Here is a 56289-nt window from a genome sequence, read left to right on the forward strand (position 1 = left end):
GAGACCCACCCGTACTTCCAGCGCGCCGACGACCAGGCCCTCATGGCCGAGCGCGGCGTGCAGATCGAATCGTGGGGCCCGCTGGCCGAAGGCCGCAACAACATCTTCAGTGACCCGACGCTGAGCGCCATCGGTGAGGCGCACGGCAAGTCCGTGGCCCAGGTGGTACTGCGCTGGCTGACCCAGCGCGGTGTCGTGGTGATCCCCAAGTCCACGCGACCGGAGCGCATGGCCGAGAACATCGCGGTCTTCGACTTCGAGCTGACCGGCGACGAGATGGACCGCATCGCCGCGATGGACACCGGCGCAAGCATCGTCTTCGACCACCGCGACCCGCAGACGGTCAGCGCCGTCGGCGGGTACCGCCTCGGCTGAGAACGCCTTCTCCCTTTCGCCGACCGGCTCCGCGGAGTCCGTAGGCACGCCTTCGTCCGCCTCCCTGCCGGGTACGGCCAGTGGGACAGCAGTACCCGGCGCTCAAGGGTTCATCCGGCCCGGCGGTGTCTCAGCGCATGCCGGCTCATGAGCCGGCATGCATCTCAAAGGAAGGGCTGCGCAAGGTCGTGGTCGTCGTATTCGCGCTCGTCAGTGCCGCCGTGCTGGCGCTGTTCGGCGCACTCCACTGGTACGTGTGGCGCCGACTCATACGGGACACCACGCTCAAGGGTTCGCGCCTCCGGCGAGCAGGAAGCGTCGTCTTCGTGGCCGGGCCCCTGCTGTCGGTGGGTGCCATGAGTGCAGAGGGCAAAAGCGTCCCCTTCCTTGTGCAGCGGATCCTGGCCTGGCCCGGGTACTTGTGGACGGCACGGTTCCTGTACCTGCTGCTCGCGCTACTGGCCGGTGAGGCCGTCCGGCCTGCACTGCAGTGGTGGCTCAGGCGTCGGGACACCGGGGCAGATCCGCGGCGGCAGACTGTGCCCGCGGCGCAGCCCGCGCAAGCGCAAGCAAGTGACTCCGGCGCGGAGGAACTCGTCTCAGCTGGCGAGTCGACGTCCGGGACGGCGCGTCGCGGCGATTCCGACGTCGTGCGAGACACTGCCGGGCCAGTCACCGTACTGGACCCCCGGCCCGCGCCATCGCCGACACGGTCGTCCGACGCCGCCCCCGCCGGCCCGTCACGCCGTCTCTTCGTCTCCCGGGCCGTGGGCGGCGCCGCCGCGGCCGTCGCCGCCGGAACCGTGGGCTACGGCACGTACGGTGTCCTGCGCGGGCCGAAGGTCAAGCGTGTCACGGTTCCGCTGGCCAAACTCCCGCGCAGCGCGCATGGGTTCCGCATCGCCGTGGTCAGCGACATCCACGTCGGCCCGATCCTGGGCCGTGGCTTTACCCAGCGGGTCGTCGACACCATCAACGCGACCCAGACCGACCTCATCGCCCGCGTCGGCGACCTGGTGGACGGCAGCGTCGACAACCTCGCTCCGGCTGTCGAACCACTCGCCCGACTCCGGGCACGGCACGGCTCGTTCTTCGTCACGGGCAACCACGAGTACATCTCCGGTGCCGAGCCGTGGATCGAGAAGGTACGGGAGCTGGGGCTGCGTCCGCTGGAGAACGCCCGCATGGAACTGCCCGGCTTCGACCTGGCCGGCGTCGACGACGTCCAAGGCGAAGCAGAAGGCCAGGGACCGGACTTCGGCAAGGCCCTCGGCGACCGCGACCGTTCCCGCGCCGCCGTCCTCCTCGCCCACCAGCCCGTCGTCATCGACGACGCCGTACGCCACGGCGTCGACCTCCAGCTCTCCGGCCACACCGACGGCGGCCAGCTCTGGCCCGGAAGCCTCCTCGCCGGACTGGCGAACCCCACGGTCGCCGGCCTGGAACGCTACGGCGACACCCAGCTGTACGTGAGCCGCGGCGCCGGCGCCTGGGGCCCGCCCGTGCGCGTGGGTGCGCCATCCGACATCACCGTCGTCGAACTGGCTTCACGGCAGGCATAGTCCACGACCTGGCCCGCTCTGCGACGCCCGGCAGCTCCCACCGGGTTCCGGAGCGTCTGGCCTGAGCGGTTACAGATCTCGGCCGCCCGACACAACCACCGCATCGCAGTGCCGTACGGCCCGGACGCGGCCGACAAGGCGGCGATGTCCGCTTCTTCGTCACCCTCGGTGACCCACCGAGGGTGCTCTCCACTGACGATCACGAAAGACGTGACCCATGCATGAACAGGACAGCATGCCGAACAGCAATCCGACCGACCGCGGCCGTCGCGGCTTCCTGATGGGCGCAGCCGGTCTGGCTGCCGCCTCGGTGGTGGCCGCGTCGGCGCAGGCGCAGGCGGCATCGTCCGCCACGGGGGCCCGGGGCTCCGTAGGCCGTCGTGATCAGGTGAACGCGGCTATCACTCAGTCCGGTCGCCGCAGGCTCGGTTCTCTGAAGGTCTCCAGCATCGGCCTGGGCACCCAGACCATGCCGGGCAACCTCTACGGCCCCGTCACCAGCCGCAAGGACATGGTCACCCTCATCCGGACAGCGGTTGACCAGGGGGTGACGTTCTTCGACACGGCCGAGGCGTACGGGCCGTTCGAGTCGGAGCGGATTGTCGGCGAGGCCCTTAGGCCCGTCCGCGACAAGGTGGTGATCGCAACCAAGTTCGGCTGGGACATGAACCCGGACACGGGGGCCGTAACCGGCCTGAACAGCCGCCCGGACCACATCCGCCGAGTCGTCGACGCCATGCTGAAGCGCCTGCGGACGGACCACATCGACCTGCTCTACCAGCACCGGGTCGATCCCACCGTCCCGATCGAGGACGTCGCGGACACCGTGAAGGACCTCATGGCCCAGGGCAAGGTGCTGCACTGGGGCCTCTCCGAGCCGGGCCTGCAGACCGTCCGCCGGGCCCACGGGGTCCAGCCCCTCACCGCGATCCAGAACGAGTACTCCACGCTGTGGCGCGGACCGGAGGAGAACGTCCTGCCGCTCTGCGAGGAACTCGGCATCGGCTTCGTATGCTGGGCACCGCTGGGCATGGGCTTCACCACCGGCGCGATGAGTCCGTACTTCCAGTTCGCGGAGGGCGACGTCCGGCCCGTGTTCCCCCGCAACAGCCGCGAGAATCTGGCCGCCAACATGCCGCTGGTGCAGCTGCTCCAGGAGTGGGCAGTGCGCAAGGGTGCCACGCCTGGCCAGATCGACCTCGCCTGGCTGCTGGCCCAGAAGCCGTGGATCGTACCGATCCCCAGCACCACCAGGCTCTCCCACCTCCTGGAGAACATCGGCGCCGAAGAAGTCCGCTTCAGCCCCGACGAACTCCAGGAACTGAACGCCGCCGTCGCGAACATCACCATCCACGGCGACCGGCTCCCCCCGGCGGCCCTCGCCATGACAGGCGTCGAAGCACCGCCCCGCTGACCGACGACGCAGACCTGACGGACCGGAACACAACGGCCTGTGTCTGCTGCGCGACGCGGCCTGGAAGCGCGCTGACACCGGGACAGCCCAGTGCCAGGCGCACCCGACGGGCTGCCCCCGCCGCGTAGGCAGGGGGAGGCCCCGGTCCACCGTCACCGTGGGCCGGGGCTGCTGCGGCACCGCGGCCGAAGTCTCGCGACTGGACCACGAAGCGCAGCTCACCGACTCGCGTACTTGGCTGGCCGGTGTCGAGATGGCCCGGCGGACCGACTGCCTGGACCCCTGAGAGCGCGCCAACGGCACCGCCATCCAGCCCTCCGCCGAAGGCCGCAAAGCTGGGGCCCGGCTCGTCTGGCTCGGCCAGGTCAACGCCCCCGACACTGCCGCCGACATCACACTCTGGGCCAAGAACGCTAGCCCCGCTCTGGTCGACCAACCAGTGCGCTTTGGCCCGGCCTTGAGGGGGCCTGTTGCCGTCGCGGGCGGGTCTCAAGTCTCCGTTCGTCGGGTTGACCCGCGGTGGTCGCAGCGACGATGGAATATCGCGCGGTACTCCCTTGGCCGCTGGCCCGTATGTCTGGCAAAGATGCCGCTGAACGCCCCAGGGTCGCTGTACCCGACGTTGGCGGCGATGCTCGCGACGGTCCTGTCGGTCGTCTCCAACAGGTGTCTGGCTCGACGCACCCGGACCGTCTGCAGGTACGCGAGTGGCGTCTCGCCGGCTTCGTCGCCGAAGCGGCGGAGCATGGTTCTCGTGCTTACGTGGAACTCCTGGGCAAGGGTGGGCAGGTCATAGCGAGCACTGAGGTTCTGGTCGAGCCACCGCTTGACGCTGAGCGAGAACTCCCTGCCCACAGTAGGTATGAGCCCCGCGTCGACATAGGGAGCCTGCGTGGAACGCGCATCATCAACAAGCGCGATACGCGCGGTGCTACGGGCGACGCGGGGGCCGTCGTGCTCGCGGATGAACTGCAGGGCGAAGTCGTACATGGCACTGAAGGCCGCTGTGGTCGTCACCCCCCGGTCGGTCACGACCAAGCTCTCCGGGCAGAGGCGCACGTCGGCGTACCGGCGGGCGAACCGATCCGCGAACAACCAGGACGTTGTCGCTTGGCGCCCGTCGAGCAGCCCGGCTTCAGCGACCAGGAAGGCGCCCACGCAAATCGATACGACAGCGGTCCCCGAGGCCGCCTGCGATCGAATCGACGCTGCTTCCGGTCCCAGGTTTGCGAGTGTCGCGTCGAGATCGAGCGTGGGCGAAAGCTCGAATCCCGGCACGATCAGGACGTCCACCGGGCGAACCGCCGAGACGTCGAGGACCGAGCCGCCGGCCGCGATCACACGACGCCGGGGCGAGATGACCGACGCCTCGTAGGCCGGCTGAACCGACCCTTGCGCCGCGGCGACGTGAGTTGCCATTGCCAGGAGGTCAGGGACGCCGAATACCTCCGACGCGAAGCAGCCGGGGTAGGCCAGCACACCAACGCGCAGCGGACTCATGCGGCCCCTCCGGCACCTTCGAACGGGTGGCGATATTACCGTGATACGTGGCGATGCCGCCGCTTCTCAGAAGGGCGGCCGCTCGTCATCATCTCGGTCATGACAATCATGCGAGGACAAAGCGACCCCTTGGACGACTTCTCACGGAGAGCCGTCAGCGTCGATGACGTCGACAAGACCGTGTACGTTGCCGGGTCAGGACCGGCAGTCATCCTCATGCCCGAGATGCCGGGTATCAGCCCCGACGTCGCGCGGTTCGCGCGGTGGGTGCGTGATGCCGGCTTCTCCGTGTACCTGCCCTCTCTTTTCGGCGTCGACGGTGCCTATCCGCTCGCCGAGGCACGCGAGACCGTCGTTCGACGCGCCTGCGTCAGCGCCGAGTTCCGAGCCTTCGCCGGTGGCGGCACCAGCCCCGTCGTCACATGGCTGCGCGGCCTCGCCCGCCTGGCGCACGCCGAGCGTGGCGGGCCTGGCGTCGGCGCCGTCGGTCTGTGTTTTACCGGCAACTTCGCCTTGACCATGGCGCTCGAACCGGCTGTCATCGCACCAGTGGTCAACCATCCGTCGCTTCCGCTGGACGATCCCGGCGGTCTGGAGATCAGCGACGAAGACGCTGCTGCCGTGGCTGAACGCGTAGCGCGAGAGGGATTGAAGGTTCTCGCCTACCGCTTCGACAACGACAGGTGGTGCACTGGTCAGCGGTTCGCGGCTTACCGAGCGCTGCTCGGGGACGCATTCGACGGCCGCGTACTCAAAGCCGAGACGGCGAACACGAACCCTCCGCCCTTCTTCCGTGACGTCGTCGGTTGCGCCCACAGCGTCGTCACGGCACACCTCGTCGACCAGGACGGTCACCCCACCATGCAGGCCCGGAACGAGATCATCGCCTTCCTGGCCGAGCGGCTCGGGAAGTGGGCTGAATGAGCCCTTGGCACTCCGGCACCTGGCGATGCGACAGAGCGCCGCCGCTTCCCGATGCGATCTGGTCGTCGACCTGGGGCACTCGTGACCGCCCCTCGGCGACCACGAGTGACACAGGCCGCTCAGATTTCGATGACACACGCTCAATCTTCAGTGGCACAGGACAATGAGTACGTGGGTGCCGGGCCGTGGGCCGGGTGTGGTGATGCATGTGCGTGGCCCGGAGCGGCTGCCGGAGCAGGCTTACCGGCAGGTGCTGGAGCAGCTGGCGGAGCTGTCGCCGGTGGTGCAGGCGCTGTCGCCCACCGCGGCGCTGGTGGAACTCAAGGGCGCTCTGCCGTACTACGGCACGGACCCTCACCGCCTGGGGGAGGTCCTGCGGGTGCGCACGCTCTCCCGTCTCGGAGTCGACGTCCGCGTCGGCATCGGGCCGTCGGCACGGTCGCGGCTACCGCCTCCGCTCAGATCGCCGGCTCCGGCGGCGTCCTCGCCGTCGACGCCGCCCACACCGTGGACTGGCTCGCCCAGCTGCCCGTGGAGGCCCTGCACGGCATCGGCCCCCGGCAGGCCGCTGTGCTGCGCGAGTACGGCATCCACTACATCGGCGCGCTCGCCGCGGTCCCGCCTGCCACCGTCCAGCGCCTCCTGGGCGGCAGCGCCGGACGGCTCGCTGCCGACCGGGCCCGGGGCATCGACCCCCGCCCCGTCGTCCCCCGCGCCATGCCCGTCTCCGCGACCGTCCGCTACCGCTTCGGCCGGCACGTCCTGGACGGCGCCGAAGCTGCCCGCCGCGCGTCGCCCCGCACCACCCGAGCCGGAACCGTGCGAGCGGTGCGGGCAGCCCCGCACGGGGCAACCCGGCCTCCGCTACAACGACGTCCCACCTGAGGACGGCCGCCACTGCCCCGACTGCCGGACAGACGTGTCCCGACAGCCCCCAGGTCTTCTCACAGCGCTGTTCAAGCGCCGCAACTGAACACCAGATGCCCCGACCACAGGCCCGACCACGAGTCTCGGGGGGCGGATGATGCACGCCCGCCGTCACGCGAGGGACTACGAACGGCTCATCCAGCACTCCGAGACCCTCATCACCTGGGCCGCCATCACCCTCATGACCAGGCGTCTCGCGCGGAAGGGCGCCACCCCCAGCTGGCCGAGGAAACCGGCGCCGGCCGACGCCTGACCATCCTCTTTAGCGGGCTGCCGCCTCCACCTCCGCCGCCCCCTGGCCCTGGGCGGCCTCGGTGATGACGACGGTGCGGCCTGCCAGTCGCGTACGGCTCACGGCTTCCTCCTGCGGCTGTGGTTCGGGAGTGACTCAGGCGTGAAGGTCACTCCCGACCACGCTAGGAAGCGGTGACCAGCGGCGGAAACGCGTGGTCGCCATGGCTGGCATCTGTGGCGGGAATCGCCGTACTGCCATTCGCTGCGGCGGCTGCCGCCGACGACGCGGCCGGCTCGTCCAGCGACGCGCCCACCTTGCGGACCGTCTCCCGCAGCCAGCGGTGTGCCGGGTCCGAGTGCCGGTTGTTGTGCCAGTACATGGCCTCCACCAGCGGTACGTCGGGGAAGGGGGTCGGTACGACGGCACAGCGCGCGAAGCCCTCGTACCTGCGGGCCAGCCGTTCCGGCACCATCGCCACCAGGTCGGTGCCACCCACCAGGAACGGCAGCACGCTGAAGCCCGGCGCGCTGACCTGCACCCGCGGAGTGATGCCGAGGGTCTCCAGCTGGCGGTCGGCGGGGGTCAGGCTCTTGCCGAAGGCCGACGCGGCGTGCGGCATCTCGGCCAGGTCGCGCAGGGTGAGCAGGCCGTCCTTCAGCCGCGGGTTGTCGGGGTCGACGATGCACACGAAGCGGTCGTGCATCACCGCCTCGCTGATGCCCGGCAGCTGGTAGCCGAGCGGCACCATCATCAGGTCGTGGCAGCGCAGATGCGTCTCTGTCTCCGGCTGACCGTAGACGAGGGGATGGAAGTCGATGCGTACGTCGGGCGCCTGCTCGGCGATGGCCCGCAACAGAGGCTCCAGGAACACCGTCATCAGGTAGTCCGACATCACCACGGAGAAGCGCTGCCGGCTGCGCTCCGGCTCGAAGCGGCGCGTCAGCGACATGGCCTCCTCCGCCTTGTACAGCGAGGCCTGCACGACGGGCAGCAGCCGCTCCGCGAGCGGCGTCAGCTCGTACTCGCGGCCCACGCGGACGAGCAGCTCGTCGTTGAAGTGGCGGCGCAGCCGGGCGAGCGATCCGCTCATCGCGGACTGACTGGTGGAGAGCCGGACACCGGCGTGCGTGACGTTCTTCTCCTCCAGCAGTGCTTCCAGCGCCACCAGAAGATTCAGGTCGATTGCTCCGAGACCCACGGATGTCCCCTTCTGGCCACGTCATTGAAGCATCGGTGAAACGAGAGCGTAATGACGGGTTTGCGGCTGAGGAAGCCCCATATGCCGATTCTCAGGAATCTCAGGAAGATGCGATGCAAGGCATCCGGGGGAAGGCATACGGGCAGGTCAATGGAGTGTGCGGCGCAGTGGACCGCACAGTCCATTGACAGATGTGGCGGTGGGACGCTGTTACGGGCGAGGGGTCCTGCCCCGCTTCCTGGCGCGCGGCAGATAGGCGTCGGCACGCCCGGGGACGATGAGGTTGGAGAGGCTGCCGAGGCATTCCACGGTGAGCGTCACCGTATCGCCGGGCTGCAGCGGCGGCGGGGTCCGCTCGCCCACCCGTCCCCAGAACTCGGCCAGCGCTCCCCAGCCGCAGGTGCCCGGGCCGAGGATGTCACCGGGGTGCACCCAGGCGTCCCGGCTGGCGTAGGCGATCATCTCCTCGAAGGTCCAGGAGACGTTGGCGAGGGTGTCCCGGCCGATGAGCTCACCGTTCAGGGTGACGGTCATCTCCAGGTCGAGGAAGCCATCCCGATCCCGGCGATCCTCCACCTCGTCCGCCGTGACCAGATACGGGCCGAGCGTGTTCGCGAAGTCCTTGCCCTTGGAGAAGCCAAGGCCAAGGTTCTTCTCCGGCTTCTGCAGATCGCGCGCAGACCAGTCGTTGAAGACCAGATAGCCGACGATGTGGCCGCGGGCCTGCTTGGGCGTGAGGTCTCGGCCTGATCGGCCGATGACCGCGCCGACCTCCAACTCGAAGTCGAGGACTGAGCAGCCGGCCGGGACCGGCACGTCGTCGTGCGCGCCGTACGCCGCGTGCGGATTGGTGAAGTAGAAGTTCGGCGCCCGGTACCACTCCTCGGGCACGTGCTCGAGACCGTCCAGGGACTTGGACACACCCTCGATGTGCGCCTCGAAGCCGACGAAGTCCCGGATGGACGGCGGCTTCAGCGGGGGCAGCAGGCGCACTTGATCCACTCGCAGGTCACTGGCGCGCGCAAGCGCCTCGCCCCCCGCCTCATGCAGGGTCTCCTGCTCGATCAACGACAGCACCGTGACGCCCTCGGGCAGCGGATGGATCACTCCGTCACGCATGACCCCGGCGCGCTCCGCGCCCTCGTACTCGTACGTCGCGAAACGCATCGCTCACTGCTCCCAGTGGTTGGTGTTCGTGACGGTGCCGGCGCTCAGATGGCCCGCGAACAGGCCCTTGGGGTCGCGCACCGCGTGTATCTCCTGAAGCCGCCGCCAGTGCTCATCGCCCATGAACTTCAGCTGCCGCACGGTGAAGTCGGAGTCGCCGAGGTACTGGCCCACGGTGACGGGCTGCATTTCCGCCATGGCCTCGTCCAGCCACGCACGCAGCTCGCCGTCACGCTCCGGCTCGTCGTGGATCACGTACGTGGCGCAGTAGATCTCCGACTGCAGCGAGAAGGCCATGTCCGGGAGCTCGCGCAGCGGCGCCATCGAGAACCAGATGGTGAAGGTCCGCCGTGTGGGGTGGTCGGTGAAAGCCTTGCGGATCGCGGGGACGACCTCGTGCGCGGGCCCGGTCAGCCAGGCGTTGTCGACGAGATAGCGGTGGCCTTCGGGGTTGGCCGCGTGCTGCCCTTCGAGCTGCTCGGCGAGGGTGGTCGGCTGCGCCTCGACGCGGAAGAGCGCCCGGTCCGCGTACGGATTGGCGTGCAGCGGAGCCAGCGCCTCGGCGGCCTGTTCGGGGGTGTCGGTCATCGAGACGCCCGTCACCAGCAGTACGGGTTCGTCGTGGTCCGGCGGCGTCTGCGTCAGCGCGACGATCTCCACCAGATCGGAGATCCTGTGGTGCGTCTCGTGCAGCCAGGTCATGACCTCGTCGAAGAGGTCCAGCGGGTACCCGTGCACGGTGTGCGCCAGGTGCTTCGGCAGGGGCCGCGTACGCAGATGGAAGCGGGTCACCACGCCGAAGAAGCCGGGGCCCGCGCCGCGCGCCGCCCAGAACAGGTCGCTGTGGTGCGTCTCGTCGGCGCGCACCAGCTCGCCCTCGGCGGTGACGACGTCGAGGGCGGTGATGTTCTCCGCTGCCCAGCCCCAGCCCCGCGCGTTCCAGCCCTGCCCACCCTGGAGCAGAAAGCCGCCGATGCCGACGGACGGGCAGTGCCCGCCGTTGAAGAAGCGCCCGAACTGTCCGAGATACGGATTGAGCTCGTCGCCGCCCTTCACGCTCGGAGTGGCCGAGACGATGCCGGTGGTCTCGTCGTACGACATCTCACGGAAGCCGCCGAGGTCGATCAGCAGGGCCTCGTCGCGGACCGACCAGGCGGCCCAGCTGTGGCCGCCGGAGCGTACGGCGACTCGCCAGCCGCGCTCGATCGCCAGCCGAACGCCTTCGACGACGTCCTGTTCGGTGGCGGCCTTCAGTACGGCCGCGGGCGTGCGGTCGGCGGGCAGGCGGGCGTTGAAGACGCGGCCGAAGCAGGCCTCGTCGAAGTCCTGGTCGCCGGGGAGGTGAAGGGTGCCGGAGAATCGGTTCGTGTTCATGCTGTGGGTACTCACTTGATCGCGATCGGGTTGACGGGGGCGCCCACCGCGCCGGTCACCGGCAAGGGCGCCGCCACCAGGAGAAACTCGTACACGCTGTCCGCCGCGCAGTCCTCGGCAAGCTCCTCGAGGTCCCACATCTCTCCGAGCGGAAGACCCATGTTGGGGATGGCGATCTGGTGCAGCGGCGACATGGCGGGTTCGGCGAACTCGTACGGCCGCACCTCCAGGCCCCAGGTGTCGGAGGCGATCGCGGCGATCTCGGTGCGGTGCAGCCAGCCGAGCGTGGTGAAGGACAGGCCCGGGGCGTGGCCGGCCGCGTATCCGCCCCAAGTCCCGAGGCGGCGTACACGTCCGAGCTGGCCGGTGCGGAGGAGGACCAGGTCGCCGCGGCGCACCGTCGAGGTGGCGCCCTGGGCCTCGAGCGTGGTGCGCAGGTGCTCCTCGCGGATGGCGAAGCCGTCGGCGAGCTCGCCGTGCTCGTCGCCGAGCGCGCGGCCCACGTCCAGTAGCACGCCGCGCCCGGTGAACACGTCCGCCATGTGCTCGATGCCGGTGACCGAGTCGCCGTTGCCGTTCACGATGGTGCAGGGGCGGCCGTTCCAGGCCTGCTTGTTGTCGAAGATGTGGCCGAGGCCGTCCCACTGGGTGGAGGCTTGCAGCGGCATGACGATGTGGTCGTCGGCGCCGCCGAAGCCGTGCGGGAAGCCCTGCGACTCGGCGGCCGCGTCCGAGCCCGTGTCCTTCATGTAGTGGACGGGGTTGATGCGCCCGCGGAAGCCGCGCTGCGGGCCGTCCTCGTTGAACTCCTGGGACAGCGAGAAGGCGCGGCCACGGTGGACCAGACTCGCCGCGTGGGCGCGCTTGGCGTCGTCGATATGGTTGAGCGTTCCGAGGACGTCGTCCTCGCCCCAGCGGCCCCAGTTCCGGTACGCGGCACGGGCCTTGGCGAGCGCCTCCTCAATGGGGCCGAGTGGCTCGGGCTTCATCGGGCACGTCCTTTCAGGAGGAGGTCGAGGGCGTTGCCCCCGGCGACGGCGGCCCGGTCGGCCGGGGCGAGCCCGGCCGCGTCGAGGCGCGCCACCGGGTCGTCCACGCCCATGTCGAAGGGGTAGTCGGTGCCGAGGACCACCCGGTCCGCGCCCACCTCCTCGATCAGATGGCGCAGCGCACGCGGGGTGTAGACGAGCGCGTCGAACCACAGGCGCTTCAGATACGCACTCGGTGGCTCGGCGCACCCGCGCGCGTCATCCCGGACCCGCCAGGCGTGGTCGGAGCGGCCGATGTAGGTGGGCAGATAGCCGCAGCCGTGCGAGGCCACCAGCTTCAAGCCCGGGAAACGGTCGAACACCCCGGTGAAGATCAGATGAGAGAGCGCCACGGTGGTCTCGACGGGCTGGCCCACGGTGTTGCCGAGATAGCGGGTGGCCAGCCGCTCCCCGAGCGAGCAGCCCCATGGGTGCACGAACACAACCGCGCCCAGCTCCTCGGCCTTGGCCCACACCGGGTCGTGGACAGGGTCGGCCAGTTCCCGGCCCGCCACGGTCGTGGAGACGCTGATCCCGTACAGTCCGTACTCGGTCATGGCCCTGTCGAGAAGGGCGACGGCGAGATCGGGGTGCTGCAGCGGGACCGTGCCGAGGCCGTACAACCGCTCGGGCGCCTCGGCGCAGTGCGCGGCGACCGCCCCGTTGACGGTACGGGCGAGGCGTACGGCAAGGTCGGCGTCGGCCCAGTAGTGGTGCATCGGCATCGGGCCGACCACCTGGACGTCCACGCCCATCGCATCGAGGTCCGCGAGCCGGGCGCTGACATCCGTCAACTTGGCTTCGAGGCGGTCGAGTTGACTGCGATTGATGGCCAGCGACTCAGGCGAGTGGGCACGTTGTTCCGCAGTCAGTTCGGCGGCGAAGCCCGGCGTGCCCGCGCACAGCGCATCGGCCGCCGGGACTGCCAGATGACCGTGGAAGTCGACGACGGGCACGCTCATGCCGCTGCCGTCAGGAACGAGAGCGTGTCGGACATGATGCGGCCGGGGTCGGCGCCGGGTGTGCCGGGGCGGATCTCCCAGTCGGCGAGCTGCAGCGAGTTCTCCAGGACGACCCGCACACGCGGCAGCCGCCGGGCCATGAACGCCTCCAGTGCCTGCTCGACCGGCGTGTCCCCGGTGACCATCTCGGCCAGGACCACCGCGTCCTCCGCACACATCGCCGCGCCCTGGGCGATCAGTGGCGGGCAGGCGTGGGCCGCGTCGCCGATCACCATGGCCCGGCCGCGGTGCCAGGGCTCGTCGACGAGGATCGCCTCGATCCAGCGGTAGTCCACGGCCGTGTCGTCCGGCAGCGAGGCCAGGATCTTGCCCCAGGTGCCGCCGTATCCGGCGCCGCGCTCGCGCAGCAGCGACAGCGGGGCGCGCGGGCCCACCAGCGAGGCGTCCAGGTTCTCGTCGAGGAGGTACGCGTAGCACTCGTCGGCCGAGATCGGGCTGTACCCGGCCTTGTAGCGCGGGCCGCCGTAGTACACCTCCGCGCAGTCCATCTCGGCGGGACGGTCGGCGACCACGCGGAAGATCGACATGCCGACCGGTTTCGGCTTGGTGGTGATGCCGATCATCGCGCGCATCTGAGAGTTGATGCCGTCGGCGCCCACCACGAGGTCGTAGCGGGCGGCGGAGCCGTCGGTGAACGTCACGTCCACGTGGCCCGGGGACTGGTCGAGCGAGGCGACGCTCAGCCCGAGCCGCACCTGCACGCCATGCGCGTACACCGCGTCGCACAGTGCGTCCTGCAGGTCCGAGCGCAGCGCGCCCGCTGTGGACGGCAGGTCGTCGCCGCCGGTGTGCGGCGTTGCCAGCTCGGTGATCAGCTCGCCGTCCGCGCGGCGGAGCCGCATCTGGTCGAACGGCACGGCACGGGCGAGGACCCGGTCCAGTACGCCCACGGAGCGCAGCGCCTTGAGCGCGTTCCCCTGAACGGTGATGCCGTGGCCGACGCCGAACCACTGGGGTGATATCTCGACGAGCTCGACCTCCGCGCCACGCTGGGCGAGCGCGAGAGACAACACGCTTCCGGTGATGCCGCCACCGACGACGAGCACCTTGTGCACTGGCATGGGCGATCCTTGCGAACGTAGAAAAAGGGAGGGAGGGGGGCAGATCAGCCGGTGAGGTGGTCGCCGAGCTTGCGGTAGTGCTCGACGGTCGGCGGTTTGGCGAAGAACGGACCGACGAGGGCGCGCCAACGCTGGAAGCGCTCCGACTCGCGGAAGCCCACCGTGTGGGCCTCGACCGACTCTTCCCAGCCGACCAGCAGCAGATAGGCCTCGGGCCGCTCCTCGCAGCGCAGTAGCTCAGTCCAGCGGAAGCCGTCCGCCTTTGCGAGGACCTTGCGGGCCTCCTCGAAGGCCGCCTCGAATTCCGCCTCACGGCCGGCCGTGACGGCCAGCTCGGCGTGCTCGACGATCACACGTACGCCTTTCATTCAAAGCTTGGGTCGCCTCCGGAGCGCGCCGTGTTGATGTGGCACTGCCAAGGCGTGGCCGGTGTCGCGATCCTTCGCGGCTCACCTGCTGGGGGTCCGTTGGTGCTCCGACCCTGCTCGGGCGGTGGATGCACCGTCAACGGATCGAGGCATCGGCAAGGGGGACGTCATGCATCCCGTACGGCGATGGGCTGCCGATCACCAGCTTTCAGGCGGCCCGCAGCACGGTGATGCCAGGCATCGCAGATCGGTATTTCCGCCGCCCGCCCGTGCTGCCTAGCGTCAGTGGCATCCCATTTGCCTCTGAGGAGAGAAAGCCCGTGCCAGACCGACTCCCCAGCCATGCAGGACCCTTCGCGCTCGGCACGTTCGCTGCTCAAGGCGACGGATTCCCCGGCCTCGTCACCGGTTCACGTGTGCGCGACCTCTCCGACTTCGTGCCCTCCGTCCGCGCACTTGTCGAGGACTGGGAGACCTGGCTGCCCCGGCTGGGTGACCTCGCCCGGTCCTCCGACGGAACCTGGCACGACCTGGCCGCGCTGCGCGTCCTGACCCCCGTCGAGCCCGGCCAGATCCTGCAGAGCGGCGCCAACTACCGCAAACACGTGGTCGATCTGGTCGCTGCCGAGAAGGAGAGCGTGCACGGCGCCACCCCCGAAGAGGCCCGCGCCGACGCCGAGTTGATGATGGACGAACGCGCCCGCAACGGAGTGCCGTATGTCTTCCTCGGTTCCCCGCGCGCGATCTGCGGCCCCTACGACGACATCGTGCTCCCCGCGCTCGGCGAGCAGCACGACTGGGAACTCGAACTCGCCCTCGTCATCGGCAAGCCGGGCAAGAACATCCCGGCCGAGGAGGCGATGGAGTACGTCGCCGGATACACGATCTCGAACGACCTCACCACCCGCGACCGCCTCTACCGACCCGACCTCAAGGCCATCGGCACCGACTGGTTCACTGCCAAGAACGCCGACACCTTCCTGCCGACCGGACCCTTCCTCATCCCGGCCGCCTTCGTCGGCGACCCGAACGACCTGCGGATCACCCTGCGGCACAACGGAGTCGTCCGTCAGGACGAGTCCACCAAGGACATGATCTTCGACATTCCGCGGCTCATCGCGTACGTCTCCACGACCACCACTCTGCGCCCCGGCGACCTACTGCTCACCGGCTCCCCGGCCGGCAACGGCGCGCACTGGGGTGTCTTCCTGAAGCCGGGAGACGTCGTGGAGTCGGAGATCACCGGTCTGGGCCACCAGCGCAACACCGTCAGGAGCCACGCATGAGCTTCCAGCCCATCACCCATCTGCGCCATGTCGACCTGGCCGTGCCGGACTTCGCCCGCCAGCGCGCCTTCTACGGCACCACCTGGGGCCTGAGCGAGGTCGCGAACGACAGCGGTGTCGCCTTCTTCGCCGCCGAGGGCAGCCCCGAGCAGTACATCGTCCGGATCCGCGAGGACGAGCGGAAGCGGATGGACCTGGTCGCCTTCGGTGCCGTCTCGCCGGCCGCGGTCGACGAGCTGCATGTACGGCTCGGTCGGGCCGGAATCCAACTCATCGGTGAACCGGGGGTGTTGGACACTCCGGGTGGCGGTTACGGTTTCCGGTTCTTCGACCCGGACGGGCGGGTCGTCGAGGTCTCCGCGGATGTCGCCACCCGCACTCACCGGAAGATCGAGGAGCGCGAGGCGATCCCGGTGCGGCTCTCGCACTGTGTGGTCAACTCCCAGGACCCGGAAGGGCTGCGGGACTTCTACGTCCAGCACCTCGGGTTTAGGCTCACCGACACCCTGCACTCGACGCACATGGGCGACCTCATGTACTTCCTGCGGTGCAGCCCGCTCCACCACTCGTTCGCGATCGCCCGCGGCCCCCATGTGTCCCTGCACCACGCCTCGTTCGAGATGCGGGGGGTCGAGGAGTACATGCGGGGCACTGGGCGGGCACTGCGCGCCGGGACCCGGCTCACCTGGGGCCCCGGCCGGCATCTCGCCGGTGACAACACCTTCTCGTACTTCCACGACCCGCACGGCAACACCGTCGAGTACACGACCGAACTGGCCGTCCTCGAAGAGGACTTGTGGCACCCGGGCCGCCATGACGTCGACGACCCGATCACCCAGGACCAGTGGGGCACCGCGGACCCGATGAGCGAGTCGGTCGCCAAGGAGCAGTTCAACGACCCCGACGTGCTCTTCGTGGCGCCCCCCGTCTAACACCCCCTTTGTCGCGAACCACCCGCAGAAAGGCCGCAGTTGTGGCAACGATCCTGAAGAACTCCGTGCCCAAGTCCGAGGTGACCGCCTCCCTCGACCAGGTGCGCGAGACCGTGACCGGCGTCATCGCGGACATCCGTGAACGAGGCGACGAGGCGGTCCGCGCCTACTCCGAGAAGTTCGACAAGTGGAGCCCCGGCTCCTTCCGGCTCTCCGACCAGGAGATCGAGAAGATCGTCGCATCGGTACCGCAACAGGTCATCGACGACATCCGCTTCGTCCAGGACCAGGTGCGTGGCTTCGCCCGCCATCAGCTCGACTCCCTGCGGGAGTTCGAGGTGGAGACCCTGCCGGGTGTGAGGCTCGGGCAGAAGCACGTCCCCGTGCAGGCGGCGGGCGCGTACATCCCCGGTGGCCGCTACCCGCTCACCGCGTCCGCGCACATGACCATCGTCACGGCCAAGGTCGCGGGCGTGCCCCGGGTCGTCGCCTGTACGCCGCCCATCCACGGCGAGATCCCGGCCGCCACCGTCGCGGCCGCACATCTGGCGGGCGCGGACGAGATCTGGCTGCTCGGCGGGGTCCAGGCGGTCGCCGCCATGGCCGTCGGGACTGACTCCATGCAGCCGGTGAACCTCATTGCCGGACCCGGCAACGCCTACGTCGCCGAGGCCAAGCGCCAGCTCTTCGGCGAGATCGGCATCGACCTGTTCGCCGGGCCGACCGAGATCCTGGTCCTCGCGGACGCGGGCGCCGATCCCTTCACCTGCGCCGTCGACCTGCTCTCCCAGGCCGAGCACGGCCCGGACTCCCCGGCTGTCCTCATCACCACCTCCCGCGAGGTCGCCGAGAAGACCATCGCCGAGGTGGAACGCCTCCTGCCCGGCATGCCCACCCGCGACTTCGCCGAGCCCGCCTGGCGCGACCACGGCCAGGTCCACGTCGTCGACACCCTCGACGAGCTGTACGCCCTCGCCGACGAGTTCGCCTTCGAGCACGTCGAGGTACTGACCGCCGAACCGCGCCTCGCGCTAGAGCGCATGACCCAGTACGGCGCCCTGTTCCTTGGCGAGGGCACCTGTGTGTCGTTCGGCGACAAGGTCATCGGCACGAACCATGTGCTGCCCACACGTGGTGCCGCCCGCTACACCGGCGGCCTGTGGGTGGGGAAGTACCTCAAGACGGTCACCTACCAGGAGGTCACCGACACCGACTCCCAGGCACTGCTCGGGCGGCTGTGCGGACGGGCGGCACGTGTCGAACTGTTCGAGGGCCACGCCCGCTCCGGTGACGTACGGGCCGCGAAGGCCGCCGGCGACGAGCTGCCCTGGAACACCGCATGACCCTGGACGGCCGTACGGCATTGATCACGGGCGGCGGCGGACCGCTTGGGCGCGCCGTCGCGCTGGCCCTAACGGACGCCGGCGCCCGGGTGATCCTGGTCGGACGTAACGAGACGGCACTCGCAGACGCGGCCACCCGCGTGGTCAAGGACGGCGGCAGGGCGCGTACGGCCGCGTGCGATGTGTCGGACCCGGCGTCCGTGACGGCCCTGGCCGCCGAGCTCGACGACGAGGACGTCTCGATCCTTGTCAACAACGCGGGCGTCGCGGGCCCGGTGAAGCCGCTCACGGCAAACGACCGCTCCTCAACCGGACCCCGTACACCGCCTCCAAGATGGCGCTGCTCGGCCTGACCCGGACCTCGCCGGGGAGGTCGGACCGCACGGGATCGCGGTCAACTCCCTTTCCCCCGGGCCGGTTCGAGGCCCGCGCATGGACCGCAACTTCCGGCTCACCGCCGAACTGACCGGCTGCACTGTGGCCGAGGCCGAACGCGACTTCGCCTCCCGGGCCGCCCTCGGCCGGCTCGTCGAGGAGCACGAGGTCGCGCAGGCGCTGGTGGCGATGCTCGCGATGCCCGGCCTGTGCGGGGCCGACATCGACCTGTCGGCGGGGATGATCGCCCCGGCCTGATGAGTGGAGGGCGGACGGGTTCCGTGGAGGCCGTCTGCGGGGCGCTGTGACGCGTCCGCAAGGCGGCCTTCAGTGCGCGCAGTGCCGGCAGGGCCTGGGCGTGGTCCGGGTCGAGGTCGTCCAGCACCTCGTCGAGCATGCGGGCCCAGGTGTCCTCGATGCGCCGGGCGTTCTCGACGGCTGGGGGCGTCGGCAGGACGCGGGTGGCCCGCCGGTCCACCGGGTCGCTCTCGCGGCTGATCACGTCCTGCTCGGCGAGGCGGCGCAGCGCCGTACTGACATTGCTGGGCTTCATGTGCATCTCGGTCGCGAGCTGGCCGGGGCTCACCCCCGGCTCACGGACGATGACGCGCATCTTGTCCGCCTCGGACGCGGGGAGCGGGTCGACTCCGGCGCGCGGGCGCCCGCGCGCAGCGGGGTGCGAGCGGTCTCTCGCAGGGGCGGGGCGAATTCCCGGAGGGTGACATGGCGGCTCGTGAGTCCATGCGAGTTCATTTATATATCCATAAGCAAATCGCTCGTGCGCCCAGCCAGACCGGCGTACGTGTGCCCAATGCCGTACGGCCCTGCGCCAATGCGTACGCCCCGTCGAACCGCCGTGCGCCTGCTCGCCGCTGGAGAACCCCATGTCCGAAACCTCTGCCATCCCGACCAGGCCCGGCGTGTCCGGACCGCTCCTCGTGGTCCTCGCGCTGCTGTCCGCGGTGGCTCCCTTCGCCACGGACATGTACCTGCCGTCCTTCACCGAGCTCGCCGCCGATCTGCACACCGGCGCCTCCAGCGTGCAGCTGACGCTGACCACCTTCCTGATCGGCCTCGCGGTGGGCCAGCTCGTCATCGGCCCGCTGTCCGACCGCTACGGGCGCCGCGGCCCGCTCCGCGTCGCCACCGCCGCGGTCACCGTGGCCGGTGCCCTGTGCGCCCTGGCCCCGAACATCTGGATGCTCGTCGCGATGCGCTTCGTCCAGGGCTTCGCGGGCTCGGCGGGCATCGTCATAGGCCGCGCCGTCGCCGTGGACCGTACCTCGGGACCGGCCGCGGCCAAGGTCTTCTCGCTGCTCGCCAGCATCGGCGGCATCGCGCCCGTCGTCGCCCCGCTGGCGGGCGTTACGCTGGCCGGTACGGCGGGATGGCGCGGTGTGTTCTGGGTGCTGACGGGCATATCCGCGCTGATGCTGCTCGGCTCGCTCTTCGTGGTCCCCGAGTCGCTGCCGAAGGAACAGCGGCACGCCGGTGGCCTCGCCGAGACGGGCCGCGTCATGCGTCGCCTCTTCGCCGACCGCGGCTACGTCGGCCACACCTTCGCCTTCGCGCTCGGCTTCGCGGGTCTGATGGGCTACATTTCGGCCTCGCCCTTCGTCATCGAGAACGTCCTCGGCCTGTCCACCGCCGCATACACATTGGACTTCGCGGTCAACGCCTGCGGCATAGTCCTCTCCGGGCTGGTCAACGCCCGCCTCGTGGGCCGCTTCAGCACGGCCGCGCTGCTGCGGGCCGGGCAGGCCGCCGCGCTGTTCCTCTCCGCCCTTCTGCTGGCGCTGCTGGCGGCCGGACTGCCCGCCGTGGCCGTCCTGCCAGCCCTGTTCGGGCTGACCTGCTCGCTCACGTTCGTCCTGGGCAACGCCTCGGCGCTGGCCGTCGGACGTGCCCCGTACGCGGCAGGGACGGCGGCCGCCGTGATGGGCGCCCTGCAGTTCGGGCTCGGCGCGCTGGTCTCGCCGCTGGTCGGCCTCGGAGGTGAGCACACGGGTCTGCCGATGGGCGCCACGCTGGTGACGGCCGCGCTGCTGGGTATCGGGGCGCGCCTCCTGACGCGCGGAGCCGCCACGGTCGCGGCGCCGGACTCGGAAGCCGCCCTGGCCGAGCACACCGCGGCGCGCGGCTGACACTCGACACGCGCCCCGTACTCCCGCCCGGCGATCAGGCCGTCGGCATCCAGGAAGCTGACGGCCTGATCGCAGCCATCGTGTTCTCGTACGCATAGAGAAGGGGCCCATCCGCCTCCGAGCGACGGCTGATTCGCTTCCGCATGCGTGGCCATGGCAAGGCGTTCCCTCAACTGGCGCTGGACGGCACAGAATTTGTTCGTGACCATTGCGGATACACGTGGAACGCACAGCCACGCTCTGAGGCGGCATGTAGTGGTGCCGTCGGAAATCCATCCTCACCCCGCGCAGGCCGGCATGCGCATGGGCCGGCGATCACCTGCGCACGGCGCACTCCATCCTGTGCAGACATGAAATGACGCTCTTGGAGGGCGGGTAGCGGCGGTGCACGCACGAATTTGCTGTTCTTCCGTCTCCGATTGTGGGCCTGTTCGTTGAGGCGCCGAGGGGCTGCGCCCCAGACAGGGCGGCGGCAGCCGCGGTCATACCAGCCATCTGAAGGGGCGATGTCCCTGGACGGCACGGATCCTTGTTCTCGCCAATACGGCGTACCTACGCTTCAAGTACCGCACTCCGGCGGCATGGAACAAGGGATATAGCAATCATGGGTCGACTGTCCGGAAAAATCGCCTTCATCAGCGGAACAGGGGCTGGAATTGGGCGGGCTGCTGCCCAGGTATTTGCCGCGGAAGGGGCCTCCGTATTCGGCTGTGACATCGATGCCGACGCTGCGGCGGAAACGCTCGAACTGGTGGAGAAGGCTGGGGGAGTCATGAAGTCCCTCGCCCCCGTCGACCTGTCGACCGAGGGCGGTGCCCGGGAGTGGATCGAGGCCGGCATAGCGGCCTTCGGTGGTATCGACATCCTTTACAACAATGCCTCGGCGCTGCGGAACGGGCCATTCGAGACGATGCCCGCCGAGGACTGGTACTTCACCATCAAGAACGAACTCGACATCCCGTACTTCTGTACGCAGGCGGCCTGGCCGCACCTGATCGCCCGGGGTGGCGGCGCCGTCCTCAACGTCGCGTCGGTCGCCGCCGTGCGCGGCGCCCCGTTCATGCCGATGGTGCCGCATGGTGCCGCCAAGGGCGGGGTGTTGGCGATGAGCAAGCACCTGTGCGCGGCCGGCGCCCCGCACCACATCCGCGTCAACACCGTCGCACCCGGCATGATCCACACCTCCGCGACCGCGCCCTTCCTCGATGACCCGAACGGGCCGAAGGCGCAGCTGGAGGCGCGTATCCCGGTGGGCCGTGTGGGACAGCCGGAGGACATCGCGAGGGTCGCGGCCTTCCTCTGCTCCGACGAGGCGGCGTTCATCAACGGCGCCAACCTCATGGTGGACGGCGGCGACAGCGCGATGGCCGGCTGACCGGCGGCATGCCCCGTCGAACGCCGCGAGTGCGCGCTGATCACGCCGACGTCAACGGCCGCGATCAGCGCGCACGGGATTCGCTGATCGCCGCCCTCACCGAGGAATTCGGCGGGCGGCACGCGCGGCGCAGACAGGCGTGACGGCTTCGGCGAACCCACCTTCGTAGGGTGGTTGGCAGGCTGGCGCGCGCCAGAACGTTGGCGATGAACTGCCGGTCGCCGTTGCTCTTTGCGGGGAGCAGGGGCCGGGGGCGGCGCTGTACCGGCGGGCATCGAAGCCGACCCGGCCCTTGAGCCGGGCCAGGTCAGCGGCCAGGTCGGCCCGCCGCCGACCACGATCACGCTGGTACCCGCGTTGCACACCGGGCGAGCGCGAGACCAGTCCGGGTGCCGACCGACCGCAGCGGGCCGCACGCCGCGTGTCGACACTGTCCGCGCAGACAGGAGCGAAGGGCCGGCGCCGTAGGTCGCGAGCACGGCACCGATCGAGGCCATGGTCGCCAGGTACCCGGTGCCGCCTCACTGGCAGCGCGCCCGTCCGGGGCGACGGCGATGCGCCCGAACTCGCCGTGCGGTGCAACGAGCCGCCCCCACCAGCCCGCCGCCAGCGGTGTGCGGCAGCCGCAGGCACAGCACATCCTGACGGTCGGCTGCCGCGTTCCCCGTCGGTCGGCGAGCGCGGCGCGCAGGGCGGTGTCCGCCCGGCAGCACCGGCCGCGAAACGTTTGCGCAGCAGTCCGGGCAGCCGGTCGTGGCCCGTGCGTGCCTACACGTGCCCGACGCCTCGTTCCCCGGGCAGGCGAGCGGCGCTTACGCGCCACGTCAACAACGAGTTCTGCGGGCCCGTGCCGGAGCCGTGTCAGAGGGCTGCTGTGATACCGCTTGCCACACGGCTTGCGGGCGGTCAACGTGCTTGTCGACAGGGTTGAGGATCAGGGGATCCGGCTGAGTGCCGTCGCGCGCGGACTCATCTCGAAGCCGACGCAGAGTCGCCACGGGGTCGGTTCATGAGTGCGGTCCTGCCCCATTCCTGCAGGTCGCACAAGGGGTCGTACGGCACATATTCATGTCGCATGCCATCCATGTTGCGACGCGATTTCCGATCGCTTCCGGCCACGCACGGTGCTCGCTATTGTGAGGACCCCGGAGCCGCCTAGTCCGCTCCGCTCGCACCGGCCTCGCTGTCGGTTCCGTGAGCGGGGTCCCCAGAGCCGAAGGAACACCGCATGACCACCATCACGTCCGAGCTGGGCCGCTGCGGCGGCATGCTCGCCGTGGGGTGCGTGCCGGTCCGGTCCGATGGCACGCGGCGGCCCGTTTCCTTGCCCCACGGTCGCCGCCATGACACGGGACCGTCCATGAGCGCTCTCGGCGGCTCGATGCCCACGCCGACTGGCTGCAAGAAGGCTTCCACGGTGATGCACACGGGCCGGCCGTGCCGCCCCGCCCACGCGGCGCCCAGCGCCCGTACGTTGCTGAGAAACGGATCCCGCCCGGGGCCGCTCCGCGGCTTCGTGCGTCACGCCTGACACGGCATCACCGCACCCTTCACCGCCGTCACCCCCGTCACCCCCGGCACCGCCTTCTCCGGCGACGATCGCAGCCCCCGCGCATCCGCCGAAACACGTGTTCCGGCTGTTTCCCGCCGGTGACGGGGCTGGGACGGCACCGGTGACCGGGCTGGTGGCAAGCCGTCGGCGAGCTGCCCCGCGATGCCCATCAAGACCCGTCCCGAGCAGTGCCGTGCGCCCGCCTCCCCAGGGCGCTCACTTCCCACCACCGCTGCGACCACGACGGTTCCGACCACGACCTCCGACCACAAGGGATGAGCAGAGTTGGACGACTACGACACCGTCACACCCGATCTGGAGAGGCAACTCCAGCGACTGGAGGACGTCCAGGCGATCCACAACCTCATGGGCCGGCGCGCGTACCTGCACTCGGCCGGCCTCAACGACCGCGAACTCCCGGAGTGCTGGGCGACGGACGCCCCCGGTGTCTCCTTCGAGGCCGAGGACTGGGGTGTGTGGGACGGCTGGGACCACATCTGGAACGCCTACGTGGAGAAGAACCCCTTCCCCGCCGGCACCCCAGGCCTGCTCATCGAGCACACCCTGACGACGCCCGTCATCGAGGTGGCCGGTGACGGCCTGACCGCGAGAGGGGTGTGGATCTCCCCGGGGCACGAGACCTTCCCGCTGCCGGACAGCCTTCCCGCCGCCCACTGGTCATGGGGCCGCTACGGCGTCGACTTCCTCAAGGAGGGCGGCGTCTGGCGGATCTGGCACCTGCACGTCTACACCACCTTCCGCACGCCGTACGACCAGGACTGGGTCGACTCATCGGTCAACCGCCCCGCCCATTTCCCGAAAGAGGGAGAGGTCGTTCCCGGCATGCCGGTGGTGGACCGGGCTGTGACCTTCAACCAGCCGTACACGCTCGACGCGGTCCCCGCCCTGCAGCCCCCGCCGCCCGAACCGTACGGGACCTGGCAGGAGACCACCGGCTACACCGACCCGCCGAAGGAGGCCTGAGGTGACCACGTCGACCGGACCCTCGACGACCCTGACCAGGGCCCAGCGACTGCACCGGATCAGGGCAGTGCACGAGATCCACAACCTCATCGGCCGCCACGCCTTCTTCAACGCGGCCGGCCACTACGACGACCTCATCGGCACCTTCGCCCGCCACACCCCCGGCGTGACGGTCGAGCTGGCCGACTGGGGCGTGTACGAGGGACTGGACGGCGCCCGCGCCGCGCTGGTCGGGCCGCTGCTGGAGATGGCCCGCCGCAAGGGGGAGGGCATGCGAGCCGCGTACCCGGAGCTGGACATCCAGGACGACCGCGCGGGGATGCTGCTGGAGAGCGCGTTCACGACCCCGGTCATCCAGGTCGCCGAGGACGGCGGCTCGGCCCGCGGCGTGTGGATGGTGATGGCCGCGCAGACGGGCTTCAACCCCGACGCGGGAGGGCCCGAGGCCGGCTGGGCGTGGGTGCACTACGCCGTCGACTTCGTCTACGAGGAGGACGGGGAGGACGGCGCCTGGCGGATCCTGCGTCTGCGGGTCGTGCCGCGCTTCCGTACCGCCTACGGCGTCAGCTGGGTCGAGAGCTCGCTGCGCGAGCAGGCGCCGCCACCGCTGACCACGACGTCCGACCGGCCGCCCACCGCGACCCTCAACGACTACTCCGTCACCCGCGTGGCGACGTACGACCCCGTCCCCCCGGAGCCGTACCGCACCCTCGACGACCTCCCGCCCCTGTAAAGGACCGCCACATGGCACAGGACCAGGACGAATTCGACAGGCGGCTGCGACGCCTGGAGGACATCCACGAGATCAACAACCTCATGGGCATGCACGAGTACCTGCACGCCGCGGGGCGCAACGGCGAGGAGTTCGAGAAGCTCTTCGCCAAGGACGCACCCGGCCTGACCTTCGAGCCCGAGGACTGGGGCGTCTTCGAGGGCGCGGAGACCGTCAAGGGCTGCTACGTCGACGGCGCCCCGCCGGAGATGCCGGGGCTCATGACCGAGCACGCCGCCACCACCCCCGTGATCGAGATCGCCGAGGACGGCCTGACCGCCAAGGGCGTGTGGATCTCCCCCGGCCACGAGACCTTTCCCCGGCCGGACGGTCCGCCCATCGCCCACTGGTCGTGGGGCCGCTACGGCATCGACTTCGTCAAGGAGGGCGGCGCGTGGAAGTTCTGGCACTTCCACATCTACACCACCTTCCGCACCCCCTACGACCAGGACTGGGTCGAGTCCTCGGTCCACCGGCCGCCCTACTTCCCCGAACCCGGGCAGCTCATGGAGGGCATGACGCCCCCGTCGCGTCCGGTCACCTTCAACCAGCCCTACCAGGTCGACACGGCCCAGGAGATGGCGCCGGTCCCGCCCGTGCCATACCGGACGTTCGACGAGACCTGGTCTTACACCGATCAGCCCGCCTGACTCTCCACCTCAACGAGGAGCCGTACATGAGCGAGACCGCGGAACCGACCACCGAGCAGAAGCTCCAGAAGGTCCTGGACATCCACGAGGTCCAGAACGTGATGAGCCGGCACGCCTACTACCACGGACTCGGCAAGAACGCCGAGGAGCTGGAGGCGATCTGGGTCAAGGAGACCCCGGAACCCACCTTCGCGCAGAACCAGGGCTACTTCGTCGGATACGAGTCCATCAACTACTACTACGGCGAGCTGTGCCGCTTGATGCAGCGGGCCAACCTCAAACTGCTCCGCCAGCACTACCCCGAGCTTGACGACTCGGACGACAACCTCGGCGCCGGAACTCTGATCATGCACCCGCTGACCACGTCGATCATCGAGATCGCCGGCGACGGGAAGACGGCCAAGGGCATGTGGTACTCCCCGGGCCAGGTCACCGAGATCATGCCGCCCGACCACAGGCCCGTCGCGCACTGGATCTGGGAGAAGTACGGCGTCGACTTCGTCCGCGAGAACGGCGTCTGGAAGATCTGGCACATGCACGTCTACACGGACTTCTTCACGCCGGTCGGCGAGAGCTGGGCGGACCTGACCGCTGACGCGCCGATGGGCGTCGGCGGCCCCCCGGTGGAAATGCCGCGCCCGGACATCGAGGAGGAGACCTACAAGGTCTACAGCCACACCCAGCTGCCGCAGGACCTGCCGCGCATGCCCGAGCCCTACCAGACCTTCAGCGAGACCTTCAGCTACTGACAGCACGTCAGGCGCCGGCACCAACCGATTGACAACGAACTGAGATGTAGCCATGCCTCATCCGGAATTCCTGCGACTTCAACCGACCTCATTTCGCGGAACGGGACGTGGAGGGTCTGGCGCCCGCATGTCGTCGGAATGCCCGACGAACGCGGGCCGGTCCGCCACCGGCACACCGGTGGTTGCACGCCGGACCGGTTCTGCTTCAACGAGCCGGCGCCGCGGGACCCGCATCGCACCTTCGACGAGGTGTCCGGCGCCTGCTGACCGCCCGCCGTCCCGGACGCTGCGTCTTGGACGGCCGTCCACAGGACGGCATTCCGTCCTGCCCCCTGTTCCCGAGCCCTGGAGGGCTTTCGTGTCCCATCTGCTTGCTACGCGGAACCGGCGTGCCCCGCTCGCCTGCAGCGGGCCAGGAGGACAGCTATGACCTCGCGCATCACCTCAGGAACCGTCCCGCGTCCTCCCGTGCCCTTGGAGCGCGTCGTCATCCGCTTCGCCGGCGATTCCGGTGACGGCATGCAGCTCGCGGGTGACCGGCTGTCCGCCGACAGCGCCGAATTCGGCAACGACCTGGCGACCCGCCCGGACTTCCCTGCCGAGATCCGCGCCCCTCAGGGCACGGTGCCGGGTGTCTCCTCGTTCCAGGTGCACTTTGCCGACTACGACATCCTCACCGCCGGCGACCGCCCCGACGTGCTCGTCGCGATGAACCCGGCGGCCCTCAAGGCCAACGCCGCCGACCTGCCGCCGGGCGCGACCGTGATCGTCAACACCGATGAGTTCACCCGCCGCAACCTGCAGCGCGCGAACTATGCGACGTCACCGCTGGAGGATGCAACCCTGAGCGGGCACGTCGTCCACCAGGTGCCCATGAGCAGCCTGACGCGTGCTGCGCTCGCTGACAGCGGCTTGTCCCGCAAGGACGCGGAGCGGGCGAAGAACATGTTCGCCCTCGGCCTGATCGCCTGGATGTACGGCCGTCCCACCGCCGGCACGGAAACCTTCCTGCGGCGGAAGTTCGCCAGCCGCCCGGAGGTGGCCGAGGCCAACGTCACCGCCTTCCGGGCAGGCTGGAACTACGGCGAGACCACGGAGGCGTTCGCCACCACCTACGAGATCGCCCCCGCCAATCTGCCGCCCGGCACGTATCGGCAGATCACCGGCAACACCGCGCTCGCCCTCGGGCTGACGGCCGCCGGGCAGCGGGCGGGCCTTCCCGTGCTGCTCGGCAGCTACCCGATCACCCCGGCCTCCGACATCCTCCACGAACTCGCCCGCCACAAGGAGTTCGGCGTCCTCACACTCCAGGCGGAGGACGAGATCGCCGGGATCGGCGCCGCCCTCGGCGCGGCCTTCGGCGGGGCGCTGGGAGTCACCTCCACCTCCGGGCCGGGGCTCGCCCTGAAGAGCGAGATCCTCGGACTGGCGGTGATGACCGAGCTGCCACTGGTCGTGATCGACGTCCAGCGCGGCGGCCCGTCCACCGGCCTGCCCACCAAGACCGAGCAGTCCGACCTGCTGCAGGCCATGCACGGCCGCAACGGTGAGGCCCCGCTGCCCGTCATCGCTCCGCGCTCGCCCGGCGACTGCTTCGACGCCGCCCTGGAAGCGGCCCGGATCGCGCTCACCTACCGCACCCCGATCCTGCTCCTGTCGGACGGAGCGCTGGCCAACGGCTCCGAACCGTGGCGGATCCCGGAGCCCGAGGACCTGCCGGACCTGCGGGTGGAATTCGCGACCGGGCCCAACGCCCCTGACGGTTCGGAGGCGTTCTGGCCATATCTGCGCGACCGGACCACCCTCGCCCGGCCGTGGGCGATCCCGGGGACGCCGGGCCTGGAGCATCGGATCGGCGGCCTGGAGAAGTCCGACGGCCCGGGAACGATCTCCTACGACTCGGCCAACCACGAGCGCATGGTCCACCTGCGCCAGGCGAAGGTCGACGGCATAGAGGTGCCCGACGTCGAGGTCGACGACCCCGACGGGCGGGCGGACGTACTGGTGCTCGGCTGGGGTTCGACGTACGGGCCGATCGGTGCGGCCTGCCGCCGGGTGCGGGCCCGCGGACTGCCCGTGGCCCAGACCCATCTGCGGCATCTGCGGCCCTTCCCGGGCAATCTCGGCGCCGTGCTGCGTGCCTACCGGCAGGTGGTGGTGCCCGAGATGAACCTCGGCCAGCTCGCCGGGCTCCTGCGCGCCGCGTACGGAGTGGACGTGGTCAGCCGTTCGAAGGTCACCGGCCGGCCCTTCGGAGCCGAGGAGCTCGCCGACGACCTCGTATCCGTGATCAAAGGAGAATCGGCATGAGCACGACTGAGCTCGGCATGCCGGGCAGGCACGGCCTGGACGGCGTGCCCCTGGCCGACGGGCCGCAGACCGCCAAGGACTACCGCTCGGACCAGGAGGTCCGCTGGTGCCCCGGCTGCGGTGACTACGCCGTACTGGCCGCGGTCCAGTCCTTCCTGCCCGAACTCGGACTGCGCCGCGAGAACATCGTCTTCATCTCGGGCATCGGCTGCTCGTCCCGCTTCCCGTACTACCTCGACACCTACGGAATACACTCCGTGCACGGGCGAGCCCCCACCCTGGCCACCGGCCTCGCCGTCACCCGCCCGGATCTCAGCGTCTGGGTGGTCACCGGTGACGGTGACGCGCTGTCCATCGGGGGAAACCACCTCATCCACGCCCTGCGGCGCAACGTCAACCTGAAGATCCTGCTCTTCAACAACCGGATCTACGGACTGACCAAGGGCCAGTACTCTCCCACCTCGGAACCCGGGAAGGTCACCAAGTCGACCCCCCTGGGCTCGGTCGACCACCCTTTCAACCCGGTCTCGCTCGCGCTCGGCGCGGAGGCGACCTTCGTGGCCCGAGCCCTGGACTCCGACCGCGCTCAGCTCACCGAGGTGCTAAGGGCGGCGGCCGAGCACAGGGGGACGGCCTTGGTCGAGATCTACCAGAACTGCCCGGTCTTCAACGACGGTGCCTTCGAGGCTGTGAAGGATCCCGGGGAGCGCGTCCAACGGGTCATCCCACTGCGCGACGGGGAGCCGGTGCGCTTCGGGGCCGAGGGAGAGTACGGCGTCACGCGCGACCTCCGCACCGGCGGACTGCGTGTGGCCCCGATCGCCGAGACGGGCGAGGACGCTCTGGTCGTGCACGACGCCGCGGCCGGCGACCCCACGCAGGCGTTCGCCCTGTCCCGGCTGGACAGCGGAGACCACGGCCCGGTCGTGCCCGTCGGGGTATTCCGGGCGGCTCAGCGACCCACTTACGACGACCTGGTACGGCAGCAGGCAGCCAGGAGCGGAGGCGGCGGCACTCTGCGGGACCTGCTGCGAGGCCGCGACGCCTGGACCGTGGAACCGAATCGGAGGAATACCCCATGACGTACGTCATCGCACAACCCTGCGTGGACGTGAAGGACCGGGCATGCGTGGAGGAATGCCCCGTGGACTGCATCTACGAGGGCGAGCGCATGCTCTACATCCACCCGGACGAATGCGTCGACTGCGGCGCCTGCGAACCCGTGTGCCCGGTCGAGGCGATCTTCTATTCCGAGGACGTGCCGCCGGAGTGGGCGGCCTTCACCGACGCCGGCGAGGCCTTCTTCACTACCCTCGGCTCCCCAGGAGGTGCCTCCGCGGCCGGTCCGATATCGGCGGACGCCCCGATCGTCGCCGAGTTTCCAGCGCCCGCCCGTTGACCGTCAGCGAATCCCGTTTCTTCGAGATTCCAGAAGCACGGGCAATTAGAAGGCGGGATGGCCTACGGAGGGCCGGGATTCTCGTGTGACGGTTTATCCCGGAGGCCGGACGGTCTCCATGAATAGCAGCCATCAACACGAAGCCGATGCAGGTGTGTTCTCACCGTGTCGCACGGAGTGTTGAATTCGAGGCCACCACATATCTCATTCAGTCAGCGTCGACGTTGAGGAGTTCAGGGTGTTGAGGCGTACAGCGTTGTCACTTATAGGGTCATCCGTCCTGGTGGCCGCCACCGGCTGTGCCGGCTCGGGCACGGGAGGGTCCGGACAGAAAACCTTCACGATGTCCGCGTTTCCGACCGGAAACTCAATGGACCCATGGAAGACGCAGCTGAGCCAGTACGTGGCAGCTGCGACGTACGACACGCTCACCCATATCAACGCCGACGGCACCGTGGTCCCGTGGCTGGCCACCTCATGGGATTACAGCGACGCCACGACCTTGGTGATGGAGCTGCGTACCGATGTGGTCTTCACCGATGGCGCGAGCTTCGACGCGGCGACTGTCAAGGCCAATATCGAGTACGCCAAGTCGGCCACCCCGTCGAACGTGGCGGCGCAGCCCTACCTCTCATACATCCAGTCGGTCGACGTGGTGTCCAAGAGCAAGGTGCGCTTCAACCTGAGGGCTCCCCAGCCCGACCTGCCCTACGGGTTCTCCCAGCAGGCCGGCTGGATGGTGAGTCCCACCGCGCTCAAGAACCCCAAGACGCTCGCCGACACACCGGTCGGGTCCGGTCCCTACGTCCTCGACAAGAGCGGCACGACGACGAACAAGACCTACGCGTTCACCCAGAACAAGAACTACTGGGCGGCGGCCAAGTGGTCCCGCTTCGACAAGCTGGTGGTGCAGTTGATCACCGACCCCACCGCCTCCAACAACGCGGCGCGCAGCGGCCAGCTCGACTACACGATCGTGTCGGCGGGAACGGAAATCAACGGGTGGAAGATCGCCCAGGGCTCCGCATCCGCCTTCTTCGGCTTCACGATCTTCGACACCTCCGGCAAGATCAGCAAGCCGCTGGGTGATGCGCGCGTCCGGCAGGCCATGAACTACGCGATCGACAGAAAGGCGATCCTCAAGTCCGTGCTCGACGGTCAAGGGGTCACCAACGCCTCAACGCCGTTCGGCCCGGACAGCCTCGGCTACAGCCGGAACATCGACAGCTACTACACCTACGACGTCGCCAAGGCCAAGCGGCTCCTGCGCCAGGCCGGCTACCCGAACGGGTTCTCGGTCAAGGTGCTGAACAACCCGCAGTGGGACCAGATGGCCCAGGCTCTCGCCGGCTATCTCCGCAAGGTCGGCATCGACGTGCAGCTCAGCAACCACGGTGACGACTTCGTGCAGCAGGTCAACTCCGGCAAGTGGGCGATGGCCACGGGTCTCCTGTCGGTGACCGGGCTCCCCTACAGCGACTTCACCTTCACGATGACGAAGAGTTCCTCGATGAACCCGCTCGGCAACACCAACCCGAAGGTGACTGCCATGCTGGCCAAGGCCGTGGCAGCCAGTGGAGACGAGCAGAAGCAGTTGTATGCACAGCTGGCCGAGTACGCCGCGGAGCAGGCGTGGTACGTGATCCCGGCGCTGAGCAGCCAGTTGCACGCCTACAACCCGCAAGTCGTCAAGGTGGTCGAGCCCGCCAGGGCCGGTGCACCGATGCTGTACAACCTGCGGCCGGTCGGAGCTGAGTGACCATGCTCCGATTGTGCTTGCGACGGCTGGCGTCTGTGGTGCCCATCATGGCGATCGTCGCTACGTTGACGTTTCTGCTGGTTCAGCTGGTTCCTGGGGACCCGGCGTCGTTCCTGCTCGGTTCGGGTGCCACGGCGGACGAGGTGGCCCGGCTCCGGTCCTCGATGGGGCTGGACCGGCCGGCGCTCGTCCAGTACGGCGACTGGATCGGCGGCCTGTTCCACGGCGACCTGGGGGTGTCGCTGGTGTCGAATCAGAAGGTGGCCGCCTCCCTGAGCAGCGCTCTGCCGGTCACGGTGTCGGTCGCCCTGCTCGCCACGGTGTTCACTCTTCTGATCGGCGTCACCCTCGGGACGGTCGCGGCCGTGCGGGGCGGCTTGGTGGACCGTGCGGTCATGTGGGGGGCCAGCATCGGCATGGCGGTTCCGAGCTTCTGGCTCGCGGGCCTGCTCGTGTTCGTCTTCGCCATCCGGCTTCCGGTGCTGCCGGCCACCGGGTACGTGGCTTTCACCGTCTCACCGGGGCAGTGGCTGTCGCACCTGATCCTGCCGATGATCGCCGTGGGGCTGGCGGGGGTGGGGCCCGTGGCGTTCCAGACGCGCGTGGGCGTCGTCGACCAGCTCTCGCGCGACTACGTCCGCACGCTTGCGGCCAATGGGCTGTCCCGCAGGCGGATCGTGTGCAGGCACGTGCTGCGCAACGCCAGCGGCCCGGTGGTGACCGTGGCCAGCCTCGGATTCGTGTTCGCGCTCGGCGGGGTCATGGTGATCGAGGCGATCTTCAACCTGCCCGGCGTGGGCACGCTGATGCTCAGCGCGATCCGCCAGCATGATCTTCCGATCGTGCAGGGCGCGGTGCTGGCGTTCAGCCTCATCATCGTCGCCGTCAACCTGCTGTCCGATGTGGTGGCCGCGGCCCTCAACCCAAGGATCCGGTTCTCATGACCTCGTCCATCACAGCCCTGTGCAGGGCGCTCGCCCGCCCGGCGGTCTGGGTGAGCCTTATCTGGCTGATCGGGATCAGTGTGGCGTGCGCGATGGCGTCGGTGCTCGCGCCCATCGACCCACTGGAGCAGGACCTGTCCAACAGCTTCAGCGGGCCCGGCGCGCGGCACTGGCTGGGCTCGGACGAGCTCGGTCGCGACATCTTCTCGCGGCTGCTGCACGGGGGAGGCGGACTGCTGCTGACCGCGCTCATCCCGGTGGGTGTCTCATTGCTGCTCGCCGTACCTGGCGGGCTGCTCGCGGGCTATCTGTCGGGGTGGGTCGACACCGCCTCCACCTTCGTCGTCGACATCCTGTTCGCGCTGCCAGGTCTGGTGGTGGTGCTGGCCATCGCCGCCGTGACCGATAACAACCTGATCGTGATGGCCATCTCCTTCGGCGTGTTGACCAGCGGCGCCGTCTTCCGGGTGGTGCGCACCTCGACGGCCGCCGCACGCGAACTGCCGTACGTCGACGCCGCGCTGGTCTCCCGGCTGTCACGCCCGCGGATCCTGGCCCGGCACATCCTGCCCAACGTCACCGGTCCCCTCATCGCCCAGGCGGTCGTGCAGTACAGCGGCACGTTCCTGTTTCTCACCTCCCTCTCCTTCCTCGGCCTCGGCTTTTCACCGGAGACCCCGGGCTGGGGTCAGATGACCCTGGACGCCGCGAACAACCTGGATCAGCACCCGTGGCTGATGGTGCCGGTCGGCTTCGCCCTGACCGCGACCGTGCTGGCCCTCAATCTCGTCGGCAACGCCCTGCTGGAGGCGGTGAGCGGGCACCGGCGTCCCTCGCAACTGCCTGACCCGCGACGGCCGGTGCCGGATGTGCCCGCGGACGGGGTGGCCCCGACCGCGCCGGCGTTGGACCCGGTGCTGACGGTCGATCAGCTTCACGTGTGCTACCCGGGACAGGACGGCAACGACCGAGCCGTGGTCCGGGACGTCAGCTTCCAGCTGCAGCGCGGAGAGGTGTTCGGCCTGGTCGGCGAGTCCGGATCCGGAAAGACAACGACCGCGCTGTCCATCCTCGGGCTGGTGCCACAGCCCGGTCGGGTCACCTCCGGCCGCGTGCTGCTCCACGGCGAGGACCTGCTCCGCCTGAGCGAGGCGCAACTGCGCAAGGTCCGCGGATCCCGGATCGGCCTTGTCGCCCAGGAGCCGATGGCCGCACTCGACCCCTCCTTCACCGTCGGCTCGCAACTGGACGAGATGATCTGCCTGCATCGGCGCGTCCGTCGGCGGGAGGCCCGGCGGATCGCGCTGAGTCTGCTCACCCGCGTCGGCATGCCCGATCCGGTAGCGGTCGCCCGCCGCTATCCACACCAGCTCTCCGGGGGCATCGCACAGCGGGTGGCGATCGCGCTCGCCCTCAGCGGCGAGCCCGATGTGCTGGTCGCCGACGAACCCACCGCGGCGCTCGACGTCACCGTCCAGGCGGAAATCATCGATCTCCTGCTGCACCTGCGGGAGGAATCCTCTCTGACGCTTCTGCTGGTCACACACGATCTGGGTGTGGTCGCCGACATCTGCGACCGGGTCGCGGTCATGTCGGATGGACGTCTGATCGAGGAGGGCACCACGGAGGCGGTGCTGCTGTCGCCCGCCCAGGAATACACCCGCACGCTGGTCGCGGCGACACCCCGGCTTCCGGTCGAGGCAGGCGAGGAAAGGAGCTGGGGATGAGTACACCCCTGCTGGACGTCAAGGATCTCGGTGTGGAGTACAGGAGCGGGTGGCGCTCCAGTCCCACCAAGGCGGTCGACGACGTGAGCCTCACGGTCGGCCACGGGGAAATCGTGGGCCTCGTGGGCGAGTCGGGCTCGGGCAAGTCGACGGTGGGCAGGGCGATTCTCGGCCTGATGGCCCCGGCGCGGGGCACCATCCACCTGGGCGGCCAGGACATCACCCACCAGCGGGCCGCCGAACGGCGGGATCTGTCCACCGGGCTCCAGGTCGTCTTCCAAGACCCCTACGCCTCGCTCAATCCGGCACGCACCATCGGCAGGACGCTGGGTGAACCCCTCGAAGTCCACGGCAAGCTCAGTGCCGCGGACGCCCGAACGCAGATCGAGGAGCTGCTGACCCGGGTCGGCCTGCCCGCCGACGCGATCGACCGCTACCCGAGCGCGTTCTCCGGAGGCCAGCGTCAGCGCATCGCCATCGCCAGGGCGATCTCCACCGATCCGGCGCTCGTCATCTGCGACGAACCGACCAGCGCCCTCGATGTGATCACCCAGGCACGGATGCTCGACCTGATGAGCGACCTCAGCCGCGAGCGGGGGACAGCGATGTTGTTCATCGCGCACAACCTCGCGGTGGTCGCAGCCATCGCCCAACGAGTGGTCGTGCTCTACCGCGGGCGCGTCATGGAAACCGGAACCACACAGGACGTCCTGTGCCGGCCGCTACACCCCTACACCCAGGCGTTGATCGCCAGCTCTCCCGTGGCCGACCCGCTCCGCCAACGCAAACGGCGGGCAGCCCGGCAGCAGGCCGACCCGGTCGCCGGCGGTGAGGGGACAGGAACCGCACCGCAAGGCTGTCCCTTCGCACCACGCTGCCCGCATGCCACGTCAACGTGCCGGATCCAGCGTCCGGCAGTCACCCTCGTCGACGGCCGGTCGGTCGCCTGCCACCTCTTCACTGCCGACACCCCCACACCTGAGGGAGCGACCGCATGAGCGATATGACCCTGGAACGCCGCGTCCAGCGGTTTGCGGACATCCAGGGCGTCACCCAGCCGATGGCCCGCCTGGCGTACCCGCATTCCGCGGGCATGACCGCCCGTGAGAGCGAGGAGTCCTGGGTGAAGGTGAAGCCGGGCATCACCTTCGAGGCCGAGAACCGGGTCGAGTCGTCGATCGATCGCCCGGGCCATTTCCCGAAACTCGGCGAGACGGCGCCGGGTGTGCACCGTCCGGATCGCGGGGTGACCTTCAGCCAGTCCTCCTCGGTGAGCGTGGCGCCCGCACTGCAACCCGAGCCGCCGAAACCGTACGACAGCTTCTATGAGTCGACCAGCTACCCCGACAAGCCCGCGCGCGTGGAGCGCGTGGTCAACAACGAGAGTGAGGACCAGTGAGCGAGCTCAGCGGCGCACTGACGGCGGACCTGGTGGTGATCGGGGCCGGTGGTGCCGGCCTGCCGGCAGCGATCACCGCACAGGAGCATGGTCTGGAACGGGTCGTGGTGCTGGAAAAGCGCCCGCTCGTGGGCGGCAACGCCGGTATGTCCGGCGGGTTCCTGTTCTCGGTGCAGAGCAGGTCCCAGCGTGAGGCCGGCCTCGGGAACTCGCCCGACGCCGTCTTCCGGGACACGATGGCGTACCACCATTACGACGGCGTAGATCCCCGGCTTGTCCGGCTATGGGTGGACGAGGCCGACGAGACGGTGAACTGGCTGGAGGACCGCGGTATCGGCTACCGGCCCATGACGGGAGTCGACCTGGGCGTGGAGCCCAGCGGATGGTCCAACCACCCTGGCAGCTTCCAGCGGGTGATGGAGGAGCTCAGCCAGCGCTTCACCGCCAAGGGCGGCCAGATTCTCACCAGGGCCGCAGCGGCCGAGATCATCGGCTCGCCGGAGACCGGGGTGAGCGCGGTGGTGGCCGACACCAAGGACGGCAGGATCACGATCGAGACCCCGCGGGTCGTGCTCGCCACCGGGGGCTTCACCGGAAACGTCGACCTGCTGCACGAGAAGTTCCCCGGTATCTACGACGAGGACGTCTACTGGACCGACACCAAGCGACTGGCCGGTGACGGAATCGCCCTCGCCGGCGCGGTCGGGGCCGACACAGGCGGCCGTTCGTTCCTCATCAAGGAGAACTGCTACAGCTTCAAGACCAAGAAGAACAAGCCGAACCGCGCGGGCATGGAGCCTCGTTGCCTGTGGGTGAACGCACACGGCGACCGGTTCCTCGACGAATCGAGCGGCAGGGTCAACGCCACCACCAACGCGCTGATCGTCCAGCCCGGCATGGCAGGGTTCGCACTGTTCGACGACGACTTGGTGCAGTACGTCATCGACCAGCCGGACCCGTTCGCCGGAAAGGCACGTCCCGGCGAGGAAGATCCGGGCACCTGGATCGCCGGGGGCTACCGCACCACGCTGCGCGACACTCTGGCCGATCCGGCCAACAAGGAGTGGTGCGTCTCGGCCGATGACTGGTCGGAGATCGCGCGCTGGATCGGTGCCGACCCGGAGGCGCTGAGCGCCACCGTGCAGGAATACAACGGCTACTGCGACGCCGGGCGTGACGCGCTGTGGGCAAAAGCCCCCGAGCACCTGGTCCCGCTGCGCAAGCCGCCGTTCTACGCACTGCGGTTCCGGCCACTCATGATCGACACCGCCGGGCCGCTGCGCATCGACCAGAACCTGCGGGTGCTCGACCCGCAGTCCCGCCCCATCCCCGGACTGTACGGGGCCGGCTCGGTCGTCGGCGGCTGGATTGGCTTGGACGAGCACCGGTTCGGCACTCCGCTGTCCTGGGCGATCAGTTCGGGTCGTATCGCCGGGATTCACGCCGCCACAGGGTGACGGGGAGCAGACCCGTCTACTTCTTCGTAGATCCCGGTTCGAGTTCGTGGCTTCCAGGGCCGGTAGAACTCATCGCCGGCGTTGATCCGCCTCTCCCCTGACTTCCGCAGTTGGTCGGCAGGGGGGAGCATCGGAAATGCGGCTTGAGCGGGGGAAACGTCGAGAACGCGGCCGTAAGTGCGAGTGCCCACGGCCGCGTTATGACTGGTCAGGCCGGGTTTGCGGCGGTGATCCTCGGCGGCGGCGTGATGCCGCAGTCGCGGTAGAAGGTGGCCTGCTCGCTGTTGAGCGGGGGGGTCTGGGTGATTTGTCCGGCTTCGCCGGTGAGGGTGACCTTGTGGACGCGGCCGAGCTGGGTGCTCATCCGGTTCCAGGTCTGTCCGGTGCGGCGCTCGGCGACGCGGATCAGCAGCAGGGTGAGCCAGCAAAGCAGCACGTGAGCGCGGATGCGGTGTTCGAGGCAGGGGAAGACCGGCCGCAGCTCCAGCACCGTTTTGAGATCACGGAATCCGCACTCGGCTTCCAGGAGGGCCTTGTAGCCGACTGCGATCTCTTCGGCGGTCAGGCGCGGGCCGGAGCTGGTCAGCAAGTACTTGCCGTCCAGGCGTTCCTCGGCTTCACCTTGGCGCGGTCGATGGCGAGCCGCCCGTTCTTCGAGGCCCTCAACCACCTTTTCAAAGTAGGGTGTTCGATCAGCGCGCGCCCGGCCCGCAGGCGTGCGGCCCCTGCTCGCGGGACTTGGCGGTGGTCGCGCGGGTGGCGTCGCGTTGGCGCTGGTTCTTGATCCGCTCGAGTTCGTCCTCGATCCGCTTGATGGCGTCCTCGCGGTGGTGGCAGTCGCGGTCTTCCTGGGCGGGGTTGTGGCGAACTACCCTTCCCTCGTCGCCGCCGGACGCGGTCTCAAGGGCGCCTCGTTCAAGAACGTCAACTACAGCGGCGCCACCATCGCCGACCTGACCGCGAAACCGTCCACCGACAACGGCATCAACGCGGCCCAGCTCAAAGCGCTCTCGCCCGAGACCCGCCTGGTCACCCTCGGGATCGGCGGCAACGACATCGGTTTCAGGACGGCGTAGTTCAGCTGTCCGTGTTGAGGGCAATCCACGCCTTCGGACCTTTCGCGGCCTCGTGTCGTACCGGCCCGTAAGGATGGGCGCTCATCACTGCCCTGACGCAAGCGTCCAGTGCACGTCTCCTGAGCTTGACTCTGACGCGTAAATAACAGCAGGTGGGGGCTCTTTCGGGCAGGGGTGTCGGCCCGGTCGGGTCTGTCCGCCGGGCCCCTTCCCCCCTGTTCACCCGGCGGCCTCCATCGGGTCGAGGGTGACGCGGTATCCGAGATCGTTCAGTCGGGATACGGCTCGGCGTGCGGCTCGTTCGGGGTCCCGCCGGGTGAAGTAGTCGCCGCCGAGCTCGTGGTAGGGCACGTTGTCGCTGAGCATGTGCCAGACCGCGATGATGATCGAGTGCTCGACTGCGACCAGTGCCTTGATCGGGCCACGGCGGGCGGTCAACCGCTTGTAGCGTGCCTGCAGGAAGGAGCCCTTGGTCCGTGCCGCTCCGAACGCGGCCATCCCGAGGGCTCCCTTGAGATAGGGGTTGCCGGGTCGGACCCGGGTGCTGCGGACCCGGCCCGCCGATTCATGGTGCCCCGGACACAACCCGGCCCAGGAGGCCAGGTGTTGGGCCGAGCGGAACCGGGTCATGTCACCTCCGGTCTCCGCCACGATCACCTCGGCCACTGCCTGGTTCACCCCGGGAATCGTGTCCAGCAGGTCCAGCGCCGGGCGGAAAGGGCTCATCGCCTCCTCGATCCGGACGGTCAGCTGTTTGATGGCGCCGGACAGCTGGTCGTACTGATCGAGATAGAGACGGGTCAGGAAGGCGTGGTGCTCGCGGAAGCGGCCGGTCAGCGCCTGGTTCAGCTCGGGAATCTTGCTGCGCATGCGGCGTTTGGCGAGGTCGGCCAGGATGTGCGGATCACGTTGCCCGTCGATCAGTGCCTGGAGCATGGCGCGGCCGGAGACCCCCATCAGATCGGAGACGACGGCGGAGAGCTTGATGCCGGCGTCTTCCAGCAGCTTCTCCAGGCGTTGTGCGACCTGGGCGCGTTCGCGGGTGAGCTGGGTGCGGGTCCGGGTGAGATCCCTCAGCTCGCGTACCGGCTGCGGAGGCACGAAGGAGGCGCGGACCAGGCCGTGGGAGCCGAGTTGGGCCAGCCAGGCAGCGTCGGAGACGTCGGTCTTGCGGCCGGGCAGGTTCTTCACCTGACGGGCGTTGACCAGGATGACGTTCAGTTCCTCGGCCAGCAAGTAGTAGAAGGGCTTCCAGTAGTCGCCGGTCGCCTCCATCACCACCAGGGTGACCCCCGCGCCGAGGAGGTGTTCGCGCAGGTCGAGGACGGCGTTGGTGGTGGCACCGAAGGTCGTGGTCTGCTGGGTGAACGTCCCCTTCCGCCTGGGACTGGGGGTACGCACGCATACCTTGGCATCTCGTTTGCTGATGTCGATTCCGGCGCAGCGTTCGTGAAGGACGTCCATGGCCACGGCTCCGATCCCGTTCGGTTCTCATTGCCTGGTGCCGTTCCGGGAGGGCCAAGGCAGTACGCAGAATCTGACGCGCGTGCTCATGGCAACACTCCACGGTTCCCGTGGACGGCCCTCAGTACCACGCTGTCGTGCGAGCTCGGAGGCATCACAGTCATCGGTCTCGTCCGGAACGAACAGTTCCACTGTCCCGACGCGACCGTTCCCGCGGCAGGGCGGTCAAGGTCGCGCGCGGCGCATACCGACCCATTTACTGTGCCCCCGGCGCACGGCGAAGCCGCGCTGGATCGCTGTCGGGGATCTTGGAGATTGGGAGTTCGGAGGGCATGACTGGCAGGCGGATCCTGTCTTCCCGAGCAGAGCTGTTTCCGCTGCTCAATTGGGTGTTCGTGGTCTCTGCGGAGTCCAGGATCACGCCCCCTGTAACGGTTTCGCGAAACGCCAGAACTGCGCCCTGTGGTGCTGAAGTGGCGGATGGCGCTTACGTCAACCCGCACTGGGGTGTAGCCCTTGCGGTGTCAGTTCGATCGAACTCTGCTCTGCGTTGTGGGTGCTGCTGCGACGGTGAAGCTCCGCCCCACCGGAGGAGACCGAGTTGTGCATTCAGCCCCGTTCCGGCTCGGAGGTGCCGGAGCTGACCGTGAAGGTCGCCCGCGCCAGCAATCCCCACGGCACCACCGCCATGGCCATCCGCGACCATCTCGACGGTCTTTGGCGGGACGAGAACTTCGTCGAGTGGTACCCGCGGGACGGCCCTGAAGTCCTAGCTCAGACACCAGCCGCAAAGTAGCTCCGTAGTCAGTGGCTGAGGGTGTCGACGCGGTTCTCGTACTCGCGACGGGCCTTGCGCTGGGCAGGGATCGCGGCGGAGCTGTCGAGTGCCTGGCAGTGAGCGAGGAGTTGGCGGTGGATCCCAGGGGTGGCGCTGACGCGCAAGGTGTAGCCCTGGCCGTGTCGTACGGGCACACCTTTCTCCAGCGCAGTCCGCTCGGCGGGCTCCAGTTCGGCAGCGCGCAGGAAGTCGGCGACCTTGCCGGGCATGTCGAGGGTGATGGGCAGCTCCGGCGCCGGGGCGTCCTGGTCGGTGGCGTGCTCGGGCAGGAGGTCGGCGACGGCCGTGCAGATGGCGCCGCGGCTGACGCCGTGCTCGCGGGCCAGGGCAGCGATGGACTGGCCCTTCAGGTACGCGGTGCGTACGTCGGCGACGGTGTCGCCCGCGAGGGCGGGGCGGCGTCCGCCCTTGTTGCCCTTGGCCTCGGCGGCCCGTAGTCCGTCGTACGTCAGCTCGCGCTGGAGTTCGCCGGCGGCGGCGAGGGTCTGCACCATGAACTTCACGGTGGATAGCAGCTCGCCGGTGCGCGGGTGGCGGGCGGTGAGGTCCATGCCGGAGAAGGCGCCGTCGTGGATGCGCAGGGCGAGCCGGTCGCGGTGCAGGACGTCGAGCACGTCGAGGATGTGCCCGGTGCCGCGCACCAGGCGGAACATCTCGGAGGTGTGCACGGTGTAGCCCGGCCGCGCGTAGTCGAGCAGCTTGCCGAACTTCGGTCGCTGGAGCAGGTGGAGGCGGCTGGAGGTACCGGCCTCTTCCTCGAAGACGACCGAGTCCTCGATCCCGGCCTCGGCCAGGACGAGGTTCTGCCGGGCGGTCGACTGCTGGTCGGTCGACACCCGCTTGTAGACGAGATTGGCCACGCTCTTCCCCGCTTCTGCCGCCGCATCGGACCTCGGCTGTCATCTGACCCTGTCGCCAACTGCCATCGGATCTCATTGGATCCGAGTCGTCGTCAGGCCCCGAAAATCCGGGGTTCATTGGACGTCCGCCCAACCTGTCGTCATTCGATCGTTTGCCGACAGAGAGGGCGGCCGGGGCGAGGGTGCGGCTATTCGGGCAGCGGTCTGTCCTGGACGACGTTCTTCATGACCCGGTGGAAGTCAGGCGTTGGACGCCGGGGAGTCGGACGAGCTGCTGGTCGTAGAGCTGCTGTGCTGGTCCGATCCCTCAGCCCGAACCGGCGACCAGCGCCTCGCCGAGCGGGGTGCGCCGGTAGAGCACCGACCGTCCGGACCGGGCGCGGACGAGCAGCCCCGCGCCTCGCAGGATGGCGAGGTGGTCTCCTACCGCGCCGGGTGCCATGGCGAGGCTTCGGGCGAGGTGGCTGGTACTGGCCGGGGCGTCCAGCGCCAACAGCAGCCGGGCTCGGGCCCGGCCGACCAGAGCGGTCAGCGCGTCCGGTTGGGCGACGGTCGCCTGTTCGCCCCACAGGGCGGCGGTGCCGCGGGCACGATAGACCAAGGTCCTGGGCCAGGGGTCTTCCAGGTGGGCTGCGATATGCCCGACGAAGACCGAAGGGATCAGCAGCAGCCCGTCGCCGGCGAGGCGGACTGTTCCGCCTCGGAAGAAGCCGACCTCGATACCGCCGGCGCGCCAGGCGATGCCCGGGTGCAGGCTCTCGATGGTCGTGGCCCATCCGTGTTCGCCGATCACACCCACCCGGTGCACGACATCGCGCTCACAGATCGCGCGCAGTTGCGGCCAGTCCGCGGCGAGCAGCTCGTGCCATGCCCGGTCCATCGCCTCGGCGATCCTGGAGACGGCATCCGGCGAATCCAGCACCGCGCGTACGCGGGGATCGCGGGCGGACGGGCCGGTCGCGGTGGTGGCGAATTCGCGGCGGGCCGCTTCCAACGGTGTGGCCCGGATCATGGCCAGGTCGTCCGCCCAGGTCTGGTTGAGACCGCGCGGAGGCGGGGCGACGAAGTTCGGTCCCGATTGCGGGGCCTGCAGAGCGAGGGCGGCGTCCAGTTCGGTCTCGCGGCGCAGCCGTTCAAAGGCTGGCAGGAGCCGGGCGGCCCAAGCTCGCGGCAGCGGCTGGCCCTGGCCGATGAGCGAGCGCAGCAGCAAGCAGAGGTCCAGCGCGGGCGACAGCGCGAAGCGGCTGCGCAGCAGGTCCTCGACGGAGACTTCGAAGCGCAGCACCCTGGGATGCTACCGCCGGACGTCTGTTCCGATTCGTCCAGCGACGAATCATTGGTGAGTGGCGTGGGCGCACGGCGAGGCTGCGCGTCATGACCCCAACCGCCGAGCCCGCGCAGGGCAACCACCGTGCCACCTACCGGGAGGTGCTGGCCGAGCCGCGATTCCGGCTGCTCTTCTCAACCCGCACCGTCGCGATCACTGCGGACGCGCTGCGGATCACCACGTTCTCGGTGCTGGTCTTCTCGGCCACCGGCTCCCCGCTGCTGAGCGCACTGGCCTTCGGCATCGGCTTCATCCCGCAGCTGTTCGGCTCGCTGCTGCTGGGCTCACTGGCCGACCGACTGCCGCCCCGCGCGCTCATCACCGGCGGCTACGCCTTGACGTGCGCCGCCGCCCTGCTGCTCGCCCTGGTGCGGATGCCGATCGCGGCAAGCCTCGGTGTCGTGGCGCTGGTCTCCCTCGCCACACCGGTGTTTCACGGCGCGTCGAGTCGGCTGGTCGCGCAGTCGCTGGAGGGCGACGCCTATGTACTGGGCCGGTCACTGAACAACATCGCTGCCTCCGGCGCGCAATTGTTCGGCCTGGCACTGGGAGGTGCGGCCGTCGCGGCACTCGACCCACGCCGGGCGCTCGCGGTCAGCGCCGCCCTTTACCTCGGCTGCGCGCTTGCTATCCGCATCCGGCTACCGCGGCTGCAGCCGGGAGAGTTCGGCGGCACACCCGGCAGCGCTGGGGGCGATAGCGGGGCCGTCCGTGCAAGCCTGCATGGTGCAGGCCTGCTGCTGCGCGGACACACGGTGCGACGACTGATGCTGGCCCAGTGGCTACCGCCCGCGTTCATAGCGGGCGCGGAAGGCCTGATCGTCGCCTACGCCGGAGGGCGCCACTTCGCGCCCGGCTGGTACGCGGTGCTGATGGGCTGTCTGCCGGTCGGCATGCTTGTCGGTGACCTGCTGGTGGGCCGACTCCTACGGCCGCCCACCCGGGAGCGACTGGTAGTCCCGTTGATTGCGCTGATGGGACTGCCGCTGATCGGCTTCACTGCCGAGCCCGGAGTGGGCGTCTCGTCCTGTCTGCTGCTGCTCTGCGGCTTCGGATTCGCCTACGGTCTCGGCCTGCAACGGCCGTTCCTGGACGCCCTACCGCCAGATGGCCAGGGCCAGGCCTTCGGCCTGCTCGGCTCCGGCAGCATGACGCTACAGGGCATCGGGCCGGCCTGCTTCGGCGCGGCGGCCGCAGGCATCGGAACAGGCGGCGCCATCGCCCTGGCAGGCGGCGCGGCGACGCTCACCGCCGGCTGGATTCTCACCTGGCACCCGACCACCTCCCCGGTCCCCGTACCGAACGACTCAACGGCATCAGAGAACGGCACCGAACAGCATGCATGTAGTTCTCCTGCGCAGTAACCGTCGCAGGTCGGGTCGGCCGCGAGCCGTCACGCACCCCACCCCCACCCCCACGTCTCTCTGACAGACAGTCACTCCCGGTAGCTCATGCGGAGGCCGCCGAAGTGCGGGGCCGGCACAGTGGTGGGCAGCCCCAAGTCGAGGCGCTTGTCCATGTCGAGGCGGAATGTGCCGTACGGGTTGACGTTCGACCAGAACAGCGCGGTCAGCCCGCGCCGGTCCTCGTCGCTCAGCTTCTTCGCCCAGGCCGGTTCGGCCAGGACCTGCTGCACGAGCAGGGTGTTCACGTGTTCTCTGAACTCACTGCCGAGCCGTACTCGTCGCCACGATGTCGATGGCGACCCGAAGTGGTGTCTCCACGTTCCCAAGCAGTGCCCGGGTGATTGCGATCGCCTGGATGATGCTCACACCGCGCTCGGCCAGGAAGGTCTGGACAGCTTCCATCCCGTCAATTTCGAGGACTGGTCGGGACTGCTCGACCAGCGCGGCCCAGCGTGCAGCCTCCTCGGGGCGTAAAAGCGGGAGGAGAAGCCCGGGGCTGTGGAAGGCGCTGGCAGAGGTGTTCCCGGCTGCCCGGCATCAGCGGTGCTGGGTTCACAGAAGCCCTCTCCAGCATCTTGGCGGTGAACCGGACGAACCCCTCGCCCGGGTCGGAGCCGTCCAGGATCGAAAACGGCTTGTACTCCTCGCCCACGCCGACCAGGTCGAAGAAGGTCCCGTAGTGGTAGGCCGACTCGGCCAGCAGGGCGCGGCTGTCCTCCGACAGCCGCGCGACCGCCGCGTGGGCGTCGGAGAGGATGCTGGGGCCGCCGCCGAGCGGGTCGGGGCGAACGCACAGGAGCGTGGTGTAGTCCGGGGGCAGGGTCCCGTTCACCAGGTCCATGTGGAACGCGTTGATTTGCCGCTCCGCGCGGGCCTTCAGCCAGGGGTCGGCCGGGGAGACGGCGCCGACCAGTGCCGTGCCGCAAAGGAATCTGACGGGGAGGGATTCGGAAAGGAGCACGACGCCCCGGCGATCTGGAGCTGGCGCTCAGGTGTCGGGGGAGGAGTGCTCTGCCGACGGTGGCCTCGGGTGGAGCCGGGCGGGGCCGGGGGAGCAGGGAAAGGGATGGGAAGCCCCGGGGCAAGGCGTGGGTCAGTGGGGAGTGATTCCGAGCTGGTGGGTCAGGTCAGCGTGTGGGGTCGGTTCGGGCCGCAACTGTGTGAGGGCTTCCCACAGGGGTCCCGTTGGCACAAGCCGGTCACTCGCGGACGGCCGCAGCCAGTACGGGCTAGGGGGAGCGGTGCGGTGGAGGGACGGCAGGGTGATCGTGTGGGGAGCGCCGAGGCACACGGCGTGGGTGTGGGGCGCCCACCGGCTGGATGAACCGGGCGGGACCAGCCAGTACAGCCATCCGTTCTCGGGATCCTCGATGACGGGTCCGCAGCCGCCCTGGATCGAGTCCATGACAGCGACGGCGGAACGGGCTTGCAGCCCGGAACTGGTGATGACGACGTCGAAGAGGTTGCCCCCGAGGCGCACGCGGGTGTCGCGGAGCGCTTCGACGGCAAGGAGTGTGCGTATCACCTCGGCGAGGTCTGCCATGTCGGCGGCTGGCTCCCGGGCCGGACCGGCAGACTCGATCAGTTGGCTCATCACCGCGGCGCCGGTGACCCCAGACGCCTGCGCTACGGTGGCTGGGGCGGTCACAGGGTCACCGTGCCCGGCCTCATCGTGGCGCGGACGGTCTTGCCTTCGCAGTCCGGGCTGACGAACCAGGTGAGTGCCGCGCCAACCTGCTGAACGTCCCCCAGGCCGCGCCCCGGGCCGGCGGCGAGGGCCGTGTCGAAGCCGGGGAACGTCGGGTTGGGGTCCGTGACATCGATGAGCAGTTCGTGAGCCTCAGTCACGCGTAGGCAGACTGAGAGGCTTTGCCCGACTGCCCCGGGGGCCAGACCGTAGCGCACGGCGTTGTCGACGAGGCAGTGCACAACGTCGATCGCGGCGTGCACGCTGCCGGGCCAGCCCAGCATCGTGAGCAGGGTTCGCCCCTTGATGCGGGCGATGTTCACCGCGGTTGCGTCGGCGGGCAGGGGTAACAACATTTCACGTAAGACCGGGACGGTGACCGCGGCGGGTTGCATCTCAGTCGTTCCTTCGGTCAGGGGTAAGGAGCACCAGGTCGTTCGCCCGTCGGGGCTGGCGCCCCACGACGAGGCCAGGGCATCGACGAGGAAGAGACCGCGGCCGCTCTCGTCACCAAGGCCGGCCTGGCGCAGCTTCGGACAGGCGGAGGAGCCGTCGGTCACTTCGATCACGCACTGGTCACCCCGGAAGAAGACGCGTACGCCGATCTCGTTGCCGTGCCCGTGACGCAGGGCGTTGGTGGCCAGCTCGGTCAGGAGCAGCTCGGCGGTGTCGATCAGGCTGGGACAACGCCAGTACATGAGGCACGCGCGGACGATCCGGCGCAGGCGCAGGCGCAGGCGCAGGCGCAGGCGCAGGCGCAGGCGCTGGGGCCAGGCCGCGTCGGCCTCGGACAAGCTGCCGGAATCGGAGCTCGGGCGCCGCTCGATGGACATCTCGAGGGCGGTTCGGATGCTCTCTGGCTGGAAGGCGAATGCAGGTGATGTCATGCCGATACCTCCAGGCGTCCAGTGGGTGGGTGCGAGCTTTGTCCGCTTGTCCGTCACGGCTTGTGCTGGCTCAACAACCTTGGCCGTAAGGCCCATGGAGAATCAACTGGATCCTCACTGAAAATTCAGTGGGGACCAAGATGGACTATGCCGGAATCTGCACAGGGGGCTGCAGTGAGTGCGCAGCGAGTGTCAGACTCTGCGCAGGGGCAATCTCCAACAGCGCAGAGACGTGGGGGTGGTGCACAGGTGGCGGCAAAGCGTGGGGCGACCGGGCGGCGCTTGGAGCTGGGCATCCAACTCAGACAGTTACGGGAGAACTGCCCGCCTGTTGAGGACGGCAGGGCACGCGGAATGACTCGCAAGGCAGCGGTGCGGGGGCTCAGGGCTCTGTCGGAAGCCTCCCTCGCGCGCATCGAGAACGGCGAGCTGAACTTCCGACGCAACGTCGGCGACCTGCGCACGCTTTTGAAGCGGTACGACGTCACCGACGACCAGCTGATCGAGCAACTGCTCGAGCTGAATCGTGAAGCCCCGAGCGATGACTGGCTCACCCAGTACCGTGCGTTCATGCCGGCGGGGATGCCGCACTACGTCGGTCTGGAGGCTGAGGCCGAGGCGATCCTGGCCTACCACCCGACTGTCGTGTACGGGCTCCTGCAGACCGAGGATTACGCGCGGGCCCTGTTCGAGGTGCAGCGTCCTGTCGAGGACACCACGAGCCAGTTCATACAGCGCAACGTGGATCTACGAATGGAGCGCAAACGTAGGGTTCTGGAGCGCGACGACGTCCGTCTCCGGGTCATTCTCGGAGAGGCAGCGCTCCGCATCCCCGTCGGAGACGAGGAGACGATGCGAGAGCAGTACCGCGAGATCGCCAAACTTGCGTGCGAGGACCACGTCCAGGTGCAGGTGCTGCCCTTCAAGCGTGGCTACCGGACAACCAACGACTTTGCCATCCTGGACCTCGGTGAGCTGCCGTCACGGGTACAGACCGACAATGCTTGGGGGGCCGTGTCCACCTCGGACAAGCCCCGTGAAGTCGACCGGTTCACACGCCGGTTCAACGCGATGGTCGGGGCCGCCCTCGGCCTCGAAGAGACCATCGAATTTCTGGAATCACTCACCCGAAGGTAGCGGAGCCATCGACACTCATCGAACATATCAACCTTCCACCGACATCGCTCCGGCGCAGGCCTGGATCAAGTCCTCGTACAGCAGCGACGGTACTGGCAACTGCGTCGAGATCGCTGACCTCGTGCCGCAGGTCGCAGTCCGCGACTCCAAGAACATGGGGGGCCCTGCCCTGATCTTCCCGCGTGGCTCTTGGCGATCCTTCGTGATCAGCGTGAGCGACATGGACGTCGCCTCTGCAGCCTGTGGATGACTTGCCTGACAGCACGGTTGGCCGCTCAGCACATTGAGGGGCCAACCGTCGCCTTTGTGCGGTTCTCTGCGGGACTCAGAGAACCGCACAATCTGATTCGGCATGATGCTGCATCATGCCCTGTGGGTGTGTCCGCAGGGCGGTGGCCGACGCCGGTACGGTGATCGCGAAGTGCTGGCGGCGACGGTGTTCGTGGCCACGACCGGCTGTACGTGGCGGCAGCTGCCGCCGGGCTTCGGCCCGTCCGGGCCGACCGCGCACCGGCGGTTCAATGAGTGGAGCCGGGCCCGGGTGTGGGGCAAGCTCCACCGCCTGGTCCTGGACGAGCTAGGTGCACGCGGGGAGTTGGACTGGTCGCGGTGCGCCATCGATTCGGTGAACATGCGAGCCCTCAAAGGGGGATCTGACAGGTCCGAATCCCGTAGATCGCGGCAAGAAGGGGGCAAAAATCCCCTTGATCACCGAGCGGTCCGGTCTGCCCCTCTCAATTGGGATCTCCGCCGCGAACACTCACGACAGCCAGGGCCTCGAAGCCCTCGTCTGCGGTATCCCGCCCATCCGCTCCCACCGAGCCTGCGCGTGTGGGCACGCCATGTGGCTGGAGTTCATCGACGCGAAGATCGCAGCTCGCAGCAGCGGCAGGCCGAGGAAGACCACGGCCGGCGCAACCGGCCGCAGCCGCCGGACAGGATCGTCGAGTTCGGCATCGGCGCTGGACGCCCGCCCGTACAGGTCCAGCCGGGCACTGCCACATGGCAGGCACCCGACGCCGCGCTGTCAGCCGTGACGAAGCCCGCCGCCTGCTTGCCGCAGGACTGCAGTCGTGCAGCCACTGTCAACCCGACACCCAAGCTGCACATCCTCGGCTTACCTGCCCGCTCAAGCTGTTCGAGGTCGGGGAAACCGAGGCCATGCAAGCCTACGGCTGGTCCCGAACAGCGCGAAGCGCCCGTCCCGCCGGTGGTGCTGGGGGACGGGCGCTTGCATAGGGTGACTCACCCCTGGAGCTTCATGCCCTTGGGTGATGTGAGGCCCTTGTTGGGGTGGGCACGGAAGGTCGCCGTCCAGACGGTGGGCGGGCAGGACGTTCCGTTGGGGTGTTGCTCCGTCAGCCTGGCTCGGGTGCTGTCTTCGACGACCGTGTCGCCGCTCTGCGCGGACGTCACGGTGAGCCGCACCGGCAGGGTGGACGCACCGACGCCGTCGGGGAGTTGGACCGACAGCGAGGCGAACGGGTCGTCGGGACTGCCCGACGACCGCTCCTTGCAAGTGCCGTCCACACACAGCCGGATTCTCGCCGCGTCCCGGCCGCCGAAGTCGGCGGGCCGCCACACAGCGGAGACCCGCGAGTCCTCATCGGCCTTGGTGCACGGCGTGTCCTGGCCGAGGAGCGAGCATCCGGTCAGGGCCGCCGCCAGCAGCAATGTGAGAAGGGTTCGGCGCATGTCAGTACCACGCTACCGTGCCGGGGAAGGCACTGTTGGCCAGCCCGATGTCGGTGAATATCAAGGAGCAGGGATCGAACAACCCGCCACTGTTGTCGCTTCCGCCTCCACCGCCGCCGGAGAGGATGCCCTTGGCGATGGCGCGTCCGCTGCTGTCGACGGTGTACACCGGTCCGCCGGAGTCACCGCTGATGGTGCAGGATCCGGACGTCTTCTTGGCGACAACCATGTTCTTGGCGGTGGTTCCGCTTGAGTAGCGGACGGTCGCCTGCGTGTCCGTCACTTTCCATCCGCACACTTCGCCTGTCATCATGCCTCCCGTGCAGACCTTGTCGCCGCTTTGTGCCCAACGCTTCCAGTAGCCGTGGACGGACCGTGACGAACTGGACGTCTTGCCGCCCTTGTAGATCCGGGGTGTGGCGGAGCTGTCGCTGTTGACGCGGTACAGCGACAGGTCGCCCGAGTAGTAGTTCTGACCGGAGAGCTTGACGGAGCCGTACCCGTTCTTCCAGTTGTCCCGGACGACGGGGCCGATGTAGTCGGTTCCGCTGGGGTTGGTGATGGCGCCGTTACCGGAGGTGCAGTGGCCCGCGGTCACCATGTACCACTTGCCGTCGTACTTCCAGGGGAAGCCCGCCGTGCACCAGACCGCCTTGCTGGTGGTTATGTCCGAGTGGATGCGCGCCCCGCCGTAGTAGGGCGAGGTGTCGTACTGGCGGTTCGCCTGGGGCTCCACCATGTCGGCGCCGGGCGTGAGGTGCACGGCAACGGTGTCGGTGCCATACCGCTCGCCCAGGGCCGCGACCAGCGCCGGGGCGGCCGTCTCTGTCTCCACGACGACACGGTTCTCCGCGGCGTCCACGAATGCGACATGCAGTCCGCTCACGCCGGGCAGTTCCACCTCCGACAGTTGGAGGACTTCGTCGCGCACGGACTCCAGCGCGGTGACGCTGTGCTCCACCACTTCGGCGTGCGGGACGACCTGCTCGGTGACGGTCGGCCCGTCGGGCGCGGGAGTGGTCTCGGTGGTGTCCTCGGGCATCTCGAACGACTCCTCGCCGGTAGTCTCCGCGGACCCGTCGGCGGGAGGTGTCGGAGTCTCCGCCTCGTTGGACTCGGTGTCGGGCTTGGTACCGTCCTCCGAGTCCTCGGTGGGCAGACCGCTGCCCTCGTCCGCAGGGGCCTGCGTCACCTGGATCGGGGCGGACGCCTCGTCGGCGGAAGCCGATTCGACGACCGGCGCGACCAGTTCGCCCGTGGTCGCGTCGATATAGGGCGGGGCGAAGGTGTCGGGGTCCTCGGCCGCGCGGGCCGCGGCCTGATCCAGGGCGTAGGCCTGGGCGGGTTCCGACTCCTGCATGTCGTCGCCCAGGCTGCCCTCGATGACCTCGACCCGATCGACGATCGCCGAGACCGGTTCGGCCTCCGGCGGGCCGTACGGTCCGCCGAAGCGGGCGCTGATCTGTCGGCTGCCGCTGCCGGACAGGGAGGAGGTGTCCCACAGCAGCTTCGGCGCCGAGCCGCCGCTGAGCGGCACCGGCCAGGTGACGGCGGAGCCGTCGGCGGCGCGGGTCACCTGGGAGGCCGGGATGACCTGCCACGGGTCGGCGGCCGAGGACCGCTGGAGGAAGGTGACGTCCGTCAGCGAGGCCGGGGCACTGACCGCGAGGTCGACCGAGCCGACGAGTACCTCGCCGTTGGCGGGCGCGGTCACGGCCGCCCGTCCGACGTGGAAGGCGCGCTTGGTCTCGGCCGACTCGTTGCCGGCCCGGTCGGTCGCGGTGACGACGAGCTGATGGCTGCCCTCGCTGGCCGGGGTGATCGGCAGCGCCACCGGGCCGCCGGTGGTGTCGACGGTCTGCGCAGTCCCTCCGTCGACCTTGTACGTCAAGCTCCGGGTATCGGTGCCGTCCGGCGTCAGCGTGAACGTCCCGGTCACCTGCGCGCCGCCGGCCCAGGCGTCCGATGGGTAGGCCGCAGAGGTCACGGCCGGTGCGCCGGGCGCGGTGGTGTCGACGGTGAAGCGGTAGTGCGAGGTCGCCCCACCGGTGCCGTTTGCGTCGATGCCGCGCACGTGGAGGTACCAGGTGCCCTCGGAGCGCGTCGTGGTGTATGAGGTGCCGGTCGTCTCGGCGGTGGTGTCGGGCACGGTGTCGGTGTTGCCGTCGACGACGATGCTGTACCCGGCGGAGGCGCCGGACGGCGCGGTCCAGGTGGCGCTGAAGGAGCCGCTCTTGTATGCGTCCGACTGGTTCGGGTGGGTGGACGAGCTGATCACGGGGCTCGGCGGCAGTGTCATGTCGACTCTGAACGGCAGATGCGCGGCGGCACTCGACCAGTTGCCGGCCCCGTCCTTGGCCCGTACGTGCAGGTACCAGGTGCCGTCCGCGTCGACGGTGGTGGTGAGGCTCGTCGCCGTCTGGACCGTGCCGGTGGTGACCGGCAGGGTGTCGGCGGCGCGATCTACGGTGACCGCGTACCCGGCGGCGCCGGACAGGTCGGCGGGCGCCGACCAGCTGAACGACGCGGTGCGGTTGGCGTAGGCGTTGGTCGACATGGGGTGCGTGGAGGAGACCAGGCTGCCGGGCGTACCCGGCGCGGTGGTGTCGACGTTGAAGCTGACATGCCGGGACGGGGACCACAGCCCCGCCTTGTCACTGGCGGCGGCATGCACCCACCAGGTGCCGTCGGTGCGCCCGCTCCAGTTGACGGCGGTTCCCGTCTCGGTGACGACGGTACCGGCGGGGGTCGTCGGGCTCTGGTCGAGCTTGACGGCGTACCCGGTCACGCCGGAGGCGTCCGTCGCGGCGAGCGTGCCCGCGAAGGTGGTGGCGTTGTACCAGGCCGACGCCGACGGGTGGCTGGTGGAGGTGATGGTGGGGGTGGACGGCACGGTTGTGTCGACGGTGAAGGTCTGCCATGCCGACCAGGCGCCGGTGTCGGTGCCGTCCGAAGCTCTGGCCCGCCACTTGTAGTTGCCCGGCGTCAGGGCGGCGACCGTGTGGGTCGCCACTGCACCGGAGGCCACGGCGGCGGAGGTGCCGGTCTTCAGGGCTGCGGTGCCGTCTGCCGCCCAGACCTCGAAGCTCAGCGTGAGCTGCTGCCCGTCGGCGTCGGTGGCCTTGGCGGACAGCGTGGGCGTGGTGTCCGAGGTGTAGGTGCCGGACAGCGGCGAGACGGCCGTCGCGGTACCAGGCTTGGAGTTGTAAGTGACCGTCAGCGAGGGCTCATAGGCGGCGTCGTGAGAGCCGTCCGTCTGGTTCGCCGAGTAGTAGCGACGCCAGGTCAGCGGGTCCGTCTCGTCGACTGCCGCGATCCGCACCCCGTAGTTGGCCTGTCCGTCGGCCCAGGCCTGGACGATCCCGTCGACGTCCCAGGAGACGTGGCCGGCAGCGCAGCTGGAGTTGTAGCCCTTGGCCGCGGTGGAGGTCACGGCGCCGGTCGCGGTGGTTGTGGGCTGGTCGGCCCAGGTGATGGCCGAGGGGTCCCAGCTGGAGGTGATGCGGCGCACCTGGTTGCCGGAGTTGGACGTGCTGCACGTGGACGAGTAGTACGAGTACAGGCGCAGGTCGGTGTCGAGGATGTGCTTGCCTGCGTACTTCGCCACGTCGAACTTCAGGTACGAGCGGGCCTTCTCGGTGCCGTTGTAGGTACCGGCCTTCAGCTCAGTCGAGCCGCGCTGCGAGGTGAGGTAGTCGTCGTACTGGATCCAGGTGTCGGTGACCGGGCCGAAAAGCGAGTTGGTCGGGTCGATGGTGACCGGATACTCCAGTGCCGGGTCGGCGAGAAACTCCGCGTCGGGCTTCATGACCAGGACCTGGTCGCCGGTGTCCGCGTCCCGCTCGATGGCGACATCGACGGCCGCGAGGTCCTCGGGCTCACCAGAGGCGTGCTTCTCTCCCGAGCCCCACATCACCGGCATCGGCGCGGTGGCCACCGTACGGCCGCTGCTGTCGCTCCAGCGCAGCCGTTCGTCGGCGGTCTCGTGCAGGGTGAGGCCGTCAGCCGAGATGGGCAGCCGGTAGCTGACCGGGGCGTCGGGGCGCTGGTGCAGGACGACGGAGTGGGAGAAGCCCTCCTTGAGGGCGGTCACCACGAGATCACCGCCGTCCACGGCATCGGGGTAGATGGCGGTCGGGCCGTCCAGCCGCGGTTCGGGCAGCTTGCCTGGCCAGTCGAGGCCGAGCGTGCGGCCGCCACGGGAGACCTCGGCCAGCGGCTCGCCCGAGCCGCCGCCGGAGAAGGCTATGTCGGCGGCTGCCGTCTTGGGCCGCACCACACCGTTCTCGGCCACGAGGGTGGTGTCGACCGGCTGCCAGCTGCCGTCCGGCTGCTTGACCCGGATCGGGCCGCTGTACGCCTCCACGGTGGTCGTGCCGTCGGCGTTGGCCCAGGTCGTAGTCGACTCGGTGCGCTCGGAAACGATCTCGGTTCGGGCACCGGGCGCCTGCTGCGCCGCTGGGGCATCGGCTGCCGGGGCGGCGTCCTCGGCGAACGCGGGCTCGTTGAGCAGGGGCAGCGGGACACACGCGAGAGCGGCCAGCAGGGCCGCCGCCAAGGCTCGCTGTTTCCAGCGAGGTCTTCGTCGGGCCGGGGCAGAGGACGCGGAGTGGCGCACAGGAAATCCTTCCAGTCACTTCGGCTGAAGATCGGCCGATCTTAAGACCTGTGCACGTCAAACCCGCAAAGGGAATTGATCAATCCGTTCTTGGCGGCCCATGCTTGACCGATCGCTCTTGATTGCCTGGAACTCAACCCACGGCATCCATAAAGGAGTTCGGCCCAGATGCCTTCGTGCAGTCCTCCCTGACACACCGCCAGTTGCTGGCACATCCTCAGGCCTGGGCAGCTTCACGTGGCCGATACGGCCTGCCCGGTGCGCGTGGTGACGCAGGCTGGACGCGCCGGTACCAGGTGGCAACCGCCTCTGATGTCCTATGCCAGTAGTTGATCGTTAGTAGTTGCCTGACTTCTGCTGCTGGTGCGTCAGTTCCCCGTCGGGGGCCCAAAGCTGGAACCGTTGCTGCTTTCTGATGACGAGCGGGCGGTGTTGGAGCGGTGGACGCGTCGGGCGACATCGGCCCAGGCTCTGGCCCTGCGGGTGCGGATTGTGCCTCGGACACGAGCGGCAGGTCGGTGAGCCACTTCACACCGTAGTCGGCTGTCCGATCATGTCTCCCCGACGCCCGCACGCGCCCCGACGGCTCCGGTCGAGTGCGTCGTGGTCGCGGTGACCGGGGGAGCGACGTGCGCCAGGGCGGTGCCGAGGGCCGCGTTGTGGGCGTCGTGTCCGACATCCTCGTCGGTCAGTTGCGGTAGTACTTTGCCGCACTCGGCCAGCGCGGTGCGTACCACTTCCGGTGCCCGGTCGGCGACGGTGTGCAGGCCCCGCAGGACACGCCAGGCCAGGGCGTAGAGCTGTTTGAGCTGGGCCAGTACGGTCTTCCGTGCGCAGGCGTCGCTGGCGAGCAGGGTGATGACGTGCTGCTGGGCGGGGAGCACCAGACCGGATTCGGGCAGTCGGGGGCGGGAGCCTGCGGCAGGTCGGCTCCGCAAGGACGGCGGCCGTTGTGGCCTGTGGGGCTGGTCAGGCTGTCGCGGGTGCAGACGCCGATGGAGCGTGGGCCGAGCCGGCGTGCTGTCCATGGGTGCGGTGGGCGGTGGCAGTCGGGGCAGAAGTCGAGCAGCAGAGTCCGGTGGGTGGGGCAGGCGAAGGCCCAGGGCAGGCGCCACAACACCGGGCCAAGGCCGGCGTTCTCGGCCAGACACGCGGGGCAGTAGCGGGTGCGGGCTGCGCTGAATCTCCAGGCGGGAGGCCGGGTCAGTCGGCGCCGGCCGGGATGGATCGTCACGGCCAGCCCGTCGTAGGGCTCGAGCGTCATCGCGCTCAGCACCGGCCGAGGGGTGCCGGTGGCACGATAGAGGGCATCTGCTTCAACGGCCGTAAGCCGCACGGCCATCTGTGCCGGGCGGGCCCCTGTCAGGCCGATGGCATCGAGGAACGCGCTGTTGGTGGCGTGCAGGCGGCGGGCGTGGGCGCCGATCCAGCTCTCCAGGGCTTCGCCGGGCAGCGGCATCAGCGAGATCGGGAGCGAGCCGCCAGCCCAGGCCATCACGCGCTCTTTCTGCGTTGCCGGGTCTGGGGGCGGGATGTCAGCAGTCCGGTGTCGAGCGCGGCGGTGAGTTCGCGGCGGTCTTCCTCGGCGGCCGCATCGTTGTTCACCTGGTCCATCAGCTCGGTATCCAGCCGTTCGTGGCGTGTGCGGATCGCCCGCAGGCATCCGCGGTTGATCAGCGCCATGAGCGAGGCGAAGTGACCGCTGGAGCGGGCCAGGAGGTAGTCGGAGAGATCGTCCGCGAGCATCCCGGGATGTTTCTCGGCCAGCACCGGCTTGTGCTCGATGGTCAGCAGCAGTCGCCGCCATTCCAGGCGTCCTTCTTCGGTGTCGATCTGGAACGGCCGCAGTGACAGAGCGGTGGTGCGGCGGCCGAACTGTGCGTGCAGCGTCTGCTCGGGCGACAGCCCCTCGGTCAGGATGCCGCGTTCGCGAACTCTGACTCCGATGTAGATCAGGGTGACAGGGAACGTGTTGGCCAGGA

The 56289-nt window shown here is 69.1% G+C and carries 51 protein-coding genes and 6 pseudogenes (1 of these 57 only partly in view); 34 read left to right on the plus strand and 23 right to left on the minus strand.

Going from position 1 to position 56289, the window contains the following annotated elements:
- The 3 genes from ABT114_RS45325 to ABT114_RS45335 form a co-directional block, all read left to right on the plus strand.
- Positions 1-375: aldo/keto reductase (locus ABT114_RS45325; protein ID WP_351151745.1), on the plus strand; the 375-nt coding region annotated here is incomplete at its 5' end.
- A 137-nt stretch (positions 376-512) separates the two neighbouring features.
- Positions 513-1937 carry a metallophosphoesterase gene (locus tag ABT114_RS45330; protein WP_351151748.1) on the plus strand — a complete coding sequence of 475 codons (1425 nt, stop codon included), beginning with the start codon at positions 513-515 and terminating at the stop codon, positions 1935-1937.
- 217 nt (positions 1938-2154) lie between these two features.
- Positions 2155-3351 carry an aldo/keto reductase gene (locus tag ABT114_RS45335; protein WP_351151750.1) on the plus strand — a complete coding sequence of 399 codons (1197 nt, stop codon included), beginning with the start codon at positions 2155-2157 and terminating at the stop codon, positions 3349-3351.
- Between the two features lie 489 nt (positions 3352-3840).
- Here the strand turns inward: ABT114_RS45335 and ABT114_RS45340 are convergent, their stop codons facing one another.
- Positions 3841-4851 (minus strand): GlxA family transcriptional regulator, encoded by a 1011-nt coding sequence (locus ABT114_RS45340; RefSeq protein WP_351151753.1) that lies wholly within the window; start codon positions 4849-4851, stop codon positions 3841-3843.
- A 108-nt stretch (positions 4852-4959) separates the two neighbouring features.
- On the opposite strand from ABT114_RS45340, the gene ABT114_RS45345 reads away from it, so the two are divergent.
- From ABT114_RS45345 to ABT114_RS45355, 3 genes and pseudogenes are all read left to right on the plus strand, one after another.
- Positions 4960-5775 (plus strand): dienelactone hydrolase family protein, encoded by an 816-nt coding sequence (locus ABT114_RS45345; RefSeq protein WP_351151927.1) that lies wholly within the window; start codon positions 4960-4962, stop codon positions 5773-5775.
- Positions 5776-6282: 507 nt separating this feature from the next.
- Positions 6283-6660: a hypothetical protein gene (locus ABT114_RS45350; RefSeq protein ID WP_351151756.1), complete on the plus strand. Its 378-nt coding sequence runs from the start codon at positions 6283-6285 to the stop codon at positions 6658-6660.
- Between the two features lie 136 nt (positions 6661-6796).
- Positions 6797-6952: pseudogene (locus ABT114_RS45355) on the plus strand (IS5-like element IS4811 family transposase); the annotation flags it as partial.
- Positions 6953-7118: 166 nt separating this feature from the next.
- On the opposite strand, the gene ABT114_RS45360 reads toward ABT114_RS45355, so the two are convergent.
- From ABT114_RS45360 to ABT114_RS45390, 7 genes are all read right to left on the minus strand, one after another.
- On the minus strand, positions 7119-8135 hold the full coding sequence (locus ABT114_RS45360) for a LysR family transcriptional regulator (protein ID WP_351151759.1): 1017 nt from the start codon (positions 8133-8135) through the stop codon (positions 7119-7121).
- Positions 8136-8345: 210 nt separating this feature from the next.
- The gene (locus tag ABT114_RS45365) at positions 8346-9302 is read right to left on the minus strand and encodes a fumarylacetoacetate hydrolase family protein (protein ID WP_351151762.1); all 957 of its coding nucleotides are present in this window, start codon (positions 9300-9302) and stop codon (positions 8346-8348) included.
- Between the two features lie 3 nt (positions 9303-9305).
- Complete coding sequence (locus ABT114_RS45370) at positions 9306-10676, minus strand: FAD-binding oxidoreductase (protein WP_351151765.1); 1371 nt, start codon at positions 10674-10676, stop codon at positions 9306-9308.
- A gap of 11 nt (positions 10677-10687) precedes the next feature.
- Positions 10688-11665: a cyclase family protein gene (locus ABT114_RS45375; RefSeq protein ID WP_351151768.1), complete on the minus strand. Its 978-nt coding sequence runs from the start codon at positions 11663-11665 to the stop codon at positions 10688-10690.
- Complete coding sequence (locus ABT114_RS45380; protein ID WP_351151771.1) at positions 11662-12666, minus strand: amidohydrolase family protein; 1005 nt, start codon at positions 12664-12666, stop codon at positions 11662-11664. The genes ABT114_RS45375 and ABT114_RS45380 overlap by 4 nt, the downstream gene beginning before the upstream one ends.
- A complete protein-coding gene (locus ABT114_RS45385) occupies positions 12663-13787 on the minus strand; it encodes an FAD-dependent monooxygenase (RefSeq protein WP_351151773.1) in 1125 nt (374 codons plus the stop codon). Before ABT114_RS45385 ends, ABT114_RS45380 begins: the two co-directional genes overlap by 4 nt.
- Positions 13788-13831: 44 nt before the next feature.
- Positions 13832-14140 (minus strand): antibiotic biosynthesis monooxygenase family protein, encoded by a 309-nt coding sequence (locus ABT114_RS45390; protein ID WP_351151775.1) that lies wholly within the window; start codon positions 14138-14140, stop codon positions 13832-13834.
- A gap of 335 nt (positions 14141-14475) precedes the next feature.
- Here ABT114_RS45390 and ABT114_RS45395 point away from each other — a divergent pair, with 335 nt between their 5' ends.
- From ABT114_RS45395 to ABT114_RS45415, 5 genes are all read left to right on the plus strand, one after another.
- Entirely contained in the window at positions 14476-15441 is a 966-nt protein-coding gene (locus ABT114_RS45395) for a fumarylacetoacetate hydrolase family protein (RefSeq protein ID WP_351151778.1), read from the plus strand.
- Positions 15438-16373: a VOC family protein gene (locus ABT114_RS45400; protein WP_351151781.1), complete on the plus strand. Its 936-nt coding sequence runs from the start codon at positions 15438-15440 to the stop codon at positions 16371-16373. Before ABT114_RS45395 ends, ABT114_RS45400 begins: the two co-directional genes overlap by 4 nt.
- A 41-nt stretch (positions 16374-16414) precedes the next feature.
- Positions 16415-17716: a histidinol dehydrogenase gene (gene hisD, locus ABT114_RS45405; RefSeq protein ID WP_351151784.1), complete on the plus strand. Its 1302-nt coding sequence runs from the start codon at positions 16415-16417 to the stop codon at positions 17714-17716.
- The gene (locus ABT114_RS45410) at positions 17713-18069 is read left to right on the plus strand and encodes an SDR family NAD(P)-dependent oxidoreductase (protein WP_351151787.1); all 357 of its coding nucleotides are present in this window, start codon (positions 17713-17715) and stop codon (positions 18067-18069) included. The genes hisD and ABT114_RS45410 overlap by 4 nt, the downstream gene beginning before the upstream one ends.
- Before the next feature lie 79 nt (positions 18070-18148).
- Positions 18149-18349 (plus strand): Rossmann-fold NAD(P)-binding domain-containing protein, encoded by a 201-nt coding sequence (locus ABT114_RS45415; protein WP_351151939.1) that lies wholly within the window; start codon positions 18149-18151, stop codon positions 18347-18349.
- Positions 18350-18545: 196 nt separating this feature from the next.
- Here ABT114_RS45415 and ABT114_RS45420 read toward each other — a convergent pair.
- Positions 18546-19076, minus strand: a pseudogene (locus tag ABT114_RS45420) (MarR family transcriptional regulator); the annotation flags it as partial.
- On the opposite strand from ABT114_RS45420, the gene ABT114_RS45425 reads away from it, so the two are divergent.
- The 16 genes from ABT114_RS45425 to ABT114_RS45500 all read left to right on the plus strand — a co-directional run bounded on the left by ABT114_RS45425 (position 18976) and on the right by ABT114_RS45500 (position 37312).
- Entirely contained in the window at positions 18976-20235 is a 1260-nt protein-coding gene (locus ABT114_RS45425; RefSeq protein WP_351151790.1) for a multidrug effflux MFS transporter, read from the plus strand. The pseudogene ABT114_RS45420 and the gene ABT114_RS45425 overlap by 101 nt on opposite strands.
- Before the next feature lie 604 nt (positions 20236-20839).
- Entirely contained in the window at positions 20840-21610 is a 771-nt protein-coding gene (locus ABT114_RS45430; RefSeq protein ID WP_351151793.1) for an SDR family NAD(P)-dependent oxidoreductase, read from the plus strand.
- Between the two features lie 1837 nt (positions 21611-23447).
- Positions 23448-24146, plus strand: a complete 699-nt coding sequence (locus ABT114_RS45435; RefSeq protein WP_351151796.1) for a nuclear transport factor 2 family protein — start codon at positions 23448-23450, stop codon at positions 24144-24146.
- A 1-nt stretch (position 24147) separates the two neighbouring features.
- Positions 24148-24879 carry a nuclear transport factor 2 family protein gene (locus tag ABT114_RS45440; protein ID WP_351151799.1) on the plus strand — a complete coding sequence of 244 codons (732 nt, stop codon included), beginning with the start codon at positions 24148-24150 and terminating at the stop codon, positions 24877-24879.
- Between the two features lie 11 nt (positions 24880-24890).
- A complete protein-coding gene (locus ABT114_RS45445; RefSeq protein WP_351151802.1) occupies positions 24891-25568 on the plus strand; it encodes a nuclear transport factor 2 family protein in 678 nt (225 codons plus the stop codon).
- A 26-nt stretch (positions 25569-25594) separates the two neighbouring features.
- Positions 25595-26317, plus strand: a complete 723-nt coding sequence (locus tag ABT114_RS45450; protein WP_351151804.1) for a nuclear transport factor 2 family protein — start codon at positions 25595-25597, stop codon at positions 26315-26317.
- Positions 26318-26455: 138 nt separating this feature from the next.
- Positions 26456-26584 carry a hypothetical protein gene (locus tag ABT114_RS45455; RefSeq protein WP_351151807.1) on the plus strand — a complete coding sequence of 43 codons (129 nt, stop codon included), beginning with the start codon at positions 26456-26458 and terminating at the stop codon, positions 26582-26584.
- A gap of 159 nt (positions 26585-26743) precedes the next feature.
- On the plus strand, positions 26744-28627 hold the full coding sequence (locus tag ABT114_RS45460; protein WP_351151810.1) for a 2-oxoacid:acceptor oxidoreductase subunit alpha: 1884 nt from the start codon (positions 26744-26746) through the stop codon (positions 28625-28627).
- Positions 28624-29709, plus strand: a complete 1086-nt coding sequence (locus tag ABT114_RS45465; protein ID WP_351151813.1) for a 2-oxoacid:ferredoxin oxidoreductase subunit beta — start codon at positions 28624-28626, stop codon at positions 29707-29709. The genes ABT114_RS45460 and ABT114_RS45465 overlap by 4 nt, the downstream gene beginning before the upstream one ends.
- On the plus strand, positions 29706-30026 hold the full coding sequence (fdxA, locus tag ABT114_RS45470) for a ferredoxin (protein ID WP_351151816.1): 321 nt from the start codon (positions 29706-29708) through the stop codon (positions 30024-30026). Before ABT114_RS45465 ends, fdxA begins: the two co-directional genes overlap by 4 nt.
- 370 nt (positions 30027-30396) lie before the next feature.
- On the plus strand, positions 30397-31785 hold the full coding sequence (locus ABT114_RS45475; RefSeq protein ID WP_351151819.1) for an ABC transporter substrate-binding protein: 1389 nt from the start codon (positions 30397-30399) through the stop codon (positions 31783-31785).
- Positions 31786-31787: 2 nt separating this feature from the next.
- A complete protein-coding gene (locus ABT114_RS45480) occupies positions 31788-32729 on the plus strand; it encodes an ABC transporter permease (RefSeq protein ID WP_351151930.1) in 942 nt (313 codons plus the stop codon).
- Positions 32726-34456 carry a dipeptide/oligopeptide/nickel ABC transporter permease/ATP-binding protein gene (locus ABT114_RS45485; protein ID WP_351151822.1) on the plus strand — a complete coding sequence of 577 codons (1731 nt, stop codon included), beginning with the start codon at positions 32726-32728 and terminating at the stop codon, positions 34454-34456. Before ABT114_RS45480 ends, ABT114_RS45485 begins: the two co-directional genes overlap by 4 nt.
- Positions 34453-35454: an ABC transporter ATP-binding protein gene (locus ABT114_RS45490; protein ID WP_351151824.1), complete on the plus strand. Its 1002-nt coding sequence runs from the start codon at positions 34453-34455 to the stop codon at positions 35452-35454. The genes ABT114_RS45485 and ABT114_RS45490 overlap by 4 nt, the downstream gene beginning before the upstream one ends.
- A complete protein-coding gene (locus ABT114_RS45495; RefSeq protein WP_351151827.1) occupies positions 35451-35855 on the plus strand; it encodes a hypothetical protein in 405 nt (134 codons plus the stop codon). Before ABT114_RS45490 ends, ABT114_RS45495 begins: the two co-directional genes overlap by 4 nt.
- Entirely contained in the window at positions 35852-37312 is a 1461-nt protein-coding gene (locus ABT114_RS45500) for an FAD-dependent oxidoreductase (protein WP_351151829.1), read from the plus strand. Before ABT114_RS45495 ends, ABT114_RS45500 begins: the two co-directional genes overlap by 4 nt.
- Before the next feature lie 208 nt (positions 37313-37520).
- On the opposite strand, the pseudogene ABT114_RS45505 reads toward ABT114_RS45500, so the two are convergent.
- A pseudogene (locus ABT114_RS45505) lies at positions 37521-38184 on the minus strand (IS1634 family transposase); the annotation flags it as partial.
- Between ABT114_RS45505 and ABT114_RS45510 the strand changes: the two are divergent.
- Positions 38080-38388 carry an SGNH/GDSL hydrolase family protein gene (locus ABT114_RS45510; protein ID WP_351151834.1) on the plus strand — a complete coding sequence of 103 codons (309 nt, stop codon included), beginning with the start codon at positions 38080-38082 and terminating at the stop codon, positions 38386-38388. The pseudogene ABT114_RS45505 and the gene ABT114_RS45510 overlap by 105 nt on opposite strands.
- A 219-nt stretch (positions 38389-38607) precedes the next feature.
- On the opposite strand, the gene ABT114_RS45515 is transcribed toward ABT114_RS45510, so the two are convergent.
- A complete protein-coding gene (locus ABT114_RS45515; RefSeq protein ID WP_351151837.1) occupies positions 38608-39852 on the minus strand; it encodes an IS110 family RNA-guided transposase in 1245 nt (414 codons plus the stop codon).
- 601 nt (positions 39853-40453) lie between these two features.
- On the opposite strand from ABT114_RS45515, the gene ABT114_RS45520 reads away from it, so the two are divergent.
- Positions 40454-40648 carry a hypothetical protein gene (locus tag ABT114_RS45520; protein ID WP_351151840.1) on the plus strand — a complete coding sequence of 65 codons (195 nt, stop codon included), beginning with the start codon at positions 40454-40456 and terminating at the stop codon, positions 40646-40648.
- An 8-nt stretch (positions 40649-40656) separates the two neighbouring features.
- Here the strand turns inward: ABT114_RS45520 and ABT114_RS45525 are convergent, their stop codons facing one another.
- A complete protein-coding gene (locus ABT114_RS45525) occupies positions 40657-41550 on the minus strand; it encodes a recombinase family protein (protein ID WP_351151842.1) in 894 nt (297 codons plus the stop codon).
- A gap of 307 nt (positions 41551-41857) precedes the next feature.
- Entirely contained in the window at positions 41858-42835 is a 978-nt protein-coding gene (locus ABT114_RS45530; RefSeq protein WP_351151845.1) for a winged helix-turn-helix domain-containing protein, read from the minus strand.
- Positions 42836-42924: 89 nt separating this feature from the next.
- Between ABT114_RS45530 and ABT114_RS45535 the strand changes: the two genes are divergently transcribed.
- Positions 42925-44241 (plus strand): MFS transporter, encoded by a 1317-nt coding sequence (locus ABT114_RS45535; protein ID WP_351151848.1) that lies wholly within the window; start codon positions 42925-42927, stop codon positions 44239-44241.
- A gap of 71 nt (positions 44242-44312) precedes the next feature.
- Here ABT114_RS45535 and ABT114_RS45540 read toward each other — a convergent pair whose 3' ends face one another.
- From ABT114_RS45540 to ABT114_RS45560, 5 genes and pseudogenes are all read right to left on the minus strand, one after another.
- Complete coding sequence (locus ABT114_RS45540; protein ID WP_351151851.1) at positions 44313-44528, minus strand: hypothetical protein; 216 nt, start codon at positions 44526-44528, stop codon at positions 44313-44315.
- A 13-nt stretch (positions 44529-44541) separates the two neighbouring features.
- Entirely contained in the window at positions 44542-44685 is a 144-nt protein-coding gene (locus ABT114_RS45545; protein WP_351151854.1) for a hypothetical protein, read from the minus strand.
- 265 nt (positions 44686-44950) lie between these two features.
- Positions 44951-45244, minus strand: a pseudogene (locus ABT114_RS50790) (TauD/TfdA family dioxygenase); the annotation flags it as partial.
- Positions 45245-45376: 132 nt separating this feature from the next.
- A complete protein-coding gene (locus ABT114_RS45555; RefSeq protein WP_351151860.1) occupies positions 45377-45931 on the minus strand; it encodes a hypothetical protein in 555 nt (184 codons plus the stop codon).
- Complete coding sequence (locus ABT114_RS45560) at positions 45928-46857, minus strand: ATP-binding protein (RefSeq protein ID WP_351151862.1); 930 nt, start codon at positions 46855-46857, stop codon at positions 45928-45930. Before ABT114_RS45560 ends, ABT114_RS45555 begins: the two co-directional genes overlap by 4 nt.
- 249 nt (positions 46858-47106) lie before the next feature.
- On the opposite strand from ABT114_RS45560, the gene ABT114_RS45565 reads away from it, so the two are divergent.
- The 4 genes and pseudogenes from ABT114_RS45565 (at position 47107) to ABT114_RS45580 (ending at position 49233) form a co-directional block, all read left to right on the plus strand.
- A complete protein-coding gene (locus tag ABT114_RS45565; protein WP_351151865.1) occupies positions 47107-47994 on the plus strand; it encodes a helix-turn-helix domain-containing protein in 888 nt (295 codons plus the stop codon).
- Positions 47894-48244: a DUF397 domain-containing protein gene (locus ABT114_RS45570; protein ID WP_351151868.1), complete on the plus strand. Its 351-nt coding sequence runs from the start codon at positions 47894-47896 to the stop codon at positions 48242-48244. Before ABT114_RS45565 ends, ABT114_RS45570 begins: the two co-directional genes overlap by 101 nt.
- A 126-nt stretch (positions 48245-48370) precedes the next feature.
- A pseudogene (locus tag ABT114_RS45575) lies at positions 48371-48815 on the plus strand (IS5 family transposase); the annotation flags it as partial.
- A 181-nt stretch (positions 48816-48996) separates the two neighbouring features.
- Entirely contained in the window at positions 48997-49233 is a 237-nt protein-coding gene (locus ABT114_RS45580) for a DUF6233 domain-containing protein (RefSeq protein WP_351151871.1), read from the plus strand.
- Between the two features lie 6 nt (positions 49234-49239).
- On the opposite strand, the gene ABT114_RS45585 is transcribed toward ABT114_RS45580, so the two are convergent.
- The 5 genes and pseudogenes from ABT114_RS45585 to ABT114_RS45605 form a co-directional block, all read right to left on the minus strand.
- Complete coding sequence (locus tag ABT114_RS45585) at positions 49240-49689, minus strand: lipoprotein (protein ID WP_351151874.1); 450 nt, start codon at positions 49687-49689, stop codon at positions 49240-49242.
- A 1-nt stretch (position 49690) separates the two neighbouring features.
- The gene (locus ABT114_RS45590; RefSeq protein WP_351151877.1) at positions 49691-54247 is read right to left on the minus strand and encodes a DNRLRE domain-containing protein; all 4557 of its coding nucleotides are present in this window, start codon (positions 54245-54247) and stop codon (positions 49691-49693) included.
- Between the two features lie 611 nt (positions 54248-54858).
- Positions 54859-55245 (minus strand): hypothetical protein, encoded by a 387-nt coding sequence (locus ABT114_RS45595; RefSeq protein ID WP_351151942.1) that lies wholly within the window; start codon positions 55243-55245, stop codon positions 54859-54861.
- Positions 55246-55385: 140 nt separating this feature from the next.
- Positions 55386-55802: pseudogene (locus tag ABT114_RS45600) on the minus strand (TniQ family protein); the annotation flags it as partial.
- Positions 55802-56289, minus strand: the 3' portion of a protein-coding gene (locus ABT114_RS45605; protein ID WP_351151880.1) for a hypothetical protein. 19 nt of this gene lie beyond the right edge of the window; the window shows 488 of its 507 coding nt (coding positions 20-507); the start codon falls outside the window, past its right edge; it ends in the stop codon at positions 55802-55804. The gene ABT114_RS45605 and the pseudogene ABT114_RS45600, both read right to left, overlap by 1 nt.

Origin of the sequence: Streptomyces sp. NPDC002088, from assembly GCF_040296605.1 — a bacterium.
GTDB lineage: Bacteria > Actinomycetota > Actinomycetes > Streptomycetales > Streptomycetaceae > Streptomyces.

Bases quoted from the DNA above. Each gene is read 5' to 3' on its own strand.
- ABT114_RS45330 (WP_351151748.1), top strand. From the start codon at position 513: ATGCCGGCTCATGAGCCGGCATGCATCTCAAAGGAAGGGCTGCGCAAG.
- ABT114_RS45335 (WP_351151750.1), top strand. From the start codon at position 2,155: ATGCATGAACAGGACAGCATGCCGAACAGCAATCCGACCGACCGCGGC.
- ABT114_RS45340 (WP_351151753.1), bottom strand. From the start codon at position 4,851: ATGAGTCCGCTGCGCGTTGGTGTGCTGGCCTACCCCGGCTGCTTCGCG.
- ABT114_RS45345 (WP_351151927.1), top strand. From the start codon at position 4,960: ATGCGAGGACAAAGCGACCCCTTGGACGACTTCTCACGGAGAGCCGTC.
- ABT114_RS45365 (WP_351151762.1), bottom strand. From the start codon at position 9,302: ATGCGTTTCGCGACGTACGAGTACGAGGGCGCGGAGCGCGCCGGGGTC.
- ABT114_RS45370 (WP_351151765.1), bottom strand. From the start codon at position 10,676: ATGAACACGAACCGATTCTCCGGCACCCTTCACCTCCCCGGCGACCAG.
- ABT114_RS45375 (WP_351151768.1), bottom strand. From the start codon at position 11,665: ATGAAGCCCGAGCCACTCGGCCCCATTGAGGAGGCGCTCGCCAAGGCC.
- ABT114_RS45380 (WP_351151771.1), bottom strand. From the start codon at position 12,666: ATGAGCGTGCCCGTCGTCGACTTCCACGGTCATCTGGCAGTCCCGGCG.
- ABT114_RS45385 (WP_351151773.1), bottom strand. From the start codon at position 13,787: ATGCCAGTGCACAAGGTGCTCGTCGTCGGTGGCGGCATCACCGGAAGC.
- ABT114_RS45400 (WP_351151781.1), top strand. From the start codon at position 15,438: ATGAGCTTCCAGCCCATCACCCATCTGCGCCATGTCGACCTGGCCGTG.
- ABT114_RS45410 (WP_351151787.1), top strand. From the start codon at position 17,713: ATGACCCTGGACGGCCGTACGGCATTGATCACGGGCGGCGGCGGACCG.
- ABT114_RS45415 (WP_351151939.1), top strand. From the start codon at position 18,149: ATGGACCGCAACTTCCGGCTCACCGCCGAACTGACCGGCTGCACTGTG.
- ABT114_RS45425 (WP_351151790.1), top strand. From the start codon at position 18,976: ATGTCCGAAACCTCTGCCATCCCGACCAGGCCCGGCGTGTCCGGACCG.
- ABT114_RS45430 (WP_351151793.1), top strand. From the start codon at position 20,840: ATGGGTCGACTGTCCGGAAAAATCGCCTTCATCAGCGGAACAGGGGCT.
- ABT114_RS45445 (WP_351151802.1), top strand. From the start codon at position 24,891: ATGGCACAGGACCAGGACGAATTCGACAGGCGGCTGCGACGCCTGGAG.
- ABT114_RS45450 (WP_351151804.1), top strand. From the start codon at position 25,595: ATGAGCGAGACCGCGGAACCGACCACCGAGCAGAAGCTCCAGAAGGTC.
- ABT114_RS45455 (WP_351151807.1), top strand. From the start codon at position 26,456: ATGCCCGACGAACGCGGGCCGGTCCGCCACCGGCACACCGGTGGTTGC.
- ABT114_RS45460 (WP_351151810.1), top strand. From the start codon at position 26,744: ATGACCTCGCGCATCACCTCAGGAACCGTCCCGCGTCCTCCCGTGCCC.
- ABT114_RS45465 (WP_351151813.1), top strand. From the start codon at position 28,624: ATGAGCACGACTGAGCTCGGCATGCCGGGCAGGCACGGCCTGGACGGC.
- fdxA (WP_351151816.1), top strand. From the start codon at position 29,706: ATGACGTACGTCATCGCACAACCCTGCGTGGACGTGAAGGACCGGGCA.
- ABT114_RS45475 (WP_351151819.1), top strand. From the start codon at position 30,397: ATGGACCCATGGAAGACGCAGCTGAGCCAGTACGTGGCAGCTGCGACG.
- ABT114_RS45480 (WP_351151930.1), top strand. From the start codon at position 31,788: ATGCTCCGATTGTGCTTGCGACGGCTGGCGTCTGTGGTGCCCATCATG.
- ABT114_RS45485 (WP_351151822.1), top strand. From the start codon at position 32,726: ATGACCTCGTCCATCACAGCCCTGTGCAGGGCGCTCGCCCGCCCGGCG.
- ABT114_RS45490 (WP_351151824.1), top strand. From the start codon at position 34,453: ATGAGTACACCCCTGCTGGACGTCAAGGATCTCGGTGTGGAGTACAGG.
- ABT114_RS45495 (WP_351151827.1), top strand. From the start codon at position 35,451: ATGAGCGATATGACCCTGGAACGCCGCGTCCAGCGGTTTGCGGACATC.
- ABT114_RS45515 (WP_351151837.1), bottom strand. From the start codon at position 39,852: ATGGACGTCCTTCACGAACGCTGCGCCGGAATCGACATCAGCAAACGA.
- ABT114_RS45535 (WP_351151848.1), top strand. From the start codon at position 42,925: ATGACCCCAACCGCCGAGCCCGCGCAGGGCAACCACCGTGCCACCTAC.
- ABT114_RS45545 (WP_351151854.1), bottom strand. From the start codon at position 44,685: ATGGAAGCTGTCCAGACCTTCCTGGCCGAGCGCGGTGTGAGCATCATC.
- ABT114_RS45560 (WP_351151862.1), bottom strand. From the start codon at position 46,857: ATGACATCACCTGCATTCGCCTTCCAGCCAGAGAGCATCCGAACCGCC.
- ABT114_RS45580 (WP_351151871.1), top strand. From the start codon at position 48,997: ATGGCAGGCACCCGACGCCGCGCTGTCAGCCGTGACGAAGCCCGCCGC.
- ABT114_RS45585 (WP_351151874.1), bottom strand. From the start codon at position 49,689: ATGCGCCGAACCCTTCTCACATTGCTGCTGGCGGCGGCCCTGACCGGA.